This is a genomic window from Pseudomonas sp. GW822-FHT02D10, assembly GCF_058802345.1.
In genome coordinates this window covers 516,405-571,870 of record NZ_JBXAOB010000001.1, presented here as the reverse complement: position 1 = coordinate 571,870, position 55,466 = coordinate 516,405, and the positions used below count along the sequence as shown (strand labels likewise).

Sequence of the window (55,466 nt, the reverse complement as noted above, 5' to 3'; positions counted from 1 at the left end):
CAGTGGATCGATGACACCGATGAAGTCCGTGCGGTGGTGATCAGCGGTGCCGGCAAGCATTTCTCTTCGGGCATCGATCTGATGATGCTTGCGTCGGTGGCCAATGAAATGGGCAAGGATGCGGGGCGCAATGCGCGCCTGTTGCGGCGCAAAATCCTGGCGTTGCAAGCTTCGTTCAACGCTGTCGATATCTGCCGTAAACCGGTGCTGGCGGCGATTCAGGGCTATTGCCTGGGCGGTGCCATTGATCTGATTTCTGCCTGTGACATGCGTTATGCGGCAGAGGACGCGCAATTCTCGATCAAGGAAATCGACATGGGCATGGCCGCTGACGTTGGCACGTTGCAACGCTTGCCGCGGATCATCAGTGACGGCATGCTGCGAGAACTGGCATACACTGGTCGCACCTTTGGCGCGGAAGAGGCGCGCAGCATTGGCCTGGTCAACCGGGTCTACGCGGACACGGCCAGCCTGCTGGATGGGGTGATGGGCATTGCCCGTGAAATTGCTGCCAAATCGCCGATTGCGATTGCCGGGACCAAAGAGATGATCAGCTACATGCGCGATCACAGCATCAATGATGGCCTGGAATACATCGCTACCTGGAACGCCGCGATGCTGCAATCCACCGACCTGCGGGTCGCCATGGCGGCGTCAATGAGTAAGCAGAAACCCGAATTTCTGGACTGAGCACACATGACTTCACGCTGGACCACTGCAGTACTCGACACCGACTTACCCGGCGGCTGGGCAGTGGCCCGCAGCCCCGAAGGCTTTTTGTTCGACGACAACGGCGCGCTGTTTCCACGGGAATGGCTCAAGCGTCAGGACCTGTCGATTCTCGCCGAACATGGCATCGGTCATCTCGACGGTGAGCCGGTGTATTTGCTGGAGCTCAAGGCTCACAGTGAGGTTCCTGGCTGCAACTGGAAAGGTTTGCGAGCGTTCATGCTCGATGGCGATCACACGGTTTACAAAGTGTTAGGCTATGCCGCGCAAATCGGCACCTGGGCGCGGGAACACCGGTTTTGTGGCAATTGCGGTCAGCGTATGACGCAAGTACCGCGTGAGCGGGCGATGTACTGCGAACCCTGTGATTTGCGCAGCTATCCACGGATTTCACCGAGCATGATCGTGTTGATCACCCGAGGCGACGAAATTCTGCTGGCGCGCTCACCGCGCTTTGTCACCGGGGTCTACAGCACCCTGGCGGGATTTGCCGAGCCCGGCGAGTCGGCCGAGGATTGCCTGATTCGTGAAGTGCGTGAAGAGGTGCAGATCGAGGTCAAGAACATCCAATACCTGGGCAGCCAGTGCTGGCCGTTTCCGCATTCGATGATGCTCGGCTTTCATGCCGAGTACGCCGGTGGCGAGATCGTGCCGCAAGCCGATGAGATCGAAGACGCTCAGTGGTTCAACATTCACGCGCTACCGCCGTTGCCGGCGGGACGCTCGATTGCCCGCTACCTGATCGACATTTATGTGGCGCGGCGCTTAGGCCACGCTGAACCAGTGCTGCCAGGCTAGACGCACGGTCAAACCCAGCACTACGGTGATGAATACCGGGCGAATGAACTTCGCCCCACCGCTGATGGCGGTGCGTGCACCAAAGAACGCGCCGACCATCACCGACAGGCCCATGCTCAGGCCGATGATCCAGTCCACTTGCCCGGAAAAGACGAACACCGACAGCGCCGCGATGTTGCTGACGAAGTTCATGCTGCGCGCCACACCGCTGGCCTTGACCAGATCGATGGGGTAGAGCAGCAGGCTGCTGACGGTCCAGAAGGCGCCAGTGCCGGGGCCGGCCACGCCATCGTAGAAACCCAGGCTGAAACCCTGACTCGATTGCCACTTCTTCTTGATCGGTGCGTCGCTGTCCAGCGGCGCTTTCGGTGTGCCGCCAAACAGCAGATACACACCGCAGGCGAAGACGATCACCGGGAGCATCTTGTTCAGCCATTCAGCTGGCAGGTAGTGCGCAACGATCGCGCCGGTCAGTGCACCCACCAGGGTTCCGATAATCGCGTGCAGCCACTGTCTTGGGTGAAACAGCTTGCGTCGGTAAAAGGTGAAACTGGCGGTGGCTGAGCCGAAGGTCGAACTGAGTTTGTTGGTGCCCAGTACCAGGTGCGGCGGCAGGCCAGCGGTGAGCAGCGCCGGGGTGGTCAGCAGACCGCCACCGCCGGCAATGGCATCGATGAAACCGGCAATGAACGCGACGATGGCCAAAATGGCCAGAGTGGTGAGGTCTACGCTGAGTTCGAAAGGCATGAGGTCGACTTATTCGGCGGGGCAGAGAGGGCAAGGCAGGGGCGTCATCTTACCCATAACCACTGGCCCCTGCGACCGCTCGAACGCCATCGCGAGCAAGCTCGCTCCCACAGGTTTTATGCCGGCCGCAAAATTGCGGCTCAAGCTGATCCAATGTGGGAGCGAGCTTGCTCGCGATGCTTTTTACAAGCCCAGATCAGACAGCCCCGGATGATCATCCGGGCGACGGCCCAACGGCCAGTGGAACTTGCGCTCGCTTTCCTTGATCGGCAGGTCGTTGATGCAGGCGTGACGGTTGGACATCAGCCCGTACTCATCGAACTCCCAGTTTTCATTGCCGTACGAGCGAAACCAGTTGCCCGAATCGTCATGCCATTCATAGGCGTAACGCACGGCGATACGGTTATCGGTGAAGGCCCAGAGTTCCTTGATCAGCCGGTAATCCAGTTCCTTGGCCCATTTGCGGGTCAGAAAGCCCATGGCTTCTTCACGGTTGTTGGCGAACTCGGCGCGGTTCCGCCATTTTGTGTCCAGGGTGTACGCCAGGGACACCCGCTGTGCATCGCGGGAGTTCCAGCCGTCTTCGGCCAGACGAATCTTTTCAATGGCCGACTCACGGGTGAACGGCGGAAGTGGCGGACGAACTTCGGCATCAGATGACATTTAAAGTCTCCAGGAAAAGTGAGTGTTCAAACAGCAAGTGACTCTTGTTTAAACAGTGACAGGTCCAATAACTTTCGCGCCATGCATTGCGCATTATCGGCGGCACTGTGATCGCCCATGACAAGAGCAACGGTAATGGCGCCATCGATCAGGATCAGCAACTGTTTGGCCAGCGCCTCCGGGGCGTGTACGCCATGTTCGGTGCAGAGTTCGCACACGTAGTCGAGCAGCTTCTGTTTATGTTCCTTCGCCACCAGGCGCACCGGGTCTTGCGGGTCGCCGGTTTCACCGCTGGTGTTGATAAAGGCGCAGCCGCGAAAACCTTCGCTGGCGAACCAGTCCTTGAGCACGGTGAACAGGTTGAGCAACCGCTCGGCCGGGGTCGGGGCCTTGTTCACTTCAGTCTTGAACCAGTGCATCCAGCGTACGTCCCGGCGTTGCAGGGCCGCGACGGTCAGCTCCTCCTTGCTGGCGAAGTAGCGGTAAATACTTTTTCTGGAGACGCCGGCGGTTTTCACCAGAAGATCCATGCCCGTGGCAGCAATGCCATTTTTGTAGATCAACTTTTCGGTGACATCCAGAATGATGTCGCGTGTGTCATTGCTAGTAATTTCGTTCATGTGCCAGAGAGTAGAATGGTCGTTCTCCTTGGTCAAGTGGGTATTTTAGGTGGGTGTTGAATTGCCTTCGCGAGCCAGCTCGCTCCCACATTTGAAATGCGGCCTCCTGTGGGAGCGAGCTTGCTCGCGATGCGGTCATTACAGACAGTAACAAGACCCGAACGGATCCATGGTGTAAGCTCGTGCGTTCTTCGGATTCGACCCATTTGCGAGCCCTATGCCGTCGCTTTTCAAACGCTCTCTACTGCCCAAGCTGCGCAGTTTTCCGCTGACCGCCGAGGCGGTCACCATCCTTTCTGGCGCTGCCGAGTTCCGCCGTTGCCTGCTGGAGAAAATTGCCCAGGCGACCCAGCGCATTTACATCGTCGCGCTCTATCTGCAACACGACGAAGCTGGCCAGGAAATCCTCGATGCCTTGCACGCTGCCAAAGCTGCGCGCCCGGAACTGGACGTGGTGGTGGTGGTTGACTGGCTGCGGGCGCAGCGCGGTTTGATCGGTGCCGGCAAGCAGCCGGGCAACTCGGCCTGGTATCAGCAGCAGACCCGCGAGCACGACAGCGAAGTGCCTGTGTATGGCGTTCCGGTGCAGACCCGCGAACTGTTCGGCGTGTTGCACCTCAAAGGCTTCGTGATCGATGACTGCGTGATCTACAGCGGCGCCAGCCTGAACAACGTCTATCTGCACAAATTCGACAAATACCGTTTCGACCGTTATCACCTGCTGCACAACCGTGCGCTGGCCGACTCCATGCAGCACCTGGTGCAGCACGGGCTGATCGCCTCCAAAGCCGTGCACCGTCTTGACACGCCGAACCTGCCGACCACTCGCAGTCTGCGCAACGACATTGGTGACCTGCGCAGCCGCCTCAAGCACGCGGCGTACGACACCACGGCCGGTACGCTGGCCAAGGACGGTCTGTCAGTGAGCCCATTGCTCGGGGTCGGTAAAAACAATGCATTGAGCCGGGTGATCTGTGAACTGATTGCCAGCGCTCAGCATCAGCTGACCATCTGCACGCCGTATTTCAACCTGCCATTGCCGGTGACCCGTGAAATCAACCGGGCACTGGCACGTGGCGTGAAGATCGACATCATTGTCGGCGACAAGACCGCCAACGACTTCTATATCCCGCCGAACGAGCCGTTCAAGGTGATCGCAGCGTTACCGTACCTCTACGAAATCAGCCTGCGACGCTTCGCCAAGCGTCACCAGCGGGTGATCGACAGCGGCCAGTTGAACCTGCATCTATGGCGCGACGGTGACAACACCTATCACCTCAAAGGCATGTGGATCGACGAGCGCTACACCTTGCTGACCGGTAACAACCTCAATCCGCGAGCGTTTCGTCTGGACCTGGAAAATGCTTTGCTGATCGATGATCCCAAAGGTGAATTGCAGGAGCCCCGGCGCACTGAGCTGGCAGAGATTTTCCGCAATACCCGCCGTATCGAGCGCTTTCAGCAACTGGAAACCTTGCTCGAATACCCGCCAGCGGTGAGCAAGTTTCTGCGTCGGGTCAGTCGGGTGCGGATTGAACGTTTGCTCTATCGCATCTTGTAGCCAAAAACACAAAAGCCCCGTCACATGGACGGGGCTTTGCTTGCTGCTTGAAGCTTGTCGCTAAAGCTGCTCTTAGAACACTACGCCTTGGCTACGCAGGTAGTCATCGTAGGTGCCGCTGAAGTCGATCACACCGCTTGGGCTCAGCTCGATGATTCGAGTGGCCAGGGACGATACGAACTCACGGTCGTGGCTGACGAAAATCAGCGTGCCCGGGTAGTTTTCCAGCGCCAGGTTCAGCGCTTCGATGGATTCCATGTCCAAGTGGTTGGTCGGTTCGTCCATCACCAGCACGTTCGGCTTTTGCAGGATCAGCTTGCCGAACAGCATGCGACCTTGCTCACCACCGGAGATGACCTTGACCGACTTGAGGATATCGTCGTTGGAGAACAGCATGCGGCCCAGGGTGCCCCGTACCAGTTGCTCGCCACCTTGAGTCCAGCGACCCATCCAGTCGAACAGGTTTGATTCGTCTTCGAAATCCGAAGCGTGGTCTTGTGCGTAGTAGCCGATTTCTGCGGCGTCGGTCCATTTCACGCTACCGGCATCCGGGCTCAATTCGTTGACCAGAGTGCGCAGCAGGGTGGTTTTACCGATACCGTTCGGGCCGATGATCGCCACACGCTCGCCGGCTTCAACGGTGAAGCTGAAGTCCTTGAACAGATTCTTGCCGTCGAAACCCTTGGCCATGCGCTCGACCATGACCGCCTGACGATGGAGCTTCTTGTTCTGCTCGAAACGAATGAACGGGCTCACGCGGCTCGAAGGCTTGACCTCGGCCAGCTGGATCTTGTCGATCTGCTTGGCGCGGGAAGTGGCCTGCTTGGCTTTCGAGGCGTTGGCCGAGAAGCGGCTGACGAACGATTGCAGTTCCGAGATTTGCGCTTTCTTCTTGGCGTTGTCCGAGAGCAGTTGCTCGCGGGACTGGGTCGCCACGGTCATGTACTCGTCATAGTTGCCCGGGAACAGGCGTAGTTCGCCGTAGTCAAGGTCAGCCATGTGGGTGCAGACACTGTTCAGGAAGTGTCTATCGTGGGAGATGATGATCATCAGGCTGCTGCGCTGGGTCAGAATGTTTTCCAGCCAGCGGATGGTGTTGATGTCCAGGTGGTTGGTCGGTTCGTCGAGCAGCAGCACTTCCGGATCGGAGAACAGTGCCTGAGCCAGCAGGACGCGGAGTTTCCAGCCTGGCGAAACTTCGCTCATCGGGCCGAAGTGTTGCTCGATGCCGATACCCAGGCCCAGCAGCAGCTCACCGGCACGCGATTCGGCGGTGTAACCGTCCATCTCGGCGAATTCGGTTTCCAGTTCGGCGACAGCCATGCCGTCTTCTTCAGTCATTTCCGGCAGCGAGTAGATGCGGTCGCGCTCGGCCTTGACCTTCCACAGCTCTTCGTGACCCATGATCACGGTATCGATCACGGTGAATTCTTCGTAGGCGAACTGGTCCTGGCGCAATTTACCCAGACGCACGTTCGGCTCGAGCATGACCTGGCCGCCGGACGGATCGAGGTCGTCACCGAGGATTTTCATGAAGGTCGATTTGCCGCAACCGTTGGCGCCGATCAGGCCATAGCGGTTACCAGCACCAAATTTGACTGAAACGTTCTCGAACAACGGCTTGGCGCCGAACTGCATCGTGATGTTAGCTGTGGAGATCAATTACTTTACCTATCAATGGGTTGCGGGCTGCACGTTTGGCGATTGGGCCATTCCTGGGGCATTTTGGAGCTTCTCCATCTCTCCCCGGTCGCCGCTAGAGTTCAACCAACGCGCATAAGTCGAGAGCAGCATCTGGACGCTGTGTCCAAGCTGTTGAGCAATAAAGGCGGGATTCATGCCAGACATTGTGCATATTGTCGCATAAGTATGACGGCAGTTGTACGGCGGGCGATAACGTGTCGCCAGCTTCTCCAGGACCGGACCCCATTGTTTGTGCAGATCAGAGGTCTGCCGGATGTACTCGCTTTACTTCGACGGCGGGAACACGTAGGGCGTGGTCTTGAGTTTTCCAACGCCTTTTGCGTGCCGCTTGGCGTACTGGCGGGCGAGCTCCAGCACGTGCAGCGCCCGCTCGTTAATCGCCACCAGTTTTTGTGCGCTCCACCAGTTCCCCAAGGCAATCGCGCGACAGATGTGGGCGGTCCTTATTTATAAAGGACTTTTGCCGAGACCGAATCCTTTGGTCTGGAAAGGCTGAACATCTCTTTGCAGACAGCGTTCTACATAGGTATGGGAGCTCAATAGGAGAAGCATCATGGTTCAGCGCCGCCGATACCATATCTCACAGATATCTCTTCGATTAGAGGGCTTGCGCGCCAACCTGTCGCAGTTCAAACGGGACGAGCTTGAAATACAGGAGACATTGCGTGGTGCTCCTGTACTCGAGATCGAAAAAGCTCTGGATGAGGCGTTTGATGAGATACGTGATTCGATAAACCATACCGAAGAACTCTTGAACGCGCTGGTTCAAAAAGCTGAAAGAGGTCGTAAAACGCAGGCGAGCCAAGAGGCTAGTCAACGAGGAGGTGAGCACTCTGATTGACTGCCTGTCTATTTCGATTGAACCACCTTTAGCCTGGCCAGTCCTCGCTTGCTGCTTCCAGAGCGAGCTGGGGAGGGTAGACAACAGAAAGCCCGCAGGTGGCAGGCTTTCTGCGTCGCACGAGATCATGGAAACGCCCGCACGTCAGTAAGCGTAGGGTTTACTGATCTTGTTTGGTGCTCGAATCAGCAGCTTTACTCAGGCCTTTTGAATTGTGATCTCCGGGTGTGGTAGTTGAGATCGCAGTGGCCTTTGTAACTCCGTGTGTGGTTTTGGAGTGTGCAATCCCGGAGGTAGCCGAGCCATGACCTTTACTGTCATTGCGAGCACTTCCTTTGTGTTTGCCACTGACTCCGTGGTCCCTGACCGCTTGACCGTCATGATCGCTTTCCTGGCCTTCGCTACGGCCATTGCTGTCAGCGTCGGCAGAATGACCTACTCCCTGTCCGCCGCCGCCGCCGCTACTGCTACCGTGACCTGAGCTGTCGCCGCCACCACCACTTTTTGCATAGGCAGAGGACATTGGGAGTAAAGGCGCTGCAGCCAGCATCATTACGCATGTCATCATAGCTACGAGATTCGTCTTCTTTAAAAGCATGATTGCTTCCATCGATCAGAGTGGGTTTGTATGTATTAGGATGCATAGCATTGTCTATAGTTCTCAGACTTCCGACAGAAGGCACCACGTGAGGATCACGCACTCTTTCAATGCGGCCCCCAGGCCCGCCACTGGCGATGGCCTGGGTTTATTGCGTCAGCAGTGCGTGTACAGCTTTCAGTATGGAACCTTGGGGATTACTGGAGTAAAAAATACCTTACCTGCCTCAATCCAGAGGATGTGCAAATGGTCATTACTATCAAAGAACGCGAAGAGCACCAGATGTCTCATGACGCAAGTAGCGCGGGAGTCAGAATGTGGGACGTATATCAAGGAGATGTTCTTGTAGGTGTCTATCACAGTGAAGCAGATGCGTTGAAGTACAAGGCTTTGCTGGAGAGCGGACGATTGGATAGCCTCAAGGCACCTCCGAAAAGCTAAGGTCAACCGAATGAAAAAGCCCAGCACAGTGCTGGGCTTTCTCGTTTCCGAGGTTAGAAAAAGTTTTTGTACCGCCCGCTGAGCGGCCGTTGTTTTTTTACTGCATGGCAGGGCACTCGTTACGTGTCCTGCCGGCCGCTTGAATGACGGCGGCGGCCAGGCGTTTTACGTTGTTCTGATGGGCCAGGACCAAGTCGTCGATAGTTGGGCCAGAAGGTGTTTGTACAATCGTATGGCAGGTCAGGAGTGCATTACTCTCGTCAGTACCGACGCGTTGCAGCCGCCATTTCGCATCCAGTAGCGCGTACTGACCAGGTATAGAGTCGAAGCGCTGGATGTCGATGCGCAATGTGGTTTTGCGTTGAGAGGGCGTGCCGGACAGTTGATCGACCAAGGCACTTTTCAACTCATCAGACAGGCTGGCCCCCCACCATTCGGTTTCCAGAATTGCCAGGCCACTGTTGCCTTGGCGAATGACGATTTGCGGGCGGTCGACCTGAGGTGGCACGGTGAGCCGCTCAATCTGGACATCTGCATTGCCACGGGAGCCTGCGGCCGGCTGGGCCGGAGTCAGGGTGTGGTAATGAATCGGATCACTGCGGCACGCCGCGAGCAACACCACCAGACTGAGCAACGAAAACTTCAGCGATAAAGACATGGATTTGCTCCTGGGGTCAGTTGCTCGAAGACGGTTGCAGATCTTGCGCCGCTGCACCTTTGGGTCGGCCGCGCAGCAAGGATTCCGGATGGCGGGTCAGGTAGTCTGACAACTCACGCAGCGAGCGCGAGGTGCGCCCGAGTTCGTCCAGGGTTGCGCCCAGTTGTTCACGTTGTGGGGAGTCTTCGGCGAGGGTCGAGCTGGCCGATTGCAGGGTTTTGCTCATGTCCTGCAAAGTGTTCTGTACGCCCGGCAGCGTCTTGCTGTTGAACTGCTTGAGGCCACTGCGCAGCTCCGTCAGGTTGCTATCCAGGTTGTTGGCGATACGCTCGATCGGCAGTTTGTTGATCTTGTCGACCATCGCCTGGAGCTGCTCTTGCAACTGTTCGAGGCTGGCGGGAACGGTAGGTATCATGACCGGCCGGGCGTTGGGGTCGAAGGCGACTTTTGCGGCTTTGGGGAAGAAATCCAGCGCTATGTACAGTTGTCCGGTCAACAAGTTGCCACTGCGCGCCTGGGCACGCAGACCGTTTTCGACAAAGGTGCCCATGAGCCGGATACTGGCCTCTTCGTCGTCGGGGTTGTGGCTCAAGACCTTGAGCAACTTGGTGTGGGCCCGGCCCAGACGTTGAGGGTAGATCACGATGCCCACGCTGATGGGGAAACTGCGGGTCTTCTCGTCAAAGTCCAGATTGATCGCGACCACCTTGCCGATCTCCATTCCCTGGAACTCCACGGGGGCATTCACCTTCAACCCGCGCAACTCCTGATCGAAACGCAGCGACAGGAATTGCGCCTTGCCGTTGGGCGGGGCGAGGGCGGTCTGTTGCTCGTCGAACAGCTCGAAGGTCGTGTCTTCGGTGGCCGGCTGGTCGTTGGGGCTGTAGTCCGGGGCGCGGAAGGTAATCCCGCCCATCAGCAAGGCTGACAGCGACTCGGTCCTGAGCGCGAAGCCATTGGCACCGACATCAATATCGATACCGCTGACGTTCCAGAAGCGAGTGTTTTCGGTGACGTAGACATCGTTCGGTGCCTTGACGAAGACTTCAATGTCCACACCCTTGCCCTCCGAATCCAGAGCATAGGCGACTACCTGGCCGACCGGAATCTTGCGGTAATAAACCGGTGAGCCAATATCCAGCGAACCGAGATTCTGGGTGTGCAGCATGAAGCGCTTGCCCGGTTCGCCATAGGTGAGGGGCGGCGGGGCCTCAAGACCGGTGAAGGTTTTGGCGCGGGCATCGGCAGTGCCAGCGTCGGCGCCGACAAAGGCGCCTGAGAACAACGTGTCAATTCCAGACACGCCGCCAGCGCCAACGCGTGGCCGCACGACCCAGAACTTCGAGTCTTCGCGGGTGAAGGATTCAGCCTGTTTGACGAGCTTTACCGTGGCATTGACGCTCTTCTGGTCGTCGCTCAATTCGACGTCGGAGACATGGCCGATCACTACGTTGCGGTACTTGACCTCGGTCTTGTTGGCCGTCAGACCTTCGCCGGTCTTGAAGTTGAGAGTGATGGTCGGCCCTTGTTGCAGTATGTTGTGCACCACCAGGGAAATCCCGACCAGCACCGCCACGATGGGCACGATCCAGACCAGCGAAACATTCCAGCGACGGGTCTTGATGTTGGCTTGGCCGGGCAGCGGTTGCCCCTCAGTGGCTTGCGACTTCATCCATGACCTCCTCGGATTTTCGGTTTTCCCAAATCAGGCGCGGGTCGAAACTCATCGCCGACAACATGGTGAACACCACCACCAGACCAAAGAACAGAATCCCCGCCCGGGGTTCGATATCGCCCAGCGCCTGAAACTTCACCAATGCCGCTACCAACGCGACGACGATCACATCGAGCATCGACCAGTAGCCGATCAGCTCGACGAAACGGTAGAGTTTTGAACGCTCTTTGCGTGCCCACTGGCTGTTGCGCTGCACGGTGACCAGCAACAACGTCAGGGCAACGAACTTGATGCCCGGCACCGCGATACTGGCGATGAAAATGATCAGTGCAATGTCCCAGGCACCATGCTCCCAGAACTCCAGCACGCCGCCGATGATGGTGCTTTCGGAGCCACTGCCGAACATACTGGTGTTCATCACCGGCAACAGATTGGCCGGGACATAAAACACCAGAGAGGCCAACAGGTAGGCCCAGGTCCGGGTCAGTGAGTTGGCTTTGCGGGCATGTAAGGGGGCGCCGCAGCGTTCGCACTCGCGGGGGTGGTCGGTCATGTCACAGGCGTTGCCGCAGCTGTGGCACAGGCAAAGGTTGAGATCGCGTGCCTCAGGTGCGGTGCTCATAGCGTGTCCCACAGCTCGCGTACATCGCGGCCGGCAATCCGGATCAGCAGCAGGCTCAGCACCGCGAGCGCAAACAATCCGATACCTGGCAGCACATCAAGCAGACCCGCAAGTTTGAACACCGCGACCATTGCCCCCAGCAGGCAGACCTCGAGCATGCTCCAGGGCCTGAGGGTTTCCAGCCAGCGCATACACAGTTTGAATGCCGGCGAACGCCTGGCCGCAAGAGCGAAGCTCAAGACCCAGACCAGCAACAACAGTTGAATGATCGGCGCGATGATCATGGCGATGGCCGCGACCATGGCAATGAAGGTAATCGGCCCCTGGCTGAGCGCCAGGACCGAGTCCCATAAGGTGGCGCTGTTCTTCAGGCCTTGCAGGCTGATACTCATCACGGGATAGAAATTGGCGAAAATCCACAGCACCGCAGCCGTCAGACTCAAGGCCAGGCGTTGCTCCACCGACAATCCGTTGTAGCGCTGAAGCACCCCGCCACAACGTGGGCACAGAGCGGTTTGATGTTTGGCGAGCGTAGCTTTTTCATACACACAGTCGCAGTGCTCACAAATGATCAACTGGTCGGAATTCGCCATAAATCTCACTCGTCAGAGCCTCTAAACATCAGGGTGCTCAATCAATATAGAAGCGTCAGGTCATTGAGCAAATTTTATAAGGGGGCGGACAGGGCTGAGGCGGTGAACCGAAATCAATACTTGCGCCAAGGAATGGGGTCTATACCTAACCTGCTGATTGCCTGATCGTCGGGGCTGAGTCGATTATCAATCGCCCAGCTATTACTGCAGTCAAAAGCAAAACTGAAAGTTTGCAATATGACTTCCCAAGAAGTCATAGCAGGGACTTTTTCCTGCCTTTGACTCGGGCCGTTATGCATTGACAACCCGTGCGGTTCGAATAAACAACGCGCGCGCCTTCTCCCAAAAGTTTGCGCCCAACACGAAAAAGCTGCCGATCAATATGGCGTCGCCCAGCACCTGAAGCTGCCAGAGGTTCGGTCTGAGCCCAGGCCAGATGCTGTCGACGTAGGGTTCAAGAAAGGATGAGATCAGTGGCAGGCAGAACATGACCAGACCGATTCTGTGACGAGTTGGCCCCACCTCGATTTCTGCGCTGGGCGCAAGTGCGGACACGTAACCAAACACGCTGCGTTTCAGCTGCTGAAAGCCGGACTTGCCCATGATGGCAATGGCGAGGATCAGCAAAACCTTGTTGCTGATAAACAAGACGCCGGTCAGCGCTGCGATTTTTGCGCCGGGTACGTCGGCTGCGGCGGCGAGCGGCACCAATAACCAGCATGCCGGCATCAAGCAGATAATTACGATGCCCAACTTGAAGCGCCAACCGGCTGAATGGGGTTCAGTAATGCTCTGGGTATTGCTCATGGTTGTCGTACCTTTTTTTGTATTTTGCAGCTGAAGTGATGACGCTTAAAAAGCGTAGCAGTTGGTACGCGAGAACGATCATTCAAATTTGAAGTAGCTATAAACCTGGTATCTGACGCCCACGTTGTGATTGCCGTCTCTGTACTAGTCTAAGCAAACCCGTTCGCTATTCGGACACTATGCTCCTGTGATCTTCCTTCGCTGGAAAATACTTATGCATCCACGTACAACCAGATTGATGCGACCGGGCCAGTTCATACTGCTTGGCGCGCTCGGCCTCAGCGGCTGCGTGCGCCTGGGGCCGGACTTCCAGGCCCCCGGCGAAGCGTGGATAAAACACTGGAACAGTTCGGCTCTTGAGCAGGCCAGCCAGCGGCGCCTGAATCCCGATATTCGTCAGTGGTGGCAGGTCTTCGCCGATCCAGTCCTCGACCATCTGATTGCCGAGTCGGATGCTCATAATTCAAGCTTGAAGGTTGCCGGCCTGCGCGTCATGGAAGCCCGCGCCCAATTGGGTATTGCTCAAAGCGGACGCTACCCGCAACTGCAACAGGCCAGCGCCGACAGTCTGTACGTCAACCGCAACCAATCCGGCGGGAGCAACCCACAGAACAGCCATTTCTGGCAATACAGTGCGGGTTTTGACATCGGTTGGGAGCTGGACTTCTGGGGGCGTTTCAGTCGCGCCATCGAGTCCTCCGACGCCAGCTATTTCGCCGCGCAGGCCAACTATCAAGACGTACTGGTGCTGTTGCGTGCCCAAGTGGCGGATACCTATTTCACATTGCGTACCACCGAAGCGCGTTTGCGTGTCGCCCGGGAAAACGCCGAACAGCAAAAGCGCAGTTTTGAAATCACCGAGAAGCTGTTCAACAGCGGCCAGAACGCTGAACTCGACTTGCAGCAGGCCAAGACCCAATACCTGGGCACCCTGAGTAGCATTCCCAACCTTGAGGACCAGGTACAGCGTACCCGCAACGCACTGGCGGTGCTGATCGGGCAACCTCCCGGCGCACTGCCGCAGTTGCTCGAAAACGAGGGGCTGATTCCGCTGATCGATCACGCCGTGCTGCAGGACGTGCCGGCCAACCTGCTGCTGCGTCGACCGGACGTACGCGCCGCCGAGCTCAATGTTGCCGCCCAGTCGGCATTGATCGGCGTGGCCGAAAGCGATTTCTATCCATCGTTGACGTTGCTCGGCAGCATCGTCTGGTCGGGTAATTCACTGGGCGGAACCTCCAATAATCTGGACCTGATCGGCGGTCCCAGCCTGAGCTGGAACCTGTTTGACCACGGAAAAATCAGCAACAACGTGCGGGTGCAGGATGCTCGCCTGCAACAGTTGATCGAGGTTTATCGCGATACCGTCCGCCAGGCTGCGCGCGAGGCTGATGATGCGGCCAGCGGCCTGACCAAATCATTGGAGCGTGAGCGCATCCTGCGCGAATCCGAGGTCGCCGCGAAGCGCTCGCTGGTCCTGGCCAGCGCCCAATACCGCGAAGGCTACTCGGACTTTCAGCGGGTGTTGGATGCTCAGAGCGCGCTACTTCAGCAACAGGACAACTATCTGATCAGCCGCAGCAACGCCGTGAGCAATCTGATTGCCCTGTACAAGGCCCTGGGCGGTGGTTGGTACAGCATTCAGCCGAAAGTGGATCAAGCCACTCGCCAGCAGATGGAACACCGCACTGACTGGGGCAAGCTGCTGGATGAACCTGCCACTTCGCAGTCAGGCCCGCCCACACCAACCAAGGTGAAAGACGATGAGTGAAGCCGCACAGCCTTTCCCCGAAGCGCCTCCTCCCAAGGCGCCAGAGCCGGCCGCCGACCCTACGAAAAAGGGCATCAAGTGGGTGATGCTGCTGATCGTGCTGAGCCTGGCGTGGTACCTGCTGGCCGACCGATTTACGCCTTATACGCAACAGGCACGGGTGGGCGCCTTTGTCATTCCAGTGGCCGCAGAAGTGGCGGGCCGCGTGACCCGCGTCAATGTGCGCAACAATCAGGACGTCAAGGCCGGTGATGTGCTCTTCGAGGTGGATCAGCAGCCGTATCAGATTGCCGTCGACCGCGCGCGTGCGGACCTGGAGTCTACCCGCCGACAAATCGGTGCCAGCACCGCCGGTATTGCCTCGGCGCAGGCGTCCTTACGGGCAGCCCAGGCCAATGAGCTCAAGGCGCGGCAGGATAATCAGCGGCTTGAAGGTTTATATCGCGAAGACAAGGGCACCATTTCCGTGCGCCTGCTGGAAGTGTCTCGCGCCAACCGCGAACAGGCCGTCAGCCAGGTGGCCGCCGCCCGCGCCGAGGTTCAGCGCGCGCGCGAGCAGGAGGGCGGCAGCGACGAAGAGAACGCTAAACTGCGTAGCGCCGCCACTGCGCTGTCAAAAGCCGAACTGGACCTGGCCAATACGCAGATACGCGCACGCTCGGCCGGTTTGATCACCGATCTTCGTACCGACGCCGGACAGTTTGCCGCTGCCGGTAGCCCGGTCATGACCCTGATTGCCATTCACGATGTGTGGATCAGTGCCGACATGACCGAAAACAATCTGGGCCTGGTCAAGCCCGACACCCCGGTTGCCTTCATACTGGACGCCTTGCCGGGCGAGGTCTTCGAGGGACGCGTGCGCAGTGTCGGCTACGGTGTCAGCGTGGGTCAGACGACGGCGCCGGGCACCCTGCCCAGTGTGGAGAACAGCCGCGATTGGCTGCGCCCGGCACAACGCTTCCCAGTGATCATCGAGTTTTCTCCAGACGCATTGACCTTGCTACGTGACAGTCGCAGCATTCGTGCCGGCGGGCAGGCCGAAGTCATGGCGTTCCCCACCCAAGGTCATCTGCTGAACCCGCTTGGCCGGGTGTTTCTGAGGCTGATGAGTTGGCTGTCCTATGCCTACTAAGCGCTCACCCCGGGATCAGCGTGCGCTGCGTCTGGCCACAGGCACTGCGCTGTGTCTGGCCGCCAGCTTCGGCCTCGGACTGCCGATTCCCTTTCTTGCGCCGGTGCTTGGCCTGTTGCTCCTGGCCACGCTCAACCGTCCGCTGCCCTTCAAGGCCGGGCTGGTCCTTGCACTGGTCGCAATGTTGACCACCGGCGTCGGCCTGCTGTTGATCCCGATCCTGCGCTATTACCCCACAAGCGGTGTGCTGCTGATCGGTGTGAGTCTGTTTCTGGTTTTTCGCGCAGGTTTAGGCGGCGCCAACAACCTGATCGTCACTTTTCTGATCATCGGCCTGACCATGATCTCTGCGGCCGGCACCGCCGATTTCGGTCTCGCGGTCATGGTCATCGGCGCCCTGGTCAAAGGTCTGCTCCTCGCCGTCATGGTGGTGTCCTTCAGTCATTGGCTATTTCCTGAGCTTGCCAATGCGCAATCACCGCCGATCACCCCGGCCCTGCCGGCCGACGAGGTCACCAGGGTGGCACTGCGCGCCACGCTGATCGTGCTGCCCGCTTTCTTGTTAGCCCTGATCAATCCCGCCAGTTACCTGCCGATCATTTTGAAGGCGGTCAGTCTTGGCCAACAAAGCTCCACGACGACGGCCCGCAACGCGGGTCGCGAGTTACTCGGCTCGACCCTGCTCGGAGGCCTGCTGGCCATCCTGTTCTGGTGCGTGCTCAGCCTGTTTGTGCACCTCTGGATGTTCTTCCTGTGGATGCTGCTATTCGGACTGTTGTTGGCGCGCAAGCTGTATGCCCTGAGTCCGACCCGACTAAGCCCGGGATTCTGGCTAAACACCATCATCACGTTGATTATCCTGCTGGGACAGTCGGTCCAGGACAGCGTGCCCGGCAAGGACGTCTACACGGCTTTCGCCGTGCGCATGGGACTGTTTATCGTCCTGACGCTCTATGCCTGCCTGATGGTCTATCTGCTCGATCAGAGACGCCCGAATCGCAGCGTCACACCAGCCGATCGCTGATGCTCAGGGATTGATACTGCAAAAAAAGAGTGTTGAGCACGGCCCCTTCGGCGTCTGCCGAGAGTTTTGTGGTGTTACTTGAGGGCAGAGGCAGAAATTTTTGAGTAGGTGTCGCTATCGGTTGTGGCAAGAAGGCAGCGGCCATCCTTGAATTTTGCGTAGAAGGTTACCTCTCTCTCTTTATCGCATAGCAACCAGCCCGCAACCAACCCAATCGGTCCTAAAAGCAATGCTCCAGCCAGACTCCATCGAATAGCGCTTCCTTTCTTATTGACGACTTCTTCGGTTGCTGCTTCCAGGGTTTCCAGTTTTGAAATGGGAATTTTTAATTCTACAGAGGGTTTCAATGCGGATTTCAGAGTGAATAGTCCAGATTGAAATTCGGCATCACCTGCCAGAAAGTCACCGGATATCACCGTTATTTTCGACATGGTTTTTCTTCTTCTGATCTGGTCTGGATCGCTGAGTACTGGGCTCCAAAGGTCTGCGCCAGTCAATCGACTTGCGACAAAAGGTGAGGCCGACGGTCACTCCATCGATACCAGATCGAGGGCATTCACAACCCTCTGACCGGGACTGGAGTTGCTGGGTTTTCTGTGGCATGAGGAATGCCTCGTTGAGGTAGCGTGACGGTTGGAAATGGTCTATTAATTGACAACCTGCACCCAGCCGGACGCCAGCATGGACTCAGCCACCGAAAGGCCATATCCCGTGGATTACGTTCATCCGAACGGTAGGAAAGCAACGATCGACTTCATTTGGGGCGAGCCAGAGAGTTCGATGCCGCGGGTCATTATCGTCTGGCTCAATGAATGCGGACGCTACGTGAGGGTTGGCGAGGAGTCAGGCACCTGGAAGACGTTCGGCGATGCTCGGCGGTGCGGTATTGAGTTGGCAGCTAGATTACTTGGCCGTGGAAACTGACAAGTGCTTGGGAGTGGCTCATGTGGTGTTTGAACTGCTCGGAAGAGGCGCGATGTATTGAATCCGCAATGGATGGCGTTGAACTGATTTGTCCTGAGTGCGGGCATTTCGGCGTATCCGGCATCGTAATTAGGGAGAGGAACGAGCGAAAATTTGATGTTGAGCAAACTAAGCTCTGGCTTCATCGCGAGCGCGAAATCAACCCTAACCGGTGTCCCGTTATCAATAGCTCAAACGTTATCTGGGCGTCAGAGCCCTAACCATCCCCCCACTTACTGAGGTGTTCTTCACTTCGATTCGGTGTCACTCGTCCGCAGCCAAGAGACTGAAATTAAACGGAAGCATTGCTGTTGTAGGGTGCAGGCGATGATTAATGAGGGCTACTGAAGTGAACCGATCAGCACGGAACCTGCGTAAAACACTGGACTATGCCGCAGCCAACAACGAGGCCGCTGCAGTTGATGTCATGCGGGCCATTGATCAGCTTGGCGACGAGCTGCTGCGCCAGCGGCTGCTTGGCGTCGTCCATCGCCTGAATCAGGATGCGAGTGAATTGCGGCAAGCCAGAGACGATGTCTCTGGAGCATTGATCAAGTTGGCCTGATGCCGTTGAGGTGTTGCCGCCTTCCGTGACCGGATGCGACAGTGTGTGGGGCAATATCCGCCCCACATGTTGCAGCAGCTCCAGCCTTGCAACAATCCATAGCCAGCTTTGGCAAAGGCAGCTGTGTCGCCGCCGTGGCGGATGTCATCGATCACCGCTTTGGGCAGGATTTGCTGGCCATTGAATTGGCCGTCTTTGCGCAACATCTCGCCAAACCGTGCCAGGTCGCACAGACCGGTGTTCAGACCGCCGCCAGCAAACGGCGTACCGAACGAGTCCACGGTGAAATACGCATCCTGTTCCGCACCCAGGCGATTCCAGATACGTTCCGAGAGGCAGGCGTCGGGCAGCTATCCATGGTCCCGGTGTGTGTTGAGCTGAACGGGCGCTTTTCTGGCGCAACGCCCCACAGTTTTTCACAAATGTAAGTTAACCTTTAATTACAAAGTATGACTAGAATACGCCCCAGTGGCCATGAGCTAGCTTTCTGCTCGGGCTCCCGTGCTTGACCGATTCACTTGATAGTTGGCTCTCGGACGCTGCGTTTAAATCAGCCTTGTGGCGCGCGGCATGTACTCTTCTGAACTGTGACGAATTCCCGTGAAACTCATCATTGTCTCCCTCTACGTTGTATCCATTGCGTATGTGCATCTGCGTGGTCGTATTCGACACAAACTGAGTCGCCAGTTGAGTGATCACTCGACCTTTCTGGCGCCAGTCAACTGCTTCCTGTACCTGTTTTCGAAAATCCCCAACAAGCCTTATCTGGATCCGGCCGACTTCCCGGACCTGAGCCCGTTGCAGGCCAATTGGCAGGAAATCCGCGCCGAGGGCCAAAATCTGCTCAGGGCAGGGGAGATCAAGCGCTCGGACCAATACGACGATGTGGGCTTCAACTCGTTCTTCAAAACCGGCTGGAAGCGCTTTTATCTGAAGTGGTACGGCGACAGCCATCCGTCGGCCACCAAGCTCTGCCCGCGTACCACGGAGCTGGTACAAAGCATCGGTTCGATCAAGGCGGCGATGTTCGCCGAATTGCCACCGGGCTCGAAACTGGTTCGTCACCGCGACCCGTATGCCGGTTCGTATCGTTACCATTTGGGCCTGGAAACGCCTAACGATGAGGGTTGCTACATCGAGGTCGACGGCGAGCGCTACCACTGGCGTGACGGCGAGGCGGTGATGTTCGACGAGACTTACATTCACTACGCCGAGAACACCACCCAGCAGAACCGCATCATCCTGTTCTGTGATATCGAGCGCCCGCTGAAGTACCGCTGGGCGACAGCGTTCAATCGCTGGTTCAGCCGCAACGTGATGTCCGCTGCTGGCGCGCCAAACGATGCAGGTGACAAAACGGGTGGATTGAACCGGTTTTTCGGCAAAATCTACAAAGTCCGTCTGCGCGGTAAAGAACTGAAAAAGCGCAACCGGGCGCGCTACTACCTGGAAAAGTGGGCGATTTTCGGTGGTTTGCTGGCCATTATTATTTTGATCTGAGCACGATCAACGCGTCAGCAGCCTTTGCTGGCGCCGTACTGAGATTTCCGGCCAGTCTGCGGTGGGTCGATCGGTGTGACCTCTACGTTGTAGTATTTTCTTCACAGGGGCGAACCCTGCGCGTAGCGTGTTAGCGAAGACCCTATCTGCATGTATTGGAGGAACTCCACCATGAACCGGTTTGTGCTCGGTACCACCGCGCTGGCGTTGAGTGGCTTGCTTGGCACTCTGACCCAGGCCGGCGCAGACATTGGCATGCTGGCGGAGACGGTGGAGCATCCGATACTGATTGCCCAGAATCTCCCTGACAACCCCGATAACCCCTACAACAGCCCGATTCGCCGGACCAACCCCAACAGTATGCAGGGCACCCAGCCCAGCGTACCGGTCATTCGCGGTCCGAACACTGCGCCGGTTCCCCGTCCCCCGACCCTCGAAAACGGCGGGATCGGCAATGGCTATCCGCGTAGCGGCACTGCGCCGGGTACGGTCAAACCGTACATCGCGCCCAAACCACCGTCCCGAGATCCAGACACCAGCAGTTATTGAGCGGTGCGCATGCCGACAACATCCTTAAGCTGAACGACGTGCTTTCCTTCATCGGGTCGATGAGCGGTTTTCGAAGACTATCGCACTCGACAGAAAATGGGTCATTGACTTGCGATTCGCGCGCGGCTAATTTCGAGCCATGACTTCCACCGTATCGCGCCGCCAGCCAAGCATTATTACCGCCATTCCTTATTTGGCGGGCTAGCTGACGACTGCACCCAACCCGCCCTAGAGGCGGGTTTTCATTTTCTGTCTCCAGGGCTCTGAACAAAGCCAGGAGACGTTGATGGACACCAGCACCGCCCAGCAGGCTCTGCTTGAGCACTATGTGAAAAAAATTCTCGCTGCACCGGTTTATGAACTGGCGGTGCGCACACCGTTGCAAGTCGCACCGGCGCTGTCCGAGGCGTTGGGCAATCAGATTTTGCTCAAGCGCGAAGACCTGCAGCCGACCTTTTCCTTCAAGATTCGCGGCGCCTACAACAAGCTGGCTCAGCTGAGCGATGCGCAAAAGGCTCGCGGCGTGATCACTGCTTCGGCCGGCAACCACGCTCAAGGCGTGGCACTGGCGGCACGGGAGTTGGGGATCGAGGCGAGTATCGTCATGCCCACATCAACGCCGGAGCTGAAGGTCATCGGTGTTCGTAGTCGTGGCGCGAATGCGCTGCTGCATGGCGAGAGCTTTCCGTTCGCGCTGGAGTACGCACTGAGCCTGGCCCGGCAAACCGGTCGTACTTTCGTTTCTCCGTTCGACGACCCGGACGTGATCGCCGGGCAGGGCACGGTGGCCATGGAAATCCTGCGTCAGCATCAAGGCTCATTGGACGCGATCTTCGTCCCGGTGGGCGGCGGAGGGTTGATCGCCGGCATCGCCGCGTACGTTAAATACTTGCGGCCGGATATCCGCATCGTCGGCGTCGAGTCGGAACATTCCGCGTGCCTGCAAGCGGCAATGCTGGCGGGAGAACGAGTGGTGCTGCCGAACGTGGGTACCTTCGCTGATGGCGTAGCGGTTGCGCAAATCGGCGCTTATGGCTTTGAGATCTGCCGCCATCACGTCGATGAAGTGCTGACCGTCAGCAACGACGAGCTCTGCGCGGCGATCAAGAACATCTACGACGACACCCGCTCGATCACCGAGCCATCCGGCGCGCTGGCTGTGGCCGGGATCAAGAAGTACGTGGCGCAAACCAGTGTTCGGGGGCAGACCCTGGTGGCGATCGACTCGGGGGCCAATATCAATTTTGATAGCTTGCGACATGTGGCCGAGCGCGCCGCATTGAGCGGCGCCCTGGTGTAAGTCGCTGAAAGGGATTCAGGCGAGCAGCGGACGCAGAAACGTCCGCTCGTAGCTGAGGGGTGAACACTTGCCCTGCTTATTCTTGAAGGGCTTTCTCGACCTTGTCCGACGCCGACCAGATCCGGTAGCGCACTTCGACGTCCTTTGGCACGTAAACCACAATCGGCAGCTTGCTGTTGTAGCGCAGCCGGAAACCATCGCCGACGACCGGCACGACGTCTTGCTTGCTCTTGCCATCCGGGCACGCCATCAAGGTGCTCATCGGGCCGATGACTTTCTCCAGCCGATAGAACGGATAACCCCAGCCTTCAAGGCTTTTCTCTTCCAGCGTTCCACCCAGACGCTGGTGATTGCAGTCTACGGCCAGGGTTTTGCCGGCGAGGATCTCGACCTGATAGTTGTCTTCCCGGGTTTGCGGCGCCAGGTGAATCACCTGGCGGGTAAAGCCGTTTTCAGCCTTGGGGTAGGGCGCAACGTCTTCGAGTTTCGCAGCACTGGCCAGGGTGGACAGGCCGGACAGCAGCACCGCCGCCGCGGTGAGGGTAGTTGAGCGCATGACGCCTCCTTGCTCTGGGTTAAATCAGTGAACGCGAGCATTCTTACTGCGCTGGCCGTTCAAAGCAAACCACGGCGACGAAGTAGGTAAATGACAGGATCCTTTGCGGCGATTATTGCGTATTGCAGGAGACCATTGGGCGGTTCATTGTGTAAATCGCTGATTTGCCGACGACCCGTCGTGCGAGTTCCCGGGCATGCTTTATGCTTTGTTCAGCTCAGGAAAAACCGCGAGATAAGGATTGGTACAACCGACTGCGGTAAACCCGATGAATGATCGGCGGTCTTATAAAAAGGGAGGGTTGTAATGTTTCTGTCTACCTTGGAACTTCGCAATATCATTGAACACAGCTTTTTGCCTAAACGTTGCCAATGCACCTTGTCACCGGACCTGTCGATGACGGTCAAGGTCTACGACGACCACCAGACGGACCAACTGGATCTGGTAGTGACCGGCATCGACGCGACCGCTCTTAACGGCTGCCGTGAAATCAGCGAACTGATCGCTGAGTTGCGCCACGACCTGGAGGATCACTCCCCCGGCAGCCATGTGCTCGCGTCAAAGGTCCGTGCGCATTAATCCACGGATTCTGCGAGTTCGACGCAGATACGCTGGGTCTGGAGAAATGCCAGGCCCAGCGCGATCTCCACCGCAACTGCCAGCAAGATGCCGGGGCCGGCATGGCCGTTGAGCCATTCGCCGACACCCAGCGCCGCCAGCCCGAATGCCCCCACCATCAAACCGCTGCTCAGCGCGCTCCGCGAAGCGGACGGCGCTGCGTTTCGCGCCAGGTAAAACATCACGCCCAGCGCCACAAACAACACCGCGCCGCGTCTGGCTACCAAACCTGTTGCGTCTGAGTACCCGACACTCCAGATCGACAGCATCACTTCGGGCATCAAGCCCCAGACCAGCGCCAGAACAAAACACAGGCCAGCGGTAAATGTAGACAGTGTGCGAAACGAAATCTGCATGGCGAATCCTTGCGGCAGCGAGAGCGAAGGCCAAAGCATAACCTTTGGCCTGGCTCCCGCCCATCGTCAATGACTGTTGCGCACAGCGATGACTCAGTTCTGATAGTGACAGGCATCCGACAGCTTGAGGTAGCTGATGTCCTCTTGCTTGCCTGTGTTGTCGATAAACTTCATCTCCGCTGTCACCACTTTGCAGTCCAGCGTCGTGGGTTCGGTCATCGAAATCACTTTCTTGACGTGCAGTGGCATTCCGTAGTGATACGGCACAGGCTGAGTCGGCGCCGTGTCGGCAAGCGCCAGCCCGGTAAACCCGGTGCAGGCGAGGGCAGTGGCCACCAGTAAAGTACGCATGTTCATGAGAAATCTCCGGTGCAGACTAAAAGTCAGCGCGACACCTGACGATGTCGGCCCTGCCGCGGAGGGCGTCAGAAGGTTCTGCGCGAACGCGGTCCAGTTACTTTTGGACCGCAGGATTAACCAAGGGTTAAGTTCGGTGGGTGTTCGGGGGCTTGAAATCCTGGACTCGATCGCCTGCTACGTAAGTCTTGGTGGCGTCCAGCGATTACTGGGCCAAACCTTTCTTGACGCTTTTGACGTAACACCCGCCATTCTCTTGCAGTGCCAGGCAGCCAGGACGAACAAGGAGTATCAGGCCATCGAACAACTGCCCGATATTGTCCATCGAAACGGTGCCCGCAGGGTCGCGATGCAGCGTCAGGTTCTGCCCCTCCAACGTCCAGTCACCCTTGGCATAACCTTCAGCACCGCCATACACCATATTGGATCTCCATTGTTTTTCAGTTACCAAGAGCCGTAAGGCACACCAAACTTCTCGACATAGGCTTTTGACTCGTCGGAGGGCGGGTCGTATTTTCCACCCGATTGCCCTTCATACGGCCCACGTGGATCAACCTCGGCTTGTACCCGTGTGACTTCAATAGGTGTCAGGCAGGGACCGACTACCCAGATTTTGGCAATGCCGCCGGGAGCCAGCCCTACAACAATTGCCTTGCGAGCCTGCTCGCGATGAGGCCCTCACATTCAGCGCATTTCCAACTGATGCCGATACGGCAAATCCGGACCGTTCTTGCTGCAGGTCAGGGCCGCAGCGCTGATGGCGAATCTGAGCATCGCGTCGATCTGTTCGCGGCTCAAGCGCTGCAAACCGTCGACCGAATCGAGCTGTCGCTCGGTCAGCCAGGTAATCAACGCGGCCTGGAAGGTATCGCCGGCACCGACGGTGTCGGCGATAACCACCGGGCTCGCCGGTGCGGACCAACTGCCATGGCGACGGCTGAACACCGTCGCGCCCTGGCCGCCACGGGTCAGGAATACCAGTTGGCAACGATGCTCCAGCCAGCCGTCGATCACGCTCTGCGGGTCGCGGTCCGGATACAGCAGGTTCAAGTCTTCGTCGCTGACCTTGATCAGATCGGCATGTTGGACCAGCTCCGCGATACGTGAACGCCACAACTCGATGTTCGGCTCGGGATTGAGCCGTACGTTCGGGTCGAGACTGATCAGGCGTTTGCCGCTTTCCCGGCGCACCAGTGCCAGCAGCGTGTCGGCAATCGGTTGCACCACCAGCGAGAATGAGCCGATGTGCAGACCGCGTACTTGCTCGCTCAACGTCGGCAGATGGGCAAGCGTGAGTTGACGATCAGCGCAGCCTTCACCGCGAAAGCTGTAATGCGGCGAGCCGTTGGCGCCGACCGCGACCATTGCCAGAGTGGTGGGCGCGTCGACGTCCAGCAGGTAATCCGGGCGTACCCCTTCGTCCGCCAGCACTTGTTGCAAGCGGCGGCCGAGGTAGTCGGTGGACAGTCCGGCGAACAGCGCCGCATCGACGCCCAAACGGCGGAGGCCGACGGCGACGTTGAACGGTGATCCGCCGGCAATCGCCTTGTAATTCACTTTTGAAGCCTGACCGCTGGCCTCGTTTTCGCTGAAGAAATCGAACAGCGCTTCGCCACACACCAGATACATAGTTGTTCGCTCTTTAAAGGGTTGCGACCTGTTGTCGATAGCGCTCATAGGCCTGTTGGTAGGCCGCTACATTCGCCGCGATGGGTTGGGTTTCGCTGTTGGCGTCGAGGCTGACACAGCGCTCGCACAACGCCAACAGACTTTGCTGCGTGCCGATCGCCGATTCGCACCACGCCGCCTGAATCGCCGCGCCGAGTGCCGCGGCTTCGCTGTGTTCGGTGCAGACGACCTCGGTGTTCATGATGTCCGCGACCATCTGCCGCCATACCGGGCTTTTTGAGCCGCCACCGGTGAGACGAATACTGCGGCTCTGCAATCCGTTGTAGCGCAGCAGGTCAAGACCATAACGCAAACCGAAGGTGGTGCCTTCGACCACTGCACGACAGAGATTGGCCTGGGTCAGGTTGCTCATGTTCAGCCCCAGCAGGCTGCCGGTGGCATGGGGCAGGGCGGGAACGCGCTCGCCGTTGAGGAACGGCAGCATGCTTACGCCTTCGGCACCAATCGGCGACTGCTCGACCCGCGCATTGAACTGCGAGAGGTCCAGATCGAACAGCTCACGAACCGCACGGGTGGCGTTGGTCAGGTTCATCGTGCAAATCAACGGTAACCAGCCACCGCTGGAGGAGCAAAACGTCGCGACCGACGCATCCGGGCTGACCTTGGGTTGCTCCGCGTAGGCATAAACGGTGCCCGAAGAACCCAGGCTCATGGTGATTGCGCCAGGCTGGATATTACCGGTGCCGAGGGCGCCCATCATGTTGTCGCCGCCGCCACTGGCGACCAGCGCCCCAGGGTTGATGCCCAACCGTTCGGCGATGTTCGGCAAAATCGTGCCGACCGCTTGATGCGCCTCCAGCAATTCGGGCAGTGCCGCTTGCAAGCGTCCGCTGGGGTCGATATCGCCCAGTAGCTCTTCGTCCCACTGGCGGGTGCGCACATTGAAGTAACCGGTGCCCGATGCGTCGCCGAACTCGCTGCAGCAGCGCCCGGTCAGCCAATAGTTGAGGTAGTCGTGGGGCAACAGAATGTGAGCGATGCGGGCGAAAATCTGCGGATGTTGCTCTTGGGTCCAGAGCAGTTTGGACACGGTATAGCCCGGCGCAATGACCACGCCGAGCCGTTCCAGCGAACCGCTTTCGCCGCCCAGATGGGCCAGTAACCGGTGGTTTTCCGCGGTGGTTTCGGTGTCGCACCAGAGCTTGGCCGGGCGCAGGACCTGGCCTTGTTCATCGAGCAGGACCAACCCGTGTTGCTGGCCTGAGACGCCGATGCCGAGAATCTCCTGGCCGCTGATGTTGGCGGCCAGCAAAGCCTGGCGAGTGGCGAGGGTCAACGCCTCGAGCCATTGGGCCGGGTCTTGTTCACGACGGCCATTGGCGCCGCTGATCAGGCTGTGGGCGGCAGCGCCCTGACCGAGGACTTTACCGCTGCGCGAATCGAGGATCAGCGCTTTGGTTCCTTGGGTGCCGCAGTCGATGCCAAGGAATAATTGTTGGTTTGCCATGGAGGATCCTTCGATCAGTCGGCCAACATCCGTTCCAGCGTTCGCGTCACTCCAACCTCACGCAAGCTGTTGCAGCACCACTCGAACGCTGCAACAAATTCCGGGGAATGGGGTATCGCCGTACCAAAGATCTCCTCAACTTCCAGCAACCGCTGAGTGATCAACGGATCATCGGCCACCAGCGCCTGACAGAATTCCGCTCGTGGATCGGGAATCAAGTAGGTATCGCCGTTCTCATCGACACCCTTTAGATACAAGGCCCAGGCGGCCACCACCAACGCCGCACGCCTGGTCTCTCGTCCATCGGCAATCAAGCGGTTGATGGTCGGTACAGTGAACTTGGGAAACTTCGACGAGCCGTCGGAGCACACCCGCTCCAGTTGATCGGCAATCGCCTGATTCGAGAAACGCTTGACCAGGGTGTTTTTGTACTGCGTCAGGTCAATGCCCGGCACTGGCGCCAATTGCGGCGTTACGTCCAGGTCCATGTAGGCGCGCATGTAACGCACGAACAGCGGATCGTTCATGGTTTCGTGGACGAAGCGATAGCCCTTGAGAAAGCCCAGATAGGTCAGGGCCAGGTGGCTGCCGTTGAGCAGTTTGATTTTCATCTCTTCATAGGGCGTCACGTCGTCGGTGAACTGCACGCCGACCTTTTCCCAGGCCGGACGACCGTTGACGAACTTGTCCTCAAGCACCCATTGCACAAAGGGTTCACAGACCACCGGCCAGGCATCGTCAATGCCGTGCTCATCGTGCAGTTGCAAGCGGTGAGCCGAGCTGGTCATCGGGGTAATGCGGTCGACCATGGCGTTGGGGAAACTGACGTTCGCGGCGATCCAGTCTCGTAGGTCGGCATCGCGCAGTGCGGCGAAGGCCAACAGCGCCTTGCGGGTGACCGCGCCGTTGTGCGGCAGGTTATCGCAGGACATCAAGGTAAACGCTGGAGTGCCAGCGGCGCGGCGTTTGGCCAGGGCTGCGCAGAGGAAGCCGAACACGGTTTTCGGACTGTTTGGGTGAGCCAGGTCATGCTGGATCTGTGGTAGCTGGGCCATGAACTCGCCAGTGCTGTCGTCGATGCAATAGCCACCCTCGGTGATGGTCAGCGAGACGATGCGAATGTCCGGACTGGCGAGTTTGTCGATCAGCGCCTGAGTACCGTCTTCGGCCAGCAGCATGTCGCTGATGGCGCCGATGACCCGTACTTCGGTGTCGTCGGTATCACCCAGCTCAAATAGAGTGAACAGGTAGTCCTGGCTGGCCAGGTCGTCCCGGGCGCGACGGTCTTCGGCGCGCAGGCCGACGCCGCAGATGCTCCAGTCCAGACCTTCTCCCGTGTTCATCAAGGCATCGGTGTAATAGGCCTGATGGGCGCGATGGAAACCGCCGACGCCAATGTGGGCGATGCCTTGGCGAGTAGCGCTCAAGGCGTAGGCGGGTAGCGCCACTTCAGGTGCCAGACGGGTGAGGTTGGGTTTATTCAAATTCATGTCGGATCTCGGCAATCAGGCAGCGGCGCGCAGCGGTCTGGCCACGGCCACCCCATTGGCATCGAATAAGTGGCAGTGGTCGGCGTCCAGGTGCAGGCTCAATTGTTCGCCATAACGACTCGCCAGATCACCGCGAATACGCATGGTCAGGGCTTCGCCGGAGGCGGTCATAACGTGGCAGAACGTGTCGCTGCCCAAGCGTTCGCTGACGTCGGCGGTGACCTGCAAGGTGCAGTCGCCGGGTTGCGCCAGGTTCAGGTGTTCCGGGCGAATACCCAGTGTCACCGCGCCGCCAATGCTCAGGTTGGCACCGCTCAGGGGCAGCGTGATGCGAGTGCCGGCGTCCAGTAGCACTTCGCAGTTCTGGCGTTCGAGACGGGTGACCTTGCCCTTGAGAAAGCCCATTTTCGGCGTGCCGAGAAAACCTGCGACAAACAGGTTGGCTGGCTGATGATAGAGCTCCAACGGTGAGCCGACCTGTTCGATCCGACCACCGTTGAGCACCACGACTTTGTCGGCCAGGGTCATGGCTTCAACCTGGTCGTGGGTCACGTAAATCATCGTCGCCTGCAGTTCTTTATGCAGCCGCGCCAGCTCCAGACGCATCTGCACCCGCAGGGCGGCGTCGAGGTTGGAGAGTGGCTCGTCGAACAGGAAGATTTTCGGGTTGCGCACGATTGCCCGGCCGATCGCCACGCGCTGGCGCTGGCCACCGGAGAGCTGTTTCGGTTTGCGTTCGAGCATCGGCCCGAGTTCGAGAATCCGTGCCGCTTCGCTGACCTTCTTCTCCACCTCAGCCTTGTTCACACCGGCCAGGTCGAGGGCGAAGGACATGTTTTTGCGCACGCTCATGTGCGGATACAGGGCGTAGGTCTGGAACACCATCGCCAGGTCGCGCTTGGCCGGGCTGACTTCGGTGATGTCGCGCCCGTCCAGCTCGATGGTGCCAGCGGTGACTTCTTCAAGCCCGGCGATCAACCGCAGCAAGGTCGATTTACCACAGCCGGACGGGCCGACGAAGACCACGAACTCGCGGTCGTTCACTTCAAGGTCGATGCCTTTGATGATGGAAAAGCCTTCGAAACCTTTTTGCAGATTCTTTATTTTCAGGTGGGCCATGATGGGCCTCCGCTTTTAATGATTCGAAAGGGGCGTTATTTCACGGCGCCGAAGGACAGACCGCGGACCAGTTGTTTCTGGCTGATCCAGCCGAAGATCAGAATCGGTGCGCAGGCGAGTGTCGATACCGCCGAGAGCTTGGCCCAGAACAACCCTTCGGGGCTTGAGTAAGAGGCGATCAGTGCGGTCAGTGGCGCGGCTTTGGATGAGGTCAGGTTCAGTGACCAGAAGGCCTCGTTCCAGCACAGGATCAGTGACAGCAACACGGTCGACGCCAGACCGCCCTTGGCGATCGGCAGCAGCACCCGGACCATTTCCTGCCACAGGGTGGCGCCATCCAGGCGGGCGGCTTCGAGGATGTCCTTGGGGATGTCCTTGAAGTAGGTGTAAATCATCCAGACCACAATCGGCAGGTTGATCAGCGTGTAGATGATGATCAGCGCGATCCGTGTATCGAGCAGGCCGAAACTCTTGGCCAGCAGGTAGATCGGCATCAGCACGCCCACAGGTGGCAGCATCTTGGTCGAGAGCATCCACAGCAGCGTGCCTTTGGTGCGCTGGGTTTCGTAGAACGCCATGGAGTACGCCGCCGGCACCGCGATCAACAGGCACAGGGCCGTGGCGCTGAACGAAATCACCACCGAGTTCCAGGCGAAGCTGAAGTAGCCGCTGCGCTCCTCGATGTGCAGGTAGTTCTCCAAAGTGGGCGTGAAGATGAACTGCGGCGGTGTGGCGAACGCATCGATTTCGGTTTTGAAACTGGTTAGCACCATCCAGAAGATCGGGAAGAAAATCAGGATGGCGATGGCCCAGGCCAGGGTGCCGAGCAACAGGCTGTGCGAACGACGGGATTGTTGAAGGGTCATGGCAGGCCTCAGGCTTTGTCAGTCAGGTTTTTGCCGAGCATCCGCACCAGGATGATCGCCGCGATGTTGGCAATCACCACCGCGATCAACCCACCGGCTGAAGCCATGCCGACGTCGAACTGCACCAGCGCCTGGTTGTAGATCAGGTAGGCGAGGTTGGTCGAGGCGTAGCCAGGGCCGCCGTTGGTGGTGGTGAAGATTTCGGCGAACACCGAGAGCAGGAAGATGGTTTCGATCATCACCACCACGGCAATCGGCCGTGCCAGGTGCGGCAAGGTCAGGTGCCAGAAAATTGCAATCGGCCCGGCGCCATCCAGGCGTGCCGCCTCTTTCTGTTCCTGGTCGAGCGACTGCATGGCGGTCATCAGGATCAGGATCGCGAAGGGCAGCCATTGCCAGGAGACAATGATGATAATCGACAGCAGCGGGTAGTGCGCGAGCCAGTCCACGGGTTGCGCGCCGAAGAGCTTCCACACGGCAGCGAGAATCCCCGAGACCGGATGGAAAATCAGGTTCTTCCAGATCAGCGCACCGACGGTGGGCATGATGAAGAACGGCGAGATCAACATCACCCGCACGATGCCGCGCCCCAGGAACTCACTGGCTTCCAGCAAGGCACTGATCAACACGCCGAACACCACGCTGATCAGCAGCACGCTGCCGACCAGCAACAAGGTGTTGGTGGCGCCGGGCAGGAAGCCCGAGTCGGTCAGGAAGTAGCTGAAGTTCTCCAGCCCCACGAACGCGTTGTCGCCGGGGTAGAGCAGGTTGTAGCGGATCAGCGAAAAATACAGGGTCATGCCTAGCGGCACGATCATCCATAACAGCAACAAGGCCACCGAAGGGCTGACCAGAAACCAGCCAGGGTTGGCCAGCCGGCTTTTACGCAGCGGCGCCGGGATATCCATATGGGCTTTGAGAGTCGAGGTATTCATGGCGATCACAACCGATTGGTGACAGGCAGATGAAGATCTAATGTGGGAGCGACGGTGCGGCGATCCGACTTGCTCGCGATGGCGATGTATCAGTCACCCACAATGTTGAATGGGAGTCCGTCATCGCGAGCAAGCTCGCTCCCACAGAAGGCAGGAGCGGGGTTCCGGGTTATTTGGGATAACCCGCGCGCTTCATTTCACGTTCGGTGGTTTGCTGGGCGGCCGCCAGCGCCTGGTCGACCGTGGTCTGGCCGATCAGCGCAGCAGAGAACAGCTTGCCGACCTGGGTGCCAACCGCCTGGAACTCAGGAATGGTCACCAATTGGATGCCGATGTAGGGCACCGGTTTGAAGGTTGGCTTGCTCGGGTCGGCAACTTTCAGTGACTCCAGCGTGACCTTGGCGAACGGCGCGGCGCTCATGTAAGCGTCGCTGTAGGTCGAGGCGCGGGTGCCAGGCGGTACGTTGGCGATGCCGTCCTTCTCGGCCACCAGTGCGCCGTACTCTTTGGAGGTGGCCCAGGCGCTGAAGGTTTTCGCCGCGTCCTTGGCCTTGGAGCTGGCGGGGATCGCCAGCGCCCAGGAGTACAACCAGGCCGAGCCTTTGTCGGTCACTTGATGAGGGGCGTAGGTGAAGCCGACATGGTCGCTGACTTTGCTTTGGGTTTTGTCGGTGACGAACGAGCCGGCGACGCTGGCGTCGACCCAGATCGCGCACTTGCCGCTGTTGAACAGTGCAAGGTTCTCGTTGAAGCCGTTGCTGGAAGCACCCGGCGGGCCGGATTTTTTCATGGTGTCGGCGTAGAAATTCAGCGCATTCTTCCACTCCGGACCGCTGAATTCCGGCTGCCACTTCTCATCGAACCAGCGTGCGCCGTAGGCATTGGCGATGGTGGTGATCAATGCCATGTTCTCGCCCCAACCGGCCTTGCCGCGCAGGCAGATACCGTACTGTTCCTGATCGGGTTTGTTGAGTTTGCCGGCGAATTCGCCGATCTGCTCCCAGGTCGGATGCTCGGGCATGGCAAGGCCTGCGTCCTTGAACAGGTCGGTGCGGTAATAGGTCATGGAGCTTTCGGCGTAGAACGGCAGGGCGTAGAGCGTGCCCTTGACCGACAGGCCTTCACGCACCGAGGGGAACACGTCGTCGAGGGCGTAACTGGCGGGTAGATCCTTCATCGGTTCCAGCCAACCTTTGGCGCCCCAGAGTGCAGCTTCGTACATCCCGATAGTCAGCACATCGAACTGGCCGCCCTGGGTGGCGATGTCGGTGGTCAGGCGTTGACGCAGGACGTTTTCTTCCAGTACCACCCAATTGAGCTTGATCTCCGGGTGCTCGGCCTCGAAGGTTTTCGAGAGCTTTTGCATGCGGATCATGTCGCTGTTGTTGACGGTGGCAATGGTCAGGGTTTGTGCGCCAAGGCTGACGCCGCTGAGGGTCATGCAGGTGCAGGCAAGCAGAGCTTTTACAGAGGGTTTCATCGCGTACTCCTCTTCTGCACCCCGGGGGCAGCAGAAGGACAGTTATTGTTTTTGTGTCTTCCGGAGGCAGGAAGAATCTGAGGCTAATTACAGCCCTCAACACACACGATGACAAATCGTTGGTAGCACTTGCACTGATACTATTTTGCACTCGGTGGCGGGGGATCAGCTTTTACCGAGATTTTGCTCGGTCAAACGCTGCACCGCCAGCTGACGGTAATGGGAAGGGGTCATGCCTTTGAGTTGCTGAAAGCGCCGATTGAAGTTGGAAATATTGTTGAAGCCCGACTCGAAACACACATCGGTCACCGGTTTGTCGCCATCGGCCAGCAACTCGCAGGATTTGCTGATGCGCAAGCGATTGACGAATTCGATGAAACAGCGCCCGGTGGCCTGTTTGAAGACCCGCGAGAAGTAGGTCGGCTTCATGCCCAGATGCTCGGCGACTTCTTCCAGCGGCAGTTCGCGAGCGTAGTGGGCAAAGATGTAGTCCACCGCCCGGTTGGTGCGGTCGATGTTATGTTCATCGGCGAGCTGTGGCGTGGTTGCCCCGGACAGCAACTGGTAGTCGTCGCAGGCAACCAACAGCTCCAGCAGGATGAAAAAGTACCCGAGGCGGGTAACGCCTTTGGCGTCGGCAATCCGCTGCATCAGGTCCATAGCCTGGCGGATCGTGTGTTTACAACGAAACTCGATGCCGTACTGCGCACGCTCCAGCAAGGGCGCCAGGCTCTTGAGCTCAGCGAACACCTGATGGCCGCTGTCGAACAGTTCATCGGTGAAGTTCACCAGCATGTCGCGCTTGGGCACCACTTCGTCTTCGGCCACCTGGCTGATCCAGTTGTGGGGCAGGTTGGGACCGGTGAGAAACAGCGTTTCGGGATAGAAGTTGCCAATGTAGTCGCCGATGAACACCTTGCCCGAGCTGGCGACAATCAGGTGCAGTTCGTATTCCTTGTGGAAATGCCAACGCACCAGCGGGCAGGGGAAACCGTGCTGGCGATAGATGATGGACAACCCGTTATGGTCATCCATCAGCTCGTAAGACGGGTCGGTCACTCGGGCGGCTCGGGTCATGGCAGGGCGCTTTTATGATGATTGCGACTTGATGATGCACTTTCAAGCAGACAGTTCCAACCTGTCGTACCGCGAGGCGAGGATATCCGATTTTTCAGGGTTAGCGCTTGGCTCGCCCCTTGATCATGTTCGACTCCCAGCAGTGGTCGATCAGCGAAGAGTCTCCAAAAAAATCGACATTGATAATGCTACATTTCGGTGCCCAGCCAGACGTTGGGCCGAACCACTCATTCAGTTCTGTGGTGATTCTTTTCACACCGGCAAGCTCCCCATAACTGGTTGCCGACAATGACCAAGGCATAGGACCCGATGGTGGGGATTGTAATGTACGTGCGATGTGCTGTTTCAGTTCATTGGGGGACGTAATGTTATTGCCGCTCCATTTGTGGCTGATGCCGTCCCAATACAGCGGGCTGTTAAAGTCAGGATGCCATTCAGCTGCCAGCACGATCCTTTGTGTGCTGCTGAGTTTTTTGAGTTCTCCAAGCGTAAGGTGCTTATTCTCCCTGGGGATGAGTCGCAACCCCAACTCATTCATGATGACCGTATTAAATGTCTTGTAGTCGAAGGCGCCGTCATTCAATGCCTTCAATTCGTGCATATCCAGAATAATGAATTCATCCGGATTTTCATTGAGAAAATAATTCAGGCTTTTAATCAGCTCGCTTAACGATCGACCTGTAGCAGGGCCGTGAAACGTATGGAATTTCTTGATGCCCAGCCAGTGCTCATCAGAGTGAAACCTCAGGTCGAGCGCTCGCACGCCTTCATTGAGCTGCTGGATGAATGGGCCATCCTGACACACAACCCAGTTGGAAATGGCGGCTATATGAGGCGGATAAGAAAAGTCAAAGTCTACACCCGCGTTGTGGGCGCCAGGCCACACTATTTCGCCGATGGAGAGGCGGTCAATGTAATATGTTTCGGACATCCATTTCTTATAGGGGTATGAATTCGCCATGATGCATTCCATTGCTTAATATTAAATAGATAACAAGTTGAATGACGTGTTGCGTGGGTTGCGCGTTCAGCAACACTCGTGAGTTATAGATAATCCAATGGAAGGTTTAATTGCAAGGCGATAAAGGTTTCCAGGTAATTAAATGTGCTGATGTTTCTTTTCGATCAAGCAGAGGAAGTGCTTGTTTGGCAGCAGAGGTAATACCTGTTGCTTGGGGTTATAGAGGTCATGTTTATGAGTCGGCTCGATTTTTAGCCTCGATCCATTGAGCCATATATTGAGTGCTTTTATGGTGGTGGTGTCGAAGCATGCTACCGGTGAAGTTGTCACGTCTTAGCTGCAGCAGGTTTTGACGGCAGTAGGCAATTTTATCGATGAGTGCAGGACCATGAACCTGTTGTTGGTAACGCGCTGCCAGCAGGTCAGCCCCTTGCGCCTGAGCCACTGACCATTGCTTTTTATCCTGATAAAGCCTCACAGCGGCGCTGGCCAATGCACTGGCAGACTCAGCCACTGCTCCAGGCCATGGCCATTGTCCGTGCATGGCTTCGGCGCCGATCGGCGTGGTGATATTCGGTGTACCACAGAGCATGGCGTCGACAATCTTGCCCTTGATGCCAGCGCCGAAACGCAGCGGTGCCAGGCAGATTCGTGCGGCGGACATGACCTGCAAGGCGTCTTCGGCCCAGTTCATCATGTGAAACCCTTGACTCGGGTTGTGCAGGGCGGTCGCCTTGGGCGGTGTGTAGGCGCCATAAATGTGCAGTTGAGCACCGGGCAGTTGTTGCCGGATCAGTGGCCAGAGCGTGGTTTTCATCCAGAGCACCGCATCCCAGTTCGGCGCGTGGCGGAAGTTGCCGATGCTGAGGAAGTGCGCGCGGTCTTCGAACGGTGTGAACGGCTGAGTGATCGGGTCGAGCATCAGCGGACACCAGTGCAGCAACTGGCGCGGCAGTTTGAACTGCTCGACCAGCAACTCGATTTCCACCTCCGAGATCATCAGGTTCAGGTCACAGCGGTACAACGCCGCGATTTCGCGCTTGGCCAGGTCGGTGTCGGCCATGAGTTCGAACTCTTCACGCAATGCCGGGGCAAACAACTCGCTGAAATCGTTGGCGTCGTCACTGGCCTTCAAGCGCTCCTTGAGTCGCTGGTGGCGGGCCTGTCGCAAGCTCTGCAGATCAGAGGTCTCAAGTACGCGCAACGCATCAGGGCAGTGTTTCTCGACCCGCCAGCCAAATTGCTCCTCCATCATGAACTGATCGAACAGCACGATATCCGGCGCCAATTCGCTAACGAAGGCATCGAAACTGCTGTTGTTCAGCTCAATGGAGACTTCACGGATACCCAGCCCAGCCAAGTCTGCCTTGTGTTCGCCGACACCGGCCGGGCTGCTGAACGTGATGTCCCAGCCTTGCTGTAAAAACGTTTCAAGGATTTGCATCACGTGTCCGCTGGCCGCAGACGAGCGTGGCTCGGGCCAGACGTAACCAATGATCAGGACTTTGGTTGCGCGGGGCTGACTCATGAACGGGATTTCCTTGATGCAGGCAGAAGGCTGGGGAGAAACGAGGGGCGCAATTAAACCACAGCCGGGGGTGTTGATTGTGCCCGGCAATCGCCCCACGGTACGTTATGCACTTGTATTGACTGGAAGTTTCTCGATTCATGAGTTAGCGTCTGGCAGCTGATCCATGGACGTTTTTCAATGACCCAACCCACCGCACTTCAGACTAAAGTCGCCTCGCAAATTCTCATGGCGATCCGGTCTGGCGAGTTAACACCCGGCAGTCACCTCAAAGAGGTCGAACTGGCCGAGCGCTTTGGCGTGTCTCGCTCGCCGATTCGGGGGGCGCTGATCTATCTGGCGCAAGAGCGTGTGATCGGACGGTTGCCCCACCAGGGTTACTGCGTACTGGACACGCCGCTCAGCGATGAGTTGGCCAAGGTCAGTCTGCCGGTCGGTGAGGATGAGGAACTGTATCAGCGGCTGATCGATGATCGCCTGGCGCAGGCGATACCCGATCAGGTGATGGAGAGTGATCTGTTGCGTCGTTACGGTGCAGGCAAAGCGGTATTGCGCCGCTGCTTGCTGCGTTTGTCCGACGAAGGTGTGATACAGCGCAAACACGGACACGGCTGGATGTTTTTACCCACCTTGAGCTCGGCCGAAAAGCGCTTCGAAAGTTATCGCTTTCGTATGCTCCTGGAGCCTGCGGGCTTGCTTGAACCGACCTTCGATCTTCCGCGCGAACGCCTGCAGCGGTGCCGTGAAAAGCAGCAGGCGCTGCTTGAAGGCACTCCCGACAGCCTGAGTTTTTTCGAAGCCAATGCCGAGTTCCACGAATTATTGGCTGCTGCGTCCGGCAACAGCTTCATTCTGCAAACCGTGCAGCAGCAAAACCGCCTGCGTCGGCTGACCGAGTTTCATACCGTGTCGAACCTGGAGCGGGTTCGTACCTCCTGCCGTGAACACCTGGAAATTATCGACGCGCTGGAGCAGGGCGATCGGGAATGGGCGTCGACCCTGCTGTACCGGCATCTGAAGGTGGCCAGTACGTTGAATGAAGTGCGCAAGAAAAGCTGAGCTCAAGGTGCCAGCATGCTCAGAACCTTATCGCGCAACTGGTCAATAGAAAACGGCTTGCCAATCACCGACATGCCTTCCGGCACCTCGATACTTTCCGTATAGCCACTGGCAAACAGTATCGGCAGCGTCGGGCGCAGCACACGCGCCTGGGCCGCCAGCTCCCGGCCATCCATCTCCGGCAATCCGACATCGGTCATCAGCAGATCGATGATTTGCGCGCTATCGTTGATCAGGGCGAGCGCTGCTTTGCCACTGTCGGCCTCCAGCACCTTGAACTTCAGTTCTTCCAGCACGTCGACAATCAGCATGCGCACAATGGTGTCGTCTTCGACTACAAGGAGGGTGGGCGCTGTGGCAGGCATAGAGGTAGCCCTCAAAAAAGAATAACTGTACAGGAGTAGACGGGAGAATCACTCTTCTTCAGTCATAGCAGAGCGCTGCAGGATATTGCCGGCAAGGTTGTCAGAAAAATGGATCCAAAATGCGTTTATGGGGCAGACTCCTTCATTTACACCTGTTCACCAAGGCCATCCAATGACCGCTTCGTCTTCGGTTGATGAGCAACGTTTTCGCAAACTCCTGGGTCGCAATATCAGCTTGCCGCTGGGTATGGGCGTGCTCAGTGCGGTGTTTTTTGTCTCCTTGATCACCTATCTATTGTCGGTGATCCAGTGGGTCGAGCACACGGACCGGGTGCTCAATAACGCCAACGAAGCGGTGAAGCTGACGGTCGACCTGGAAACCGGGATGCGTGGTTTTCTGCTGTCCGGTGACGAGCATTTTCTCGATCCCTATGAAACGGCCAAACCAAGGATCATTGTCGCGCTCAAGACCTTGCAGGAATTGACGGCCGATAACCCGCCACAGGTCGATCGCCTGCGCAGGCTCGAGGCGTTGCAGGTCGAGTGGAACGATTACTCGCAGACCATGATCGATTTGCAGCACAGTGGCGGTGATTATCGGGCCGCCGTGAAGTCTGGCCGGGGTAAACGTCTGACCGATGAAATCCGCAAGCAGTACGAAGATGTCATCGATAGGGAGCAACAGTTGCGCATCACGCGCAACGAAGAGGTTAGACACACGACGATCTGGACCATTTCCCTGTACTTGCTGTTTGTTGCCGGTGTCAGTGGTTTGTTGGCCTTTGTCGGTCGGCGCGATTTGCTCAGTCTGTCGAAAAGGTACAGCGCCAACCTGGGCGCGCAACAGGCGAGTGCGCAACGTCTGGAACAACAAGCCTGGCTGCGTAATGGTCGGACCGAGCTGGCGGAACAGGTGCTGGGGCAACTGACGCTCGACGTGCTGGGCCGCAATATTCTGCAATTTTGCGCGCAATACCTGGGCTCTGCCGTTGGCGCGATATACCTGAAAGAAGATCACGGCGGCCTCAAGCGTATAGCCTCTTATGGCTTCTCCCGCGAGCAGGAGGAGCGCGAGCAAGCACTCTATAGCGGTGAGGGCATTACCGGCCAGGCGGCACAACAAGGTCGACTGATTCGTCTGGATGAAGTGCCGGCCGACTACTTCAAAGTCAGCTCCGGCTTGGGGGAAGGTGCGCTGCGCAGTGTGCTGGTGGTGCCGACCCGTGATGACGACCGGGTCAACGGTGTGATCGAACTGGGTTTTCTGCGGGCCCTGACCGAGCGTGATATCGAACTGCTGGAGCTGATTGCCGGGAACATCGGCACCTCCATCGAAGCGGCGCGCTATCGCCAGCGGTTGCAGGAAGTGCTGGCGGAAACCCAGCAACTCAATGAAGAGTTGCAGCGTTCCAGTCAGTACAAGTCCGAATTCATCGCCAATATGTCCCACGAGCTGCGTACGCCGCTGAACAGTTCGTTGATCCTCGCCAGGTTACTGGCAGAGAACCCGCACGAAAACCTCAGCGCCGAGCAGGTAAAGTTTGCCGAGTCGATCTACTCGGCCGGCAATGACCTGCTCAACCTGATCAACGACATTCTCGACATTTCCAAGGTCGAAGCCGGCAAGCTTGAAATGCGCCCCGAAAACACCAGCGTCGCGCGTCTGGTGGACGGTTTGCGCGACATGATTGAACCGCTGGCAGCGGACAAACACCTGGCGTTCAATGTCGAACTGCAATCGGATGCACCGTTGGTGCTGTTCACGGATCGTCAGCGTCTGGAGCAAGTGCTCAAGAACCTGCTGTCGAATGCCATCAAATTTACCGATAAGGGCAGCGTTAGTCTGACCGTCACCCGGCAGCCGGGCGAGGGGATTGCTTTTATCGTCCGTGACTCGGGTATCGGAATCGCCAGTGATCAGCAGGAAAGTATTTTCGAGGCCTTCCGCCAGGCCGATGGCACCACCCACCGTCGTTACGGCGGCTCGGGGCTGGGCCTGTCGATCTCGCGTGATCTGGCGGCGTTGCTCGGCGGTTCGATCAGCGTCATCAGCGAACCGGGGCAGGGCAGTTCATTCACGTTGGTGTTGCCCGAGCAGTACGTCGAACCCGGTGATGAGCCTATTGAACCGATGAAGATCGAGTCAGTCGTCGCTACGCACACGCCAGAGCGCTTGCTCGACGAAGTGACAGTTTTTCTGCACAAAGTCGAGTCGCGGTTGTCCCATGGGCGGCAAACGATGCTCAAGACTGCTCGCAGCCGCGACAAGGTCTTCGAAGGCCGCAAGGTGCTGTTGGTGGATGATGATGTGCGCAACATCTTTGCCCTCACCAGCGCACTGGAGCACAAGGGCGCTATCGTGGTGATTGGCCGTAACGGCCGTGAAGCGATCGAGAAACTCAATGAGGTGGATGACATCGACCTGGTGCTGATGGACGTGATGATGCCGGAGATGGACGGTTTTGAAGCCACCACCGAGATCCGCAAGGACCCGCGCTGGCGCAAGCTGCCGATCATCGCGGTGACGGCCAAGGCCATGAAGGACGATCAGGAACGCTGCCTGCAAACGGGCTCCAACGATTACCTGGCCAAGCCCATCGACCTGGATCGCCTGTTCTCACTGATTCGCGTGTGGTTACCGAAGATGGAAAGCGTTTAGTGGAGCGCAATGAGCTGCGGTGTGAAGAAGCCAACCGTCGCGACCGGACTTGGCTTGGGGCTGTTTATTTCCGAGCAAATCGTCGCCGCCCATGGCGGATGCATCACCGTTGAGAGCAAGATTAATCAAGGCTCGTTATTTCGTGTTTGCCTACCGCTGTAGGAAAACGGACAAAGCAACGCAACCTCTGCGTGACCGAAGGGTCGTATCAGCAGCTATTGACCGAACAAAGGCTTCCCATGAGTGAAGATGCACAAGACGTCGTATTGATCGTCGAAGATGACCCCTCCATCCTGATGGTGTTGGCCGCCTATCTGTCGGGCGAAGGCTATCGGGTTTTGCAGGCTGTCGATGGTGAACAGGCCTTTGAAATTTTGGCCAGCAAACCGCACCTGGACATGATGATCACCGATTACCGTCTGCCCGGTGGCATCTCTGGCGTACAGATTGCCGAACCCGCGGTGAAGCTGCGACCGGAGCTCAAGGTGATTTTCATCAGTGGCTATCCGCAGGAAATTCGTGAGTCAGGCAGCCCAATCGCGCAAAAAGCGCCGATTCTGGCCAAGCCGTTCGATCTGGACGAATTGCAGGCACTGATGCAGGACATGCTTTCGTAATCCTCACGCAATACCCCCGTAGGAGCTGCCGAAGGCTGCGATCTTTTCAGGATCAAAAGATCGCAGCCTTCGGCAGCTCCTACGGGCCATTTTTTACAACCCTTGTTGCAATGCCGGGTCATCTGGATTCATCTGCTCAAGTTGCGCGAGCAGTACCTGAACGTTCTGCAGCTGGCCGCTTTCCTTCCAGTAGTTGATCAGCAGCACCCGTGCCTTGCGATCGGCCGGGTGACGCTGAACGATCTCTTGCAGCTGCTTTTGCGCGGCTTCCAGCTCTTCCTGAGCGTGCAAGGTCGTCGCCAGGTCGTAGCGGTATTCCTTGTTGTCGGGTTCCAGTTCCACGGCTTTTGAAAGACCGAGCAGTGCGAACTCGCCTTGTCCGTGATGCAGCAGCCACAACCCCAGCGCGTGCTGCAGATAGGCTGAATCAGGTTGGGTTTGCAGCTGTTTGGCGAGCAGTTGCTGGGCAGCATCAGTCTGCCCCTGTTTATCCAGCACCTCGATTTGCATCACCAGTGCCGGCAGGTTGCCAGGGTCCAGGCGCAAGGTCTGTTCGAGCGCTTGCTGTGCTGCTTTCAATTCGGCGTTGTGCAGGTGCAGGCGAGCCAGTTGGTATTCGGTCCCGGCAGTTTCAGGCTGGCTTTTCAATGAGTGTTCATATTCATCGATGACCTGCTGCAAGGGGCCGAAGTACAACCCCAGATCATCCGGCGAAAGCCCCAACAATGCGTTCGCGGTGGCAAAACGCACGGCTTGCTCGCGGTCATCGAGCAATGGCCCGAGCAACAGGCTGCGCTGGCCATTGGGCACCAGCCCGACAACGCTTTTGATTGCGGCCAGGCGAACCTCGATCACCGGGCTTTGCAGGTCGGCGTCTGCCAGTTTCAGCGCCTGCGGGCTCGGGTAATTCGGCAGTTCGGCATGTAACAAGACGCGGCGTGTGTCCGACAAGTCCGGACGCGCCAGTTGCTGATAAAGCACGCGCGCCGCGCCAGGCTGGCCGTTGTGGGCTTTTTCCATGGCATCGTGATAACCCTGCTTGATCGCAGGTGGCACCACGGGCGTCGTGCTGCGCAGGGAAAACCAGGCAATGCCAACGGCAAGCAGGACAAGCAGGCTGATGAACAGGTGGCGGCGAGGCTTGGGCATGCAGGAATCCGGAATCTGACAGCGTTTGCAAAGCTGCCAGCTTCGGTCAGCTGGCGCTGCGAGTCAAACCCGGAACGTGGTTCAACACATACCTGATGGGCTCAAGTCGAGCTGAAACCTCTCATGTGTCGTCGCAGTGACTACGCTTGCTGGAGATGACTCGACGAGCGTTTCCATGCAAGCGTTGCTGCAGTACTTCAAGGCGATCCTCCACCCCGGCCCCGGGGTGTTGCTGTTTGCCTTGAGAACGATCACCGCCGGGTTGTTGACACTGTACCTGGCCTTTCTGTTTGACCTTGACCAGCCCAAATGGTCGATCATGGCCGTAGTCATCGTCAGCCAGCCCCTGGCCGGGATGGCGCTCGCCCGCAGTTTTGGCCAGGTCATCGGCACCACGCTGGGCGCGGTCGTGGCCGTAGTGATCATGGCGATCTTCCCCCAGGCGCCGGTGCCTTTCGTGATGACGTTGTCCCTGTGGCTGGCACTGTGCACCGCCGGTGGCACCTTGTTGCGCTACACCAGTTCTCAGGCGTTTGTACTCAGCGGCTATACGGCGGTAGTGGTGGGGCTGCTGGCAGTGCCTGATCAGGAGGGCACCTTCCTGTTGGCCGTGACTCGCGTGACCGAGACGTTGCTGGCGGTTGCCTGTGTCTGTGTCGTCAGTCTGCTGACCGCGCGTCCGGAGGCCGTGGCCAAGGATTACTTTGCCAGGATCGATCAGGTGATCAAGCTGCTGGCAACCCATGCCAGCGCCGTCATTCGGACCGAGGAAAGCGAGGCCGACTTCCACCGGCGGCAAATGCAGCTGCTTGGGCAGATCAGCGCGCTGGAGGGGGTACGCCGGCATTTGTATTACGACGCGCCGCGTTTGCGCAGTGCCGACGACCTGGTGCAATTGCTCGGCAATCAACTGCTGTTGCTGACCGCGCGGCTCACCGCATTGCGCCATCAGCGCGAGCTGTTGCTCGAGCGCTGGGAAGGCGAGATACCTGGCGAAATACAGCATTTGCTGACCGAAGAACTGACCTTTCTCGATGAACTGGCTCGGCAGGGGCGCGCACTGTCCAGCGAGAAGCGGCACCAGTTTGCGGCGTTGCAACAGCGTTTCGATGCACTGGCCTACCGTTCGGAGCAACTGACCGAGCCCTTGAAGGCCACCTTGCGCTCGCTGTCATGGTCACTGCGTTGGGAACAGGCGCGAATGCTGCAGCAGCTTGAAACGATTCTGGAGTTGAGCGACGCGATCCAGAGCGGACGCAAGGCCAGTAGCGTTTTTCGTGGTCAGGCCAACCCGCTGCACCTGGATTTCACCCTGGCGACGATGAACGCCATCCGCGCGTTCTGCGCACTGATGGTGGCTGGCCTGATATGGATCGAAACCGGTTGGGATGGCGCCCGGGGCGGGATGATTGTGGCGGGGATCCTCTGCTCGTTGATGGCGACGTTTCCCCGCCCGCTGTTGGCTGCCCAGAGCTATGCCCGAGGCCTGGGGCTGGCGCTGGTGGTGTCGGCGGTGCTTCAGTTTGCGCTGGTGCCGATGATCAGCAGCTTCGAGCTGTTGGCCCTGTTGCTGGCGCCATTGCTATATGCCGTCGCGGTGGGGTTGTCCAGCCCGCCGACCACGGGTACGGGGATCGGGCTGGGATTGTCGACGTTTCTGTTACTGGGCCCGCAGAACATCGGGTTGGGGCAGAACACCGCAACCCAGTGGTTTGAATTTGCTGGCGCTTACACCTGCGCCACCGTGCTGGCGTTGAGTGTGTATGCCTTGATCTTCCCCTTCAGGCCCGTTCTGCGCATTCGGCGGCTGCACCAGGAGAATTGCGAGCAGGTCTATGCCTTGCTGAAAAAACCAGCTACCGATGAAAACCAGTTTGCCTTCGAGAGTCGTATGGTCGACCGTCTGACCATGATGCTGGGACTGTTGCCAGCCATCCAGGATAAGCCAGCGCGCGACCTGTTCGAGGTCAGCCTCGGCTGTCTGGCCCTGGGCATTGCCTTGAACCAGCTCAGGCAGCAGGGGCAGAACAACGTACTACTGAGCCCGCAGACGCAAACCCGGTTGTTCGCCACTGTTCGGGAAACCGGGCGGCTGGTCGCCGGTCGGCCGAACATCGAAGTGGATCGCGTGATCGACAGCCTGCACGGCTTGGGTGATGAACTGGACGCGCTGCACTCCAGCGTCCACGGACGCCTGTGGTCAGTGTTTCGCATGCGCGTGGCGTTGTTGATCGTGGTGTCGTTCCTGGAACGCCACCGTGGCCACTTTGAGCCCGTCACCTTGCAAGGAGTACCTGCGCTTGACCATTGATCTGGAAATAGGCGGTGTCTATTTGCCGCCGATTGCCCAGGCGCTGCTGCTGGGCTTGCCGATTTTCCTGGTGCTGGACTGGATCCTGCGGCGCTTCGGCGTATTGCAGTTCGTCTGGCATGAAGCCTTGTTCGAAGGCGCGTTGTACGCCTGCGTGTGTGCGATGTTGATTCTGGTGATGGGAGCCTGATGCCTTGAAGAAAATCCTCGCCCAACTCTCGACACTGGCAGTGGTTGTGCTGGCTTTTGTGCTCGGCTGGTTTGCCTGGGAGCATTACACTCGCGCACCCTGGACCCGGGACGCACGGGTGCGTGCCGATGTGGTGACCTTGTCCGCCGATGTTGCAGGACGCATCGTGCGCCTCGGCGTGCACGATAACCAGCATGTGGAGAAGGGGCAGTTGCTGCTGGAAATCGATCCCTCGCGTTACGCCCTGGCGGTGGAACATGCCAAACGTTCGGTGGAAGTGGCGAAGGCCTCACTGGGGCAATCGCAAGCGGCCATCGTTGCCAGCCAGGCGCTGCTCAAGCAGCGTCAAAGCGAGGAGCTGCGTCGACGGACCCTCAAGGAACGCATGGCGATCTCCGGCGAAGAGTGGGAAAAATCCAGTACCGAGGTGTCGGTGGCCCAGGCCGATTTGCTGCGCAACCAGGCCAACCTGGGTTTTGCCCAGGCCAATGTGCAACTGGCCATCGCCTCATTGGCCGAAGCTGAACGCGATCTGGAGCGCACCCGGGTTGAATCGCCGGTCAGTGGCTACGTCACCAATCTGCTGACCCGGGAGGGCGATTACGCAACCGCGGGCGGTCCGCTAGTGGCGCTGGTGGACAGCGACTCGTTTTATGTCAGCGGCTACTTCGAAGAAACCAAGCTGCCGCGAATCGGGGAGGGTGACCGGGTCGACATCGAGTTGATGAGTGGCGAACATTTTGGCGGCACCGTGCAAAGCATCGCTTTCGCCATTGCCGACCGGGAAAACCTGCCCGGCGGTCGTTTGCTGGCCAACATCAACCCGAGCTACACCTGGGTCAAACTGGCGCAGCGGGTGCCGGTACGGATTCAGATCGACGCCGACTATGCCGGCAAAAACACTCTGCGCGCCGGGACCACGGCTACGGTGACTGTCCAGGAAATCCGTGAAGAACCAAAAAAAAGCCCCGCGACCGAATGAGGCGCGGGGCAAAAAATCTGGCTGGTTGCGGCCAACCAAAGGAGCTCTTGAAGGGGTTACTTGCTGGCGACCGTCTCGGGTTGCCAGCCACCGCCGAGCGCCTTGTAGATGGCGACGATGCCACGGTAAAGGTCAACCTCGGCCTGGGCCTGGGAGTCCTCGGCCGCCAGGCGTTCACGTTGCGCGTCGAGCAGCACCAGGAAATCCGCGGTGCCTTCGCGGTAGCGAATTTCCGCCAGATCGGCGGCGGCGCGGCTCGATTCGCTTTGGCGAATCAGCGAGATCAGGCGTTGCTGACGTTTACCATAATCAGAGAAGGCGTTCTCCGATTCCTCCAACGCTAACAACACTTGCTGCTCGTAGGTCGCCAGAGCGCCTTCGGCGTTAGCATCGGCTGCCCGCAAGCGAGCGCGGACGCTGCCCAGGTCGAACGCGGCCCAGGTAATACTTGGGCCGAGCGCCCAGGCGCTAGCGGCCGACGAGCCGATCTGCGAACCACGCCCGGCGGTGAAGCCGAGGAAACCGCTGAGGCTGACCCGTGGGAACAGATCGGCCTTGGCCACGCCGATGCGGGCGGTGGCGGCAGCCAGCTTGCGTTCGGCGCTGCGGATGTCCGGACGGCGTTGCAGCAGCTCACCCGGGTCACCAATCGGCAAGGCCTTGGCAATCGCCGGCAAGTTGGCCGGGCTGAGGTCGACGGTCAGTTTGTCCGGCCGTTCACCCAGCAGGGTGGCAATCCGGTTGCGTTGGCGTGTCTGCACCTCTTGCAGCTGCGGCACACTGGCTTCGACGGAAGCGAGGCGGGCATCGGCGCGAACCACATCGAGCTGATCGCCAACGCCGGCATCACGCAGGCTGACGGTGATCTTGCTCGAATCTTGCTGGTTTTTCAGGTTGGCCAGCGCGATTTTTTCCCGCAGTTGCGCACCGCGCAGTTGACCGTAGGCGTCCACCAGTTCGGCAATCATGCTGACTTGCAGTTGATGCAGATCGGCTTCGGCGACTTGCTGATCGGCATCGGCGGCTTCCAGATTGCGCTGGATGCGCCCGAACAGATCCACTTCCCAGGCCATGTCCAGGCCCAGGTCGTAACGCTCGCTGTTGACGCGGTCGGTGGTCTGGCCGGGAATCTGGCCCTTGGCCAAATTGCTGCTGGCGCGGCTGGTGACGTTGGGTGTGGTCTGGGTGGCAGCGTCATCGCGAAACGCACGAGACGCCTTCAAGCGGGCATATGCCACTCGCAGATCACGGTTGCCCTGCAACGACTGGGTCACCAACTGATTGAGGACCGGGTCGTCGAATTGCTGCCACCAGACACCTTCGAAGCGTGCGCGGTCGAAGTTCTTCTGACCGTTTGCGCCGTCGGTGGCGGACGTGATATTGGCCGCCGCAGTTAGCGGGGTCTTGTAGTCCGGGCCGACGGCACAGGCACTCAGGGCCAGTACCAGCAAGCTCGGCAGGAAGGCTTTCAGACTCATTGTTGCGCCTCCAGTTTCAGGGCCTTGGCCGCTTTGCGTGCATCGCCGCGCTCGACAAAACGACGGATCAATACGTAGAACACTGGCGTCAGCAACAGACCGAAGAAGGTCACCCCGAGCATCCCGGAGAACACTGCTACACCCATGGCGTGACGCATTTCTGCACCGGCACCGCTGGAGAACACCAGAGGCACCACACCCATGATGAAGGCGAAAGAGGTCATCAGGATCGGCCGCAGACGCAGACGGCAGGCTTCCAGTACCGCGCTGAGCGGGTCCAGACCTTCCTCTTGCTTGTCCTTGGCGAATTCGACGATCAGGATCGCGTTCTTACAGGCCAGTCCCACCAGAACGATCAAGCCGATCTGGGTGAAGATGTTGTTGTCGCCACCGGAGAGAATCACCCCGGTAATCGCCGACAGCAGCGTCATCGGTACGATCAGGATCACCGCCAGTGGCAGGCTCCAGCTCTCGTATTGCGCGGCTAGTACCAGGAACGCCAGCAGTACGCAGAGCGGGAACACGAACAGCGCGGTGTTGCCGGACAGAATCTGCTGGTAGGTCAGGTCGGTCCACTCGTAGGTCATGCCGTTAGGCAATTCGTCCTTGAGCAGTTTTTCGATGGCCTTTTGCGCTTGGCCGGAGCTGTAGCCGGGGGCTGCGGCACCGTTGATTTCAGCGGTGATAAAGCCGTTGTAGTGCATCACGCGGTCCGGCCCCGAGGTGTCGCTGACCTTGATGAAGGTCGCCAGCGGGATCATCTCGCCTTTGTTGTTGCGCACTTTCAGCTGACCGATCTGATCCGGTTCGAGGCGGAACTGCTGCTCGGCCTGAACGTTGACCTGATAGGTGCGACCGAAGCGGTTGAAGTCGTTGGCATACAACGAGCCCAGGTAGATCTGCAGGGTGTCGAAGATGTCGCTGACGGCCACGCCGTGGGTCTTGGCTTTTTCGCGGTCGATGGCGGCATCGACCTGTGGCACGTTCACGGTATAGCTGGTGAACAGCCCGGCCAGTTCCGGCACGCTGCGGCTCTTGGTGATGATGTTCATGGTTTCTTTGAACAGCTCGTCATACCCCAGGTTGCCCCGGTCTTCGATCTGCAGGCGGAAACCACCGATGGTGCCCAGGCCCTGTACCGGCGGCGGTGGGAAGATCGCCATGTAGGCTTCCTGAATCCCGGCGTACTGGCCGTTCAAGGCACCGGCAATGGCACCGGCCGACTGGCTTGGGTCCTTGCGCTGATCGAACGGTTTCAGGGTGACGAACACGATGCCGGCGTTAGGGCTGTTGGTGAAACCGTTGATCGACAGCCCCGGGAAGGCCACTGCGCTTTCCACGCCAGGCTGTTTCAGGGCGAGGTCGGACATGCGCTTGATCACATCTTCAGTACGGTCCAGGCTCGCCGCATCCGGCAGTTGGGCGAAGGCCACCAGGTATTGCTTGTCCTGGCCTGGCACGAAACCGGTTGGCGTGTTCGAGAAACCGAGGAACGTCAGTGCCATCAGACCGGCGTACAGCAGCAGGGCGATGCCGCTGCTGCGGATCACACGGCCCACAGTGCCGACATAACCATGGCTGGCACGATCAAAGAAACGGTTGAACGGACGGAACAGCCAGCCACCGAAGATCCCGTCGAGGACTTTCGAGAAGCGGTCCTTGGGCGCGTCATGGCTTTTGAGCAAAACGGCAGCCAAGGCTGGCGACAGGGTCAGCGAGTTGAAGGCCGAGATCACCGTGGAAATCGCAATGGTCAAGGCGAACTGCTTGTAGAACTGCCCGGTCAATCCGGAGATGAAGGCGGCCGGGATAAACACCGCACACAGTACCAGCGCGGTGGCGATGATCGGGCCGGTCACTTCACGCATGGCGCGCTTGGTCGCTTCGACCGGCGTGAGCCCCAGGCCGATGTTTCGTTCGACGTTTTCCACCACCACGATGGCGTCGTCGACCACGATACCGATGGCCAATACCAATCCGAACAACGACAGCGCGTTAAGCGAGAAGCCGAACAGGTGCATCACTGCGAACGTACCGATCAGCGATACCGGTACCGCCACCAACGGAATGATCGAGGCGCGCCAGGTTTGCAGGAACAGGATCACTACCAGCACCACCAGAATCAGTGCTTCGAACAGCGTGTGCACCACAGCCTCGATGGAACCGCGAACGAAAATCGTCGGGTCATACACGATGCTGAAGTCCATGCCTTCGGGGAAGCTCTTCTTCAGCTCGGCCATTTTGGCGCGCACTTCGTTGGAGATCTCGATCGCGTTGGAGCCCGGACGCTGGAAGATCGGGATCGCCACGGCCGGTTGGTTGTTCAGCAGGGAGCGTAAGGCGTACTGACTGGAACCCAGTTCGACGCGAGCAATGTCTTTGAGGCGGGTGATTTCACCGTTTTCGCCAGAGCGAATAATGATGTTCTCGAACTCTTCCTCGGAGACCAGGCGACCTTGAGTGTTGACCGAGAGCTGGAACGCGGTAGCGTTCGGCGCAGGCGGAGCACCCAGGGCACCGGCGGCAACCTGGCGGTTCTGCTCGCGAATCGCGTTGACCACATCGGTCGCGGTGAGGTTACGCGAAGCGGTCTTGTTCGGATCGAGCCAGACCCGCAGCGAGTAGTCGCCCATACCGAACAGTTGCACGTCACCCACGCCGCCCAGCCGCGCCAACTCATCCTTGATGTTGAGCAGGGCGTAGTTGGACAGGTAGAGCATGTCGTAGCGCTTGTCCGGCGAGGTCAAGTGCACAACCATGGTCAGGTCGGGCGAGGCCTTGTCCACCGTGATGCCGATCCGGGTCACTTCTGCGGGCAGCTTGGGCTCGGAGCGGGTGACGCGGTTCTGCACCTGCACCTGAGCGTTGTCCAGGTCGGTACCCAGCGCAAAGGTGATGGTCAGGGTGATCTTGCCGTCAGCGGTGGACTGCGAGGACATGTACAGCATGTTCTCGACGCCGGTGATGGCTTGCTCCAGCGGAGCGGCCACGGTTTCACCGATGACTTTAGGGTTGGCACCCGGGAAGTTGGCGCGAACCACCACGGTCGGTGGCACGACTTCCGGGTATTCGCTGATCGGTAGCTGGAACAGCGAGATGCTGCCGGCGATCAGGATCAGCAGCGAGAGTACCGCTGCAAAGATCGGCCGTGAAATGAAGAATTGGGAAAAATTCATCGGAGTTGTCGTCCCTTAACCGCGTGGAGTCGCAGCGGCGAGTTTCACAGCCGTACCCGGCGCAACCTTGGCAGGTGCGACTTGGGGCAGGTTGCTGGCTTCAAGCGCTTGGCGTTGTTGAGCAAGGGCCGCGAGGGTTTCCTTGCTGGCCATCGGAATCACTTCAGGCGTGACCGGGGAACCCGGACGCACCCGTTGCAAACCCTTGACGATGATCGTGTCGTCCTTGCTCAGGCCGCTGCGCACAATGCGCAATCCTTCGATCTTCGGCCCCAGCTCGACGGCGCGATAAGCCGATTTGTTGTCGGCGTCCATCACCAGTACGAACTTTTTACCAAGGTCGGTACCGACGGCTTCATCGTTGATAAGCACGGCGGAATAGGTCCCGCTGCCCACCAGTTTCAGGCGAGCGTAGAGGCCGGGGGTGTATTCGCCCTTGCTGTTATCAAACACGGCGCGACCACGAATGGTGCCGGTCTTCGGGTTGACCTGGTTGTCGACGAAGTTCATCTGGCCCAGGTGTGGGTTGCCTTCTTCATTGGACAGACCAAGGTAAACCGGAGTGGTTTGACCGCGTTGGCCCTGGCGGGCGAGCTGGGTGTACTTGAGGTACACACGCTCATCGGCGTCGAAGTAGGCGTAAATCCTGTCGGTGGAGACCACGCTGGTCAGCGCGGTGACATCGGCGGTGACCAGGTTGCCGGCGGTGATTTCCGCACGGCTGACACGGCCGCTGATCGGTGCGGTGACGCGGGTGAAACTGAGGTTCAGTTTGGCCAGGTCCAGTTGCGCCTGGATCGCGCCGACAGCGGCTCGAGCTTCTTGGGCGGCGCTGCTGCGAGAGTCGGCCAGTTCTGCGGAAATCGCGTTGCTGGTGCGCAGGCGCTCACCGCGCTGGGCTTCGTTTTCGCTGCGGGTCGCATTGGCGCGGCCCTGGGCAACCAGGGCTTCGAGGCGGCGAACCTCAGCCTGGAACGGCCGTGGGTCGATCTGGAACAGCAGGTCGCCTTTTTTCACCAGTGCGCCTTCGGTGAACGCGACTTCATCGATCTGGCCAGACACCCGAGGACGAATCTCGACGGTTTCCGGTGCTTCGAGGCGGCCGGTGAAATCGTCCCATTCATTGACCGGTTGTTCCAGCACCTTGGCCACACTGACTTTGGCCGCGGGCATGGCGGCAGCGGTGCCCGGGGTCTTGCCGCAGGCGCTCATCACCAACAAGGCCAAGAGGGCCAGGGGGAAGCGCAAATGTTTGAGTGACTGTTCCATGGATGCATCCGCCAATGTATTGAGATGGACGGATGATGCTCGGCGGGCTTGTATCTCACGAATCGAATGAACCGAAGGTAACTATCATTCGGAATGATATAAGTTCGAAATGAGCTCTCTAGCGTGGGGCTTTGGTGAGTAGGTGATCAATGAGCTTAATGACAATTCACTGTTGCGGGGAATGTAAAGGACTGGCTTGAAACCGGGTTGCGGCCTTCGCGAGCAAGCCCGCTCCCACACTGGATCTTCACCGTATACAAAATCTGTGTTCACTGGAGATCTAATGTGGGAGCGGGCTTGCTCGCGAAGAGGCCATCAGCCTCTCTACAAAGCCAATGATCAGGCCAGACTATCCGGATCCCCAAAAAACATCTGACAAGGTCTATAAATCGGGGCTTTAGGATGTTTTTTGGTGCGATGCCCCCATTTTGGCCACCAGTGGTGGTGCTTGTCAGGGGGGGAGATGGCAAATCTTCTCGGCTGGTCGACTGCTTTGACTGAGGCTTTCAGCTCATCTTCGGACACGCTTCCAAGGTTCGTTTACTCGCTGGCAGATGACCGTGGTGAGACGGATCTCCATCCAGATATATTCTTTGAATGAGGCAGTAGCCGCGATTTCTCACTGCACGAAAGAGGTGCTCCCCACTAAAGCATTTTTTGAACTTTCCTTGTAGTCGACTCAAACTCATTTCCAGGCCGCGATAGAGGTCAGGTTCTCTTCCAATACTATAAATCAGCTCTTCTTTACTAATGATACGTTCCTCCTTGATTAGCATGTTCTTTACAATAAGGCTCTCTATTTTTGTTAGAGATATTTGACTGAAGCCATTGAGCAGCATGCGATTTTTTATATCAAGGTGCCAGCTTTGATGGTGTTGAGATGATTTTTCTGTATGGGTTGTCATGTGCTTGAAAATTAATGGGTTTTTGTGGCGTCTGGATGCAAAAAAACAGACTGATTTCACGGTTTCGGAGTTCAATCATGGGCAGTGCGAACGGTGGAGTTGTTTTCGTTGAGTCAAATTGTCAATCAAGTCAGGAAACGCATTAGTTGACCCCGGTTTTTTACGTAAGACAGATCGTCAGCCTTTTAAAACTCAACGCTGACGATGGGTGAAGAGTCGTGCAAATTACTAAATGAGTAATTTGATAGCTAGCTAACAATCTGTAATGGTTTGTTGCGAAAGTTGTAACAGTAATTTGTGGAATCGTTTTTTTTCGGCGTGCGCCAGGCATGGCTTGTTGCGTGCGGCGCAACAAGCTCGGCTGTGGTGGCCATGCTGGTAACCTGGAAGATTTTCAGGTTTGAGGTACGGTATCCCCGTCAGCAGCCGTGGCTTTGTTATGGACGGCCCGATACAGCAGGCTAGACACCATGAACCCGAGAATGGCCAATAGACTCATCAAACTGAAGACGTAGTTGTAACCTTGCTGGCCGGGGAAATGGTCGAGGATCGTGCCGTAGATGACGTAAGCGAACATGCCCGGGGCATAACCGATCAGGCAGCCAATACCGAAGGCTGAACCTGTGATGTGCTGGGGGATGCCGACTTCACCCATGGGCGCCCAGAACACGCCGCGCATGGAGAACACGATGAGCGCGAAGGAGAGGGTGGCCGCCATGCCTGCATAGATGAAATCGTGGCTTTTCGGAATGAGCATGATCACGCCCATGAGCGGCAGCAAAGCCAGGAATGCCCATTTCAGATAGCGGCTGGTGCTCTTGAACTGCTTGTCGGCAATGAAGCCACCGGCAGGGCCGCCCAGGATCTTGAGAAAGTACTGATTGATGATGCCGTAAGCACCCACCAGTGCCACCGGCAGTTCGTACATGTCCTTGAGGTAGGGAATGAAGTAGGTCAGGCCGCAGTAGACGATGTAGACCATGAACACGTTGAGGCTGACCAGCCAGATACCCGGGACCTTGATGGCCTCGAGCAGGTTCGACAGACCGTTCTTCGGTTTGGCGATCGACTGCGGGGTACCGCCCTTGAGCAGAAACCAGGTCAGGGTTCCGGCCAGAATGTCGATGACCGAGTAAAAGAGGATCGCCGCTTTCAGACCGGCCTCTCCGGAGCCCATGACTACGAAGACACCCAGGGCAGAAAAGGCGACCAGGGTATCAATGACGCCACGCCCGCCCTCCAGAAGCCCGAACAACCGCCCCTGTTCCTGGTCGTCACCCAGATTGCGGATGGCCTTGAGCAGCGAGGGCCAAAAGATGCAATCGGCACAGACGGCCAACAGGCTGAACACGATCAATAGATTGCTGAAAGGCGGGAAGGTCGCCAGGTAGAGCCCCAGGCTGCCGGTACCGAGCAGACCGATGGGGATCAGCTTACGTGTGTCAAAACGGTCCGCGAGCAGACCGCCGACCACAAACAGCGCGGTGGCGATAATGGCGTTGGCGCTCAGCAGCAGGCCGATTTCAGTGTGGGTCAGCCCCATGAATTCTTGCATGGGTACATAGAAGGCGTCCTTGAGGTTCGCCAGTTTGTAGATGGTGCCACCACCGAGGATGAGAATCAGGAATCTGAGCCATTTGGCCTTGTCACGAGTTGTCATTGTTGTTCTCCAGGCGTAATCGGGTAAGCCGTGCCGGTTGTCACGTCAGGTTCAGGTGTCAGCGCAGTGGGCCAGGGTCAGCTCGGCCAGGGTCCGGAACTCGGCCAGCAGGCTCCGTACATAGGTGACCTGGTTGTTTGCCCAGCGGTGTTCATCGGCCAGCATTCGCTCCAGCGAGTAGCCGACTGGCAGCGCCGTTTCACTCATTTCCCGGTACGCAATGAAGGGATCGGCCGCCTCAAAGGTCTGACGGAATGCCGGGGCCACGTAATGGTTTTCCTGCTCAAGAATGAACGCGATCACCTGTGGGGTTGATTCGCCGAGCATCAGCAGTTCGAACACCATGCGTGCGTTGGGCAGGTCGTCTTCGTCACTGCCTTGCAGCACACCGTAATGACCGAATCCGTTGTGCTCGGGGGCGACGCGCACACCCTTGAGGTGGGTCTGGCGTATGTGCGGCGCCAAGGTACGGAGCGCCTGCATCGGCTGTTCACAGGCATTGATCATGTTGCCGAAGTCGAACAAGGCATGCAGTCGGGGGTGGTTGAGCCGGTTCAACAGCTGCGCGATCTCGGCACTCTTGAGTTCCTCATGTTGCTCGAAGTCGAAGTACAGGTCGTGTTCGTCTGCCTGCCACGCGAGGTAATGCAGGTCTGACTCGATCACGTCCATAACCCGAGACAGTGTTCCCTCGTAGCGTGAGTAAACGCGGATGTTGCGGACCCCCAGGGTCTTGGCGATGGCGATCACCTGATCGACATCTTTTTTCAGTGTGCTGCTGATTTCCAGGTGCACATCCAGTCCGAGTGCATTGGCCTTGTCAGCGAACGCCTGAAGCTGCGCAGGTGTCATTTGACTCAGGCTGTTTTCCTCGCCGTCGAGCAAGTGCAGGCTCAGGCCTTGCAGCTCGTGGCGATAGGCGAAGTCCAGCATGTCGGCAGGTGTGACACGGCCATGGGTGAGGTTGGTCAGCAAGGGATAGGCATGGGCAAACAGGCGCAGTTGCCCGAGTCGCTCGAGCAGTTGTCGTGCCAGTGCTTGAGTCAGTGCCGGAGGTGCTCCGGCCTCGATGGCCTTGTGGCTGAGCAAGGCATGGAATCGTTCCTGGATCTTATTGTTCATTCGAGTCATTCCTGGTTTAGACGCCGGCTCTACCGGCGCCGCCTTTATCGCGTCAGTCAGGAACTCTCGATAGATCCACTATCAGTTAAATCATAAGACCACTTGCCTTACCTCAAGTGGTCTGTTGCAGGTAGCCCATCTTGGACAAGGCCTGGACCAGTGCTTCGACGCGCTCCTCGGCCTG

53 protein-coding genes and 4 pseudogenes (2 of these 57 cut by a window edge) are annotated in these 55,466 nt (G+C 58.2%); 20 read left to right on the top strand and 37 right to left on the bottom strand.

The annotated features are described in order from the left end of the window. Window positions 1–690, top strand: the 3' portion of a protein-coding gene (locus AC1RPZ_RS02695; protein WP_493134543.1) for a crotonase/enoyl-CoA hydratase family protein. Its footprint begins 123 nt before the window's first position; the window shows 690 of its 813 coding nt (coding positions 124–813); its start codon lies beyond the left edge, outside the window; it ends in the stop codon at window positions 688–690. Between the two features lie 6 nt (window positions 691–696). After that, complete coding sequence (gene nudC / locus AC1RPZ_RS02690) at window positions 697–1,527, top strand: NAD(+) diphosphatase (protein ID WP_493134541.1); 831 nt, start codon at window positions 697–699, stop codon at window positions 1,525–1,527. On the opposite strand, the gene AC1RPZ_RS02685 is transcribed toward nudC, so the two are convergent. The 3 genes from AC1RPZ_RS02685 to AC1RPZ_RS02675 form a co-directional block, all read right to left on the bottom strand. After that, complete coding sequence (locus AC1RPZ_RS02685) at window positions 1,495–2,274, bottom strand: TSUP family transporter (RefSeq protein ID WP_123424480.1); 780 nt, start codon at window positions 2,272–2,274, stop codon at window positions 1,495–1,497. The genes nudC and AC1RPZ_RS02685 overlap by 33 nt on opposite strands. Before the next feature lie 183 nt (window positions 2,275–2,457). After that, window positions 2,458–2,937, bottom strand: coding sequence for a nuclear transport factor 2 family protein (locus AC1RPZ_RS02680; protein WP_493134539.1), 480 nt, complete (start codon window positions 2,935–2,937; stop codon window positions 2,458–2,460). 26 nt (window positions 2,938–2,963) lie between these two features. Continuing rightward, complete coding sequence (locus AC1RPZ_RS02675; protein ID WP_493134537.1) at window positions 2,964–3,557, bottom strand: TetR/AcrR family transcriptional regulator; 594 nt, start codon at window positions 3,555–3,557, stop codon at window positions 2,964–2,966. Window positions 3,558–3,774: 217 nt separating this feature from the next. Here AC1RPZ_RS02675 and pssA point away from each other — a divergent pair, with 217 nt between their 5' ends. After that, complete coding sequence (pssA, locus tag AC1RPZ_RS02670) at window positions 3,775–5,118, top strand: CDP-diacylglycerol--serine O-phosphatidyltransferase (RefSeq protein ID WP_493134535.1); 1,344 nt, start codon at window positions 3,775–3,777, stop codon at window positions 5,116–5,118. Window positions 5,119–5,190: 72 nt separating this feature from the next. Here pssA and AC1RPZ_RS02665 read toward each other — a convergent pair whose 3' ends face one another. Together AC1RPZ_RS02665 and AC1RPZ_RS02660 are read right to left on the bottom strand one after the other, a co-directional pair. Next, window positions 5,191–6,780, bottom strand: a complete 1,590-nt coding sequence (locus AC1RPZ_RS02665; RefSeq protein ID WP_493134533.1) for an ABC-F family ATPase — start codon at window positions 6,778–6,780, stop codon at window positions 5,191–5,193. 306 nt (window positions 6,781–7,086) lie between these two features. Then, window positions 7,087–7,236, bottom strand: coding sequence for a hypothetical protein (locus tag AC1RPZ_RS02660; RefSeq protein ID WP_493134531.1), 150 nt, complete (start codon window positions 7,234–7,236; stop codon window positions 7,087–7,089). Window positions 7,237–7,375: 139 nt separating this feature from the next. Here AC1RPZ_RS02660 and AC1RPZ_RS02655 point away from each other — a divergent pair, with 139 nt between their 5' ends. After that, window positions 7,376–7,663: a hypothetical protein gene (locus AC1RPZ_RS02655; RefSeq protein WP_493134529.1), complete on the top strand. Its 288-nt coding sequence runs from the start codon at window positions 7,376–7,378 to the stop codon at window positions 7,661–7,663. A 160-nt stretch (window positions 7,664–7,823) separates the two neighbouring features. Here the strand turns inward: AC1RPZ_RS02655 and AC1RPZ_RS02650 are convergent, their stop codons facing one another. Then, window positions 7,824–8,261 (bottom strand): hypothetical protein, encoded by a 438-nt coding sequence (locus AC1RPZ_RS02650; RefSeq protein ID WP_493134527.1) that lies wholly within the window; start codon window positions 8,259–8,261, stop codon window positions 7,824–7,826. Window positions 8,262–8,507: 246 nt separating this feature from the next. On the opposite strand from AC1RPZ_RS02650, the gene AC1RPZ_RS02645 reads away from it, so the two are divergent. Further along, entirely contained in the window at window positions 8,508–8,702 is a 195-nt protein-coding gene (locus AC1RPZ_RS02645; RefSeq protein ID WP_493134525.1) for a hypothetical protein, read from the top strand. Between the two features lie 97 nt (window positions 8,703–8,799). On the opposite strand, the gene AC1RPZ_RS02640 is transcribed toward AC1RPZ_RS02645, so the two are convergent. From AC1RPZ_RS02640 to AC1RPZ_RS02620, 5 genes are all read right to left on the bottom strand, one after another. After that, entirely contained in the window at window positions 8,800–9,360 is a 561-nt protein-coding gene (locus tag AC1RPZ_RS02640) for a PqiC family protein (RefSeq protein ID WP_493134523.1), read from the bottom strand. Window positions 9,361–9,376: 16 nt separating this feature from the next. Further along, window positions 9,377–11,032 (bottom strand): PqiB family protein, encoded by a 1,656-nt coding sequence (locus AC1RPZ_RS02635; RefSeq protein ID WP_493134521.1) that lies wholly within the window; start codon window positions 11,030–11,032, stop codon window positions 9,377–9,379. After that, complete coding sequence (locus AC1RPZ_RS02630) at window positions 11,013–11,657, bottom strand: paraquat-inducible protein A (RefSeq protein WP_493134515.1); 645 nt, start codon at window positions 11,655–11,657, stop codon at window positions 11,013–11,015. The genes AC1RPZ_RS02635 and AC1RPZ_RS02630 overlap by 20 nt, the downstream gene beginning before the upstream one ends. After that, the gene (locus AC1RPZ_RS02625) at window positions 11,654–12,250 is read right to left on the bottom strand and encodes a paraquat-inducible protein A (protein ID WP_493134510.1); all 597 of its coding nucleotides are present in this window, start codon (window positions 12,248–12,250) and stop codon (window positions 11,654–11,656) included. The genes AC1RPZ_RS02630 and AC1RPZ_RS02625 overlap by 4 nt, the downstream gene beginning before the upstream one ends. Window positions 12,251–12,541: 291 nt before the next feature. Then, window positions 12,542–13,057 (bottom strand): transporter suffix domain-containing protein, encoded by a 516-nt coding sequence (locus AC1RPZ_RS02620; protein ID WP_493134506.1) that lies wholly within the window; start codon window positions 13,055–13,057, stop codon window positions 12,542–12,544. Between the two features lie 214 nt (window positions 13,058–13,271). Here AC1RPZ_RS02620 and AC1RPZ_RS02615 point away from each other — a divergent pair, with 214 nt between their 5' ends. From AC1RPZ_RS02615 to AC1RPZ_RS02605, 3 genes are read left to right on the top strand one after another with little or no spacing between them, the layout of a single operon-like run. Then, window positions 13,272–14,828, top strand: coding sequence for an efflux transporter outer membrane subunit (locus AC1RPZ_RS02615; protein WP_493134503.1), 1,557 nt, complete (start codon window positions 13,272–13,274; stop codon window positions 14,826–14,828). Continuing rightward, window positions 14,821–15,960 (top strand): HlyD family secretion protein, encoded by a 1,140-nt coding sequence (locus AC1RPZ_RS02610; protein ID WP_493134501.1) that lies wholly within the window; start codon window positions 14,821–14,823, stop codon window positions 15,958–15,960. Before AC1RPZ_RS02615 ends, AC1RPZ_RS02610 begins: the two co-directional genes overlap by 8 nt. Beyond that, window positions 15,950–16,984 carry a DUF2955 domain-containing protein gene (locus tag AC1RPZ_RS02605; RefSeq protein ID WP_493134500.1) on the top strand — a complete coding sequence of 345 codons (1,035 nt, stop codon included), beginning with the start codon at window positions 15,950–15,952 and terminating at the stop codon, window positions 16,982–16,984. Before AC1RPZ_RS02610 ends, AC1RPZ_RS02605 begins: the two co-directional genes overlap by 11 nt. A 74-nt stretch (window positions 16,985–17,058) precedes the next feature. Here the strand turns inward: AC1RPZ_RS02605 and AC1RPZ_RS02600 are convergent, their stop codons facing one another. After that, window positions 17,059–17,415: a hypothetical protein gene (locus AC1RPZ_RS02600; protein ID WP_493134497.1), complete on the bottom strand. Its 357-nt coding sequence runs from the start codon at window positions 17,413–17,415 to the stop codon at window positions 17,059–17,061. A gap of 881 nt (window positions 17,416–18,296) precedes the next feature. Here AC1RPZ_RS02600 and AC1RPZ_RS02595 point away from each other — a divergent pair. Next, window positions 18,297–18,512 carry a hypothetical protein gene (locus AC1RPZ_RS02595; protein ID WP_493134807.1) on the top strand — a complete coding sequence of 72 codons (216 nt, stop codon included), beginning with the start codon at window positions 18,297–18,299 and terminating at the stop codon, window positions 18,510–18,512. A 62-nt stretch (window positions 18,513–18,574) separates the two neighbouring features. Here the strand turns inward: AC1RPZ_RS02595 and AC1RPZ_RS02590 are convergent. Next, window positions 18,575–18,847: pseudogene (locus AC1RPZ_RS02590) on the bottom strand (6-aminohexanoate hydrolase); the annotation flags it as partial. 265 nt (window positions 18,848–19,112) lie between these two features. Here AC1RPZ_RS02590 and lpxO point away from each other — a divergent pair. From lpxO to ilvA, 3 genes and pseudogenes are all read left to right on the top strand, one after another. Further along, window positions 19,113–20,012, top strand: a complete 900-nt coding sequence (gene lpxO / locus AC1RPZ_RS02585; RefSeq protein ID WP_493134491.1) for a lipid A hydroxylase LpxO — start codon at window positions 19,113–19,115, stop codon at window positions 20,010–20,012. Between the two features lie 171 nt (window positions 20,013–20,183). Then, the gene (locus AC1RPZ_RS02580) at window positions 20,184–20,561 is read left to right on the top strand and encodes a hypothetical protein (RefSeq protein ID WP_493134487.1); all 378 of its coding nucleotides are present in this window, start codon (window positions 20,184–20,186) and stop codon (window positions 20,559–20,561) included. Window positions 20,562–20,847: 286 nt separating this feature from the next. Further along, window positions 20,848–21,843, top strand: a pseudogene (ilvA, locus tag AC1RPZ_RS02575) (threonine ammonia-lyase, biosynthetic); the annotation flags it as partial. Window positions 21,844–21,937: 94 nt separating this feature from the next. Here ilvA and eco read toward each other — a convergent pair. Next, complete coding sequence (gene eco, locus AC1RPZ_RS02570; RefSeq protein WP_493134485.1) at window positions 21,938–22,417, bottom strand: serine protease inhibitor ecotin; 480 nt, start codon at window positions 22,415–22,417, stop codon at window positions 21,938–21,940. Window positions 22,418–22,723: 306 nt separating this feature from the next. Here eco and AC1RPZ_RS02565 point away from each other — a divergent pair, with 306 nt between their 5' ends. Further along, window positions 22,724–22,996, top strand: coding sequence for a DUF1652 domain-containing protein (locus AC1RPZ_RS02565; RefSeq protein WP_493134483.1), 273 nt, complete (start codon window positions 22,724–22,726; stop codon window positions 22,994–22,996). Here the strand turns inward: AC1RPZ_RS02565 and AC1RPZ_RS02560 are convergent. The 14 genes and pseudogenes from AC1RPZ_RS02560 to AC1RPZ_RS02495 all read right to left on the bottom strand — a co-directional run bounded on the left by AC1RPZ_RS02560 (window position 22,993) and on the right by AC1RPZ_RS02495 (window position 36,340). Next, window positions 22,993–23,391 carry a hypothetical protein gene (locus AC1RPZ_RS02560; protein ID WP_493134481.1) on the bottom strand — a complete coding sequence of 133 codons (399 nt, stop codon included), beginning with the start codon at window positions 23,389–23,391 and terminating at the stop codon, window positions 22,993–22,995. The two genes, AC1RPZ_RS02565 and AC1RPZ_RS02560, sit on opposite strands and share 4 nt — an antisense overlap. 93 nt (window positions 23,392–23,484) lie before the next feature. Then, entirely contained in the window at window positions 23,485–23,748 is a 264-nt protein-coding gene (locus AC1RPZ_RS02555; protein WP_493134479.1) for a DUF2790 domain-containing protein, read from the bottom strand. 205 nt (window positions 23,749–23,953) lie between these two features. Further along, on the bottom strand, window positions 23,954–24,169 hold the full coding sequence (locus AC1RPZ_RS02550; protein ID WP_493134477.1) for a hypothetical protein: 216 nt from the start codon (window positions 24,167–24,169) through the stop codon (window positions 23,954–23,956). A gap of 23 nt (window positions 24,170–24,192) precedes the next feature. Further along, a pseudogene (locus tag AC1RPZ_RS02545) lies at window positions 24,193–24,405 on the bottom strand (DUF2931 family protein); the annotation flags it as partial. A gap of 27 nt (window positions 24,406–24,432) precedes the next feature. Continuing rightward, on the bottom strand, window positions 24,433–25,377 hold the full coding sequence (locus AC1RPZ_RS02540; protein WP_493134475.1) for a carbohydrate kinase family protein: 945 nt from the start codon (window positions 25,375–25,377) through the stop codon (window positions 24,433–24,435). A gap of 13 nt (window positions 25,378–25,390) precedes the next feature. Then, window positions 25,391–26,884: a xylulokinase gene (gene xylB / locus AC1RPZ_RS02535; protein ID WP_493134472.1), complete on the bottom strand. Its 1,494-nt coding sequence runs from the start codon at window positions 26,882–26,884 to the stop codon at window positions 25,391–25,393. A 14-nt stretch (window positions 26,885–26,898) separates the two neighbouring features. Next, a complete protein-coding gene (locus AC1RPZ_RS02530) occupies window positions 26,899–28,374 on the bottom strand; it encodes a mannitol dehydrogenase family protein (RefSeq protein WP_493134467.1) in 1,476 nt (491 codons plus the stop codon). Window positions 28,375–28,389: 15 nt separating this feature from the next. Beyond that, complete coding sequence (locus AC1RPZ_RS02525; protein ID WP_493134465.1) at window positions 28,390–29,493, bottom strand: ABC transporter ATP-binding protein; 1,104 nt, start codon at window positions 29,491–29,493, stop codon at window positions 28,390–28,392. A gap of 35 nt (window positions 29,494–29,528) precedes the next feature. Continuing rightward, entirely contained in the window at window positions 29,529–30,359 is an 831-nt protein-coding gene (locus tag AC1RPZ_RS02520; RefSeq protein ID WP_493134462.1) for a carbohydrate ABC transporter permease, read from the bottom strand. Window positions 30,360–30,367: 8 nt separating this feature from the next. Continuing rightward, a complete protein-coding gene (locus tag AC1RPZ_RS02515) occupies window positions 30,368–31,294 on the bottom strand; it encodes a carbohydrate ABC transporter permease (protein WP_216744134.1) in 927 nt (308 codons plus the stop codon). A 169-nt stretch (window positions 31,295–31,463) separates the two neighbouring features. Further along, window positions 31,464–32,774 (bottom strand): ABC transporter substrate-binding protein, encoded by a 1,311-nt coding sequence (locus AC1RPZ_RS02510; RefSeq protein WP_493134458.1) that lies wholly within the window; start codon window positions 32,772–32,774, stop codon window positions 31,464–31,466. A gap of 165 nt (window positions 32,775–32,939) precedes the next feature. Continuing rightward, complete coding sequence (locus AC1RPZ_RS02505; protein WP_493134456.1) at window positions 32,940–33,851, bottom strand: helix-turn-helix domain-containing protein; 912 nt, start codon at window positions 33,849–33,851, stop codon at window positions 32,940–32,942. A 100-nt stretch (window positions 33,852–33,951) separates the two neighbouring features. Then, a complete protein-coding gene (locus tag AC1RPZ_RS02500) occupies window positions 33,952–34,812 on the bottom strand; it encodes a phosphatidylinositol-specific phospholipase C domain-containing protein (protein WP_493134454.1) in 861 nt (286 codons plus the stop codon). Window positions 34,813–35,044: 232 nt separating this feature from the next. Next, window positions 35,045–36,340, bottom strand: a complete 1,296-nt coding sequence (locus AC1RPZ_RS02495; protein WP_493134452.1) for a glycosyltransferase — start codon at window positions 36,338–36,340, stop codon at window positions 35,045–35,047. 180 nt (window positions 36,341–36,520) lie between these two features. On the opposite strand from AC1RPZ_RS02495, the gene AC1RPZ_RS02490 reads away from it, so the two are divergent. Next, window positions 36,521–37,399, top strand: coding sequence for a GntR family transcriptional regulator (locus tag AC1RPZ_RS02490; RefSeq protein WP_493134448.1), 879 nt, complete (start codon window positions 36,521–36,523; stop codon window positions 37,397–37,399). 2 nt (window positions 37,400–37,401) lie between these two features. On the opposite strand, the gene AC1RPZ_RS02485 is transcribed toward AC1RPZ_RS02490, so the two are convergent. Next, complete coding sequence (locus AC1RPZ_RS02485; RefSeq protein ID WP_493134446.1) at window positions 37,402–37,764, bottom strand: response regulator; 363 nt, start codon at window positions 37,762–37,764, stop codon at window positions 37,402–37,404. Between the two features lie 172 nt (window positions 37,765–37,936). Between AC1RPZ_RS02485 and AC1RPZ_RS02480 the strand changes: the two genes are divergently transcribed. From AC1RPZ_RS02480 to AC1RPZ_RS02470, 3 genes and pseudogenes are all read left to right on the top strand, one after another. Next, window positions 37,937–40,423: a CHASE3 domain-containing protein gene (locus AC1RPZ_RS02480; RefSeq protein WP_493134444.1), complete on the top strand. Its 2,487-nt coding sequence runs from the start codon at window positions 37,937–37,939 to the stop codon at window positions 40,421–40,423. Window positions 40,424–40,456: 33 nt separating this feature from the next. After that, window positions 40,457–40,670, top strand: a pseudogene (locus AC1RPZ_RS02475) (ATP-binding protein); the annotation flags it as partial. Continuing rightward, the gene (locus AC1RPZ_RS02470) at window positions 40,663–41,040 is read left to right on the top strand and encodes a response regulator (RefSeq protein WP_493134442.1); all 378 of its coding nucleotides are present in this window, start codon (window positions 40,663–40,665) and stop codon (window positions 41,038–41,040) included. The pseudogene AC1RPZ_RS02475 and the gene AC1RPZ_RS02470, both read left to right, overlap by 8 nt. Before the next feature lie 93 nt (window positions 41,041–41,133). Here AC1RPZ_RS02470 and AC1RPZ_RS02465 read toward each other — a convergent pair whose 3' ends face one another. Beyond that, window positions 41,134–42,189 (bottom strand): tetratricopeptide repeat protein, encoded by a 1,056-nt coding sequence (locus tag AC1RPZ_RS02465; protein WP_493134439.1) that lies wholly within the window; start codon window positions 42,187–42,189, stop codon window positions 41,134–41,136. A gap of 175 nt (window positions 42,190–42,364) precedes the next feature. Between AC1RPZ_RS02465 and AC1RPZ_RS02460 the strand changes: the two genes are divergently transcribed. From AC1RPZ_RS02460 to AC1RPZ_RS02450, 3 genes are read left to right on the top strand one after another with little or no spacing between them, the layout of a single operon-like run. Next, entirely contained in the window at window positions 42,365–44,500 is a 2,136-nt protein-coding gene (locus tag AC1RPZ_RS02460) for an FUSC family protein (protein WP_493134435.1), read from the top strand. Beyond that, window positions 44,490–44,690, top strand: coding sequence for a DUF1656 domain-containing protein (locus AC1RPZ_RS02455; protein ID WP_493134432.1), 201 nt, complete (start codon window positions 44,490–44,492; stop codon window positions 44,688–44,690). Before AC1RPZ_RS02460 ends, AC1RPZ_RS02455 begins: the two co-directional genes overlap by 11 nt. A gap of 4 nt (window positions 44,691–44,694) precedes the next feature. Next, window positions 44,695–45,672: an HlyD family secretion protein gene (locus AC1RPZ_RS02450; protein WP_493134428.1), complete on the top strand. Its 978-nt coding sequence runs from the start codon at window positions 44,695–44,697 to the stop codon at window positions 45,670–45,672. 56 nt (window positions 45,673–45,728) lie between these two features. Here the strand turns inward: AC1RPZ_RS02450 and AC1RPZ_RS02445 are convergent, their stop codons facing one another. The 7 genes from AC1RPZ_RS02445 to pdxR form a co-directional block, all read right to left on the bottom strand. After that, the gene (locus tag AC1RPZ_RS02445; protein WP_493134425.1) at window positions 45,729–47,150 is read right to left on the bottom strand and encodes an efflux transporter outer membrane subunit; all 1,422 of its coding nucleotides are present in this window, start codon (window positions 47,148–47,150) and stop codon (window positions 45,729–45,731) included. Then, on the bottom strand, window positions 47,147–50,326 hold the full coding sequence (locus AC1RPZ_RS02440) for an efflux RND transporter permease subunit (protein ID WP_493134423.1): 3,180 nt from the start codon (window positions 50,324–50,326) through the stop codon (window positions 47,147–47,149). The genes AC1RPZ_RS02445 and AC1RPZ_RS02440 overlap by 4 nt, the downstream gene beginning before the upstream one ends. A 15-nt stretch (window positions 50,327–50,341) precedes the next feature. Next, a complete protein-coding gene (gene mexE, locus AC1RPZ_RS02435; RefSeq protein WP_493134421.1) occupies window positions 50,342–51,595 on the bottom strand; it encodes a multidrug efflux RND transporter periplasmic adaptor subunit MexE in 1,254 nt (417 codons plus the stop codon). Between the two features lie 506 nt (window positions 51,596–52,101). After that, window positions 52,102–52,560 carry a response regulator transcription factor gene (locus AC1RPZ_RS02430; RefSeq protein ID WP_493134419.1) on the bottom strand — a complete coding sequence of 153 codons (459 nt, stop codon included), beginning with the start codon at window positions 52,558–52,560 and terminating at the stop codon, window positions 52,102–52,104. Window positions 52,561–52,894: 334 nt separating this feature from the next. Further along, on the bottom strand, window positions 52,895–54,160 hold the full coding sequence (locus AC1RPZ_RS02425) for an MFS transporter (RefSeq protein ID WP_493134417.1): 1,266 nt from the start codon (window positions 54,158–54,160) through the stop codon (window positions 52,895–52,897). 51 nt (window positions 54,161–54,211) lie between these two features. Further along, on the bottom strand, window positions 54,212–55,282 hold the full coding sequence (locus AC1RPZ_RS02420; protein ID WP_493134415.1) for a sugar phosphate isomerase/epimerase family protein: 1,071 nt from the start codon (window positions 55,280–55,282) through the stop codon (window positions 54,212–54,214). Window positions 55,283–55,394: 112 nt separating this feature from the next. After that, window positions 55,395–55,466: the final stretch of a MocR-like pyridoxine biosynthesis transcription factor PdxR gene (pdxR, locus tag AC1RPZ_RS02415; protein ID WP_493134413.1), read on the bottom strand. The gene runs 1,437 nt beyond the window's last position; only the last 72 of its 1,509 coding nucleotides appear in the window; the start codon falls outside the window, past its right edge; it ends in the stop codon at window positions 55,395–55,397.

What these genes read in the sequence shown, in the direction of transcription:
- AC1RPZ_RS02495 (WP_493134452.1), bottom strand. Translation starts at nt 36,340, where the DNA reads ATGAGTCAGCCCCGCGCAACCAAAGTCCTGATCATTGGTTACGTCTGG.
- AC1RPZ_RS02630 (WP_493134515.1), bottom strand. Translation starts at nt 11,657, where the DNA reads ATGAGCACCGCACCTGAGGCACGCGATCTCAACCTTTGCCTGTGCCAC.
- mexE (WP_493134421.1), bottom strand. Translation starts at nt 51,595, where the DNA reads ATGGAACAGTCACTCAAACATTTGCGCTTCCCCCTGGCCCTCTTGGCC.
- AC1RPZ_RS02470 (WP_493134442.1), top strand. Translation starts at nt 40,663, where the DNA reads ATGAGTGAAGATGCACAAGACGTCGTATTGATCGTCGAAGATGACCCC.
- AC1RPZ_RS02650 (WP_493134527.1), bottom strand. Translation starts at nt 8,261, where the DNA reads ATGCTTTTAAAGAAGACGAATCTCGTAGCTATGATGACATGCGTAATG.
- AC1RPZ_RS02655 (WP_493134529.1), top strand. Translation starts at nt 7,376, where the DNA reads ATGGTTCAGCGCCGCCGATACCATATCTCACAGATATCTCTTCGATTA.
- AC1RPZ_RS02675 (WP_493134537.1), bottom strand. Translation starts at nt 3,557, where the DNA reads ATGAACGAAATTACTAGCAATGACACACGCGACATCATTCTGGATGTC.
- AC1RPZ_RS02610 (WP_493134501.1), top strand. Translation starts at nt 14,821, where the DNA reads ATGAGTGAAGCCGCACAGCCTTTCCCCGAAGCGCCTCCTCCCAAGGCG.
- AC1RPZ_RS02530 (WP_493134467.1), bottom strand. Translation starts at nt 28,374, where the DNA reads ATGAATTTGAATAAACCCAACCTCACCCGTCTGGCACCTGAAGTGGCG.
- AC1RPZ_RS02515 (WP_216744134.1), bottom strand. Translation starts at nt 31,294, where the DNA reads ATGAATACCTCGACTCTCAAAGCCCATATGGATATCCCGGCGCCGCTG.
- nudC (WP_493134541.1), top strand. Translation starts at nt 697, where the DNA reads ATGACTTCACGCTGGACCACTGCAGTACTCGACACCGACTTACCCGGC.
- AC1RPZ_RS02525 (WP_493134465.1), bottom strand. Translation starts at nt 29,493, where the DNA reads ATGGCCCACCTGAAAATAAAGAATCTGCAAAAAGGTTTCGAAGGCTTT.
- AC1RPZ_RS02565 (WP_493134483.1), top strand. Translation starts at nt 22,724, where the DNA reads ATGTTTCTGTCTACCTTGGAACTTCGCAATATCATTGAACACAGCTTT.
- AC1RPZ_RS02445 (WP_493134425.1), bottom strand. Translation starts at nt 47,150, where the DNA reads ATGAGTCTGAAAGCCTTCCTGCCGAGCTTGCTGGTACTGGCCCTGAGT.
- AC1RPZ_RS02500 (WP_493134454.1), bottom strand. Translation starts at nt 34,812, where the DNA reads ATGGCGAATTCATACCCCTATAAGAAATGGATGTCCGAAACATATTAC.
- AC1RPZ_RS02520 (WP_493134462.1), bottom strand. Translation starts at nt 30,359, where the DNA reads ATGACCCTTCAACAATCCCGTCGTTCGCACAGCCTGTTGCTCGGCACC.
- AC1RPZ_RS02540 (WP_493134475.1), bottom strand. Translation starts at nt 25,377, where the DNA reads ATGTATCTGGTGTGTGGCGAAGCGCTGTTCGATTTCTTCAGCGAAAAC.
- AC1RPZ_RS02680 (WP_493134539.1), bottom strand. Translation starts at nt 2,937, where the DNA reads ATGTCATCTGATGCCGAAGTTCGTCCGCCACTTCCGCCGTTCACCCGT.
- AC1RPZ_RS02465 (WP_493134439.1), bottom strand. Translation starts at nt 42,189, where the DNA reads ATGCCCAAGCCTCGCCGCCACCTGTTCATCAGCCTGCTTGTCCTGCTT.
- AC1RPZ_RS02420 (WP_493134415.1), bottom strand. Translation starts at nt 55,282, where the DNA reads ATGAACAATAAGATCCAGGAACGATTCCATGCCTTGCTCAGCCACAAG.
- AC1RPZ_RS02555 (WP_493134479.1), bottom strand. Translation starts at nt 23,748, where the DNA reads ATGAACATGCGTACTTTACTGGTGGCCACTGCCCTCGCCTGCACCGGG.
- xylB (WP_493134472.1), bottom strand. Translation starts at nt 26,884, where the DNA reads ATGGCAAACCAACAATTATTCCTTGGCATCGACTGCGGCACCCAAGGA.
- AC1RPZ_RS02485 (WP_493134446.1), bottom strand. Translation starts at nt 37,764, where the DNA reads ATGCCTGCCACAGCGCCCACCCTCCTTGTAGTCGAAGACGACACCATT.
- AC1RPZ_RS02580 (WP_493134487.1), top strand. Translation starts at nt 20,184, where the DNA reads ATGAACCGGTTTGTGCTCGGTACCACCGCGCTGGCGTTGAGTGGCTTG.
- AC1RPZ_RS02600 (WP_493134497.1), bottom strand. Translation starts at nt 17,415, where the DNA reads ATGTCGAAAATAACGGTGATATCCGGTGACTTTCTGGCAGGTGATGCC.
- eco (WP_493134485.1), bottom strand. Translation starts at nt 22,417, where the DNA reads ATGCGCTCAACTACCCTCACCGCGGCGGCGGTGCTGCTGTCCGGCCTG.
- AC1RPZ_RS02685 (WP_123424480.1), bottom strand. Translation starts at nt 2,274, where the DNA reads ATGCCTTTCGAACTCAGCGTAGACCTCACCACTCTGGCCATTTTGGCC.
- AC1RPZ_RS02440 (WP_493134423.1), bottom strand. Translation starts at nt 50,326, where the DNA reads ATGAATTTTTCCCAATTCTTCATTTCACGGCCGATCTTTGCAGCGGTA.
- AC1RPZ_RS02480 (WP_493134444.1), top strand. Translation starts at nt 37,937, where the DNA reads ATGACCGCTTCGTCTTCGGTTGATGAGCAACGTTTTCGCAAACTCCTG.
- AC1RPZ_RS02635 (WP_493134521.1), bottom strand. Translation starts at nt 11,032, where the DNA reads ATGAAGTCGCAAGCCACTGAGGGGCAACCGCTGCCCGGCCAAGCCAAC.
- AC1RPZ_RS02425 (WP_493134417.1), bottom strand. Translation starts at nt 54,160, where the DNA reads ATGACAACTCGTGACAAGGCCAAATGGCTCAGATTCCTGATTCTCATC.
- AC1RPZ_RS02550 (WP_493134477.1), bottom strand. Translation starts at nt 24,169, where the DNA reads ATGGTGTATGGCGGTGCTGAAGGTTATGCCAAGGGTGACTGGACGTTG.
- AC1RPZ_RS02505 (WP_493134456.1), bottom strand. Translation starts at nt 33,851, where the DNA reads ATGACCCGAGCCGCCCGAGTGACCGACCCGTCTTACGAGCTGATGGAT.
- AC1RPZ_RS02560 (WP_493134481.1), bottom strand. Translation starts at nt 23,391, where the DNA reads ATGCAGATTTCGTTTCGCACACTGTCTACATTTACCGCTGGCCTGTGT.
- pssA (WP_493134535.1), top strand. Translation starts at nt 3,775, where the DNA reads ATGCCGTCGCTTTTCAAACGCTCTCTACTGCCCAAGCTGCGCAGTTTT.
- AC1RPZ_RS02510 (WP_493134458.1), bottom strand. Translation starts at nt 32,774, where the DNA reads ATGAAACCCTCTGTAAAAGCTCTGCTTGCCTGCACCTGCATGACCCTC.
- AC1RPZ_RS02490 (WP_493134448.1), top strand. Translation starts at nt 36,521, where the DNA reads ATGACCCAACCCACCGCACTTCAGACTAAAGTCGCCTCGCAAATTCTC.
- AC1RPZ_RS02605 (WP_493134500.1), top strand. Translation starts at nt 15,950, where the DNA reads ATGCCTACTAAGCGCTCACCCCGGGATCAGCGTGCGCTGCGTCTGGCC.
- AC1RPZ_RS02620 (WP_493134506.1), bottom strand. Translation starts at nt 13,057, where the DNA reads ATGAGCAATACCCAGAGCATTACTGAACCCCATTCAGCCGGTTGGCGC.
- AC1RPZ_RS02625 (WP_493134510.1), bottom strand. Translation starts at nt 12,250, where the DNA reads ATGGCGAATTCCGACCAGTTGATCATTTGTGAGCACTGCGACTGTGTG.
- AC1RPZ_RS02615 (WP_493134503.1), top strand. Translation starts at nt 13,272, where the DNA reads ATGCATCCACGTACAACCAGATTGATGCGACCGGGCCAGTTCATACTG.
- AC1RPZ_RS02645 (WP_493134525.1), top strand. Translation starts at nt 8,508, where the DNA reads ATGGTCATTACTATCAAAGAACGCGAAGAGCACCAGATGTCTCATGAC.
- AC1RPZ_RS02640 (WP_493134523.1), bottom strand. Translation starts at nt 9,360, where the DNA reads ATGTCTTTATCGCTGAAGTTTTCGTTGCTCAGTCTGGTGGTGTTGCTC.
- AC1RPZ_RS02460 (WP_493134435.1), top strand. Translation starts at nt 42,365, where the DNA reads ATGCAAGCGTTGCTGCAGTACTTCAAGGCGATCCTCCACCCCGGCCCC.